The organism is Pseudoselenomonas ruminantium, from assembly GCF_900113715.1.
Classification (GTDB): domain Bacteria; phylum Bacillota; class Negativicutes; order Selenomonadales; family Selenomonadaceae; genus Selenomonas_A; species Selenomonas_A caprae.
Genome location: NZ_FOQK01000015.1, coordinates 1 through 57,671, shown reverse-complemented (window position 1 = coordinate 57,671; position 57,671 = coordinate 1). Strand labels below are relative to the sequence as shown.

53 protein-coding genes (1 of these 53 running past the window's edge) are annotated in these 57,671 nt (G+C 55.0%); 49 read left to right on the top strand and 4 right to left on the bottom strand.

All coding sequences use genetic code 11. The features are described from left to right. Both BM181_RS09165 and BM181_RS09160 read left to right on the top strand, forming a co-directional pair. Nucleotides 1-234: the final stretch of a virulence RhuM family protein gene (locus tag BM181_RS09165; protein WP_075444191.1), read on the top strand. Its footprint begins 771 nt before the window's first position; only the last 234 of its 1,005 coding nucleotides appear in the window; the start codon falls outside the window, past its left edge; it ends in the stop codon at nucleotides 232-234. Nucleotides 235-290: 56 nt separating this feature from the next. After that, complete coding sequence (locus BM181_RS09160) at nucleotides 291-3,341, top strand: type I restriction endonuclease subunit R (RefSeq protein WP_256211336.1); 3,051 nt, start codon at nucleotides 291-293, stop codon at nucleotides 3,339-3,341. Nucleotides 3,342-3,349: 8 nt separating this feature from the next. On the opposite strand, the gene BM181_RS09155 is transcribed toward BM181_RS09160, so the two are convergent. Next, nucleotides 3,350-3,952, bottom strand: coding sequence for a hypothetical protein (locus tag BM181_RS09155; RefSeq protein ID WP_075444189.1), 603 nt, complete (start codon nucleotides 3,950-3,952; stop codon nucleotides 3,350-3,352). Nucleotides 3,953-4,155: 203 nt separating this feature from the next. Between BM181_RS09155 and BM181_RS09150 the strand changes: the two genes are divergently transcribed. The 16 genes from BM181_RS09150 (at nucleotide 4,156) to BM181_RS09075 (ending at nucleotide 22,573) form a co-directional block, all read left to right on the top strand. Beyond that, nucleotides 4,156-5,505 carry an MATE family efflux transporter gene (locus BM181_RS09150; RefSeq protein WP_075444186.1) on the top strand — a complete coding sequence of 450 codons (1,350 nt, stop codon included), beginning with the start codon at nucleotides 4,156-4,158 and terminating at the stop codon, nucleotides 5,503-5,505. Nucleotides 5,506-5,592: 87 nt separating this feature from the next. Continuing rightward, complete coding sequence (locus BM181_RS09145; RefSeq protein ID WP_075444183.1) at nucleotides 5,593-6,639, top strand: Gfo/Idh/MocA family oxidoreductase; 1,047 nt, start codon at nucleotides 5,593-5,595, stop codon at nucleotides 6,637-6,639. An 18-nt stretch (nucleotides 6,640-6,657) separates the two neighbouring features. Further along, a complete protein-coding gene (locus BM181_RS09140) occupies nucleotides 6,658-7,653 on the top strand; it encodes a Gfo/Idh/MocA family protein (RefSeq protein WP_075444180.1) in 996 nt (331 codons plus the stop codon). Nucleotides 7,654-7,766: 113 nt separating this feature from the next. Continuing rightward, a complete protein-coding gene (locus tag BM181_RS09135; RefSeq protein ID WP_075444177.1) occupies nucleotides 7,767-9,779 on the top strand; it encodes a BglG family transcription antiterminator in 2,013 nt (670 codons plus the stop codon). Nucleotides 9,780-9,915: 136 nt separating this feature from the next. Further along, nucleotides 9,916-10,365 carry a PTS sugar transporter subunit IIA gene (locus tag BM181_RS09130; protein ID WP_075444174.1) on the top strand — a complete coding sequence of 150 codons (450 nt, stop codon included), beginning with the start codon at nucleotides 9,916-9,918 and terminating at the stop codon, nucleotides 10,363-10,365. Continuing rightward, nucleotides 10,362-10,643, top strand: coding sequence for a PTS sugar transporter subunit IIB (locus BM181_RS09125; RefSeq protein WP_075430070.1), 282 nt, complete (start codon nucleotides 10,362-10,364; stop codon nucleotides 10,641-10,643). Before BM181_RS09130 ends, BM181_RS09125 begins: the two co-directional genes overlap by 4 nt. A 37-nt stretch (nucleotides 10,644-10,680) precedes the next feature. Beyond that, nucleotides 10,681-11,955: a PTS ascorbate transporter subunit IIC gene (locus BM181_RS09120; RefSeq protein WP_075444171.1), complete on the top strand. Its 1,275-nt coding sequence runs from the start codon at nucleotides 10,681-10,683 to the stop codon at nucleotides 11,953-11,955. A gap of 17 nt (nucleotides 11,956-11,972) precedes the next feature. Beyond that, entirely contained in the window at nucleotides 11,973-12,815 is an 843-nt protein-coding gene (locus BM181_RS09115; protein WP_218150110.1) for a transketolase, read from the top strand. A gap of 3 nt (nucleotides 12,816-12,818) precedes the next feature. Beyond that, complete coding sequence (locus tag BM181_RS09110; protein WP_075444165.1) at nucleotides 12,819-13,766, top strand: transketolase family protein; 948 nt, start codon at nucleotides 12,819-12,821, stop codon at nucleotides 13,764-13,766. Nucleotides 13,767-13,928: 162 nt separating this feature from the next. After that, entirely contained in the window at nucleotides 13,929-14,888 is a 960-nt protein-coding gene (locus BM181_RS09105) for an L-lactate dehydrogenase (RefSeq protein ID WP_075444162.1), read from the top strand. Between the two features lie 38 nt (nucleotides 14,889-14,926). Further along, nucleotides 14,927-15,805 (top strand): aldose 1-epimerase family protein, encoded by an 879-nt coding sequence (locus BM181_RS09100; RefSeq protein ID WP_075444159.1) that lies wholly within the window; start codon nucleotides 14,927-14,929, stop codon nucleotides 15,803-15,805. 319 nt (nucleotides 15,806-16,124) lie between these two features. Next, nucleotides 16,125-17,249 carry an ABC transporter ATP-binding protein gene (locus BM181_RS09095; protein ID WP_075444156.1) on the top strand — a complete coding sequence of 375 codons (1,125 nt, stop codon included), beginning with the start codon at nucleotides 16,125-16,127 and terminating at the stop codon, nucleotides 17,247-17,249. Continuing rightward, nucleotides 17,242-18,891 (top strand): ABC transporter permease, encoded by a 1,650-nt coding sequence (locus BM181_RS09090; RefSeq protein WP_075444153.1) that lies wholly within the window; start codon nucleotides 17,242-17,244, stop codon nucleotides 18,889-18,891. The genes BM181_RS09095 and BM181_RS09090 overlap by 8 nt, the downstream gene beginning before the upstream one ends. A gap of 32 nt (nucleotides 18,892-18,923) precedes the next feature. Further along, nucleotides 18,924-19,973 (top strand): ABC transporter substrate-binding protein, encoded by a 1,050-nt coding sequence (locus BM181_RS09085; RefSeq protein WP_075444150.1) that lies wholly within the window; start codon nucleotides 18,924-18,926, stop codon nucleotides 19,971-19,973. A gap of 114 nt (nucleotides 19,974-20,087) precedes the next feature. Next, entirely contained in the window at nucleotides 20,088-21,803 is a 1,716-nt protein-coding gene (locus tag BM181_RS09080) for a histidine kinase (RefSeq protein WP_075444147.1), read from the top strand. Next, a complete protein-coding gene (locus BM181_RS09075; protein WP_075444144.1) occupies nucleotides 21,797-22,573 on the top strand; it encodes a response regulator transcription factor in 777 nt (258 codons plus the stop codon). The genes BM181_RS09080 and BM181_RS09075 overlap by 7 nt, the downstream gene beginning before the upstream one ends. A gap of 51 nt (nucleotides 22,574-22,624) precedes the next feature. Here BM181_RS09075 and BM181_RS09070 read toward each other — a convergent pair whose 3' ends face one another. Then, nucleotides 22,625-23,968, bottom strand: coding sequence for an MFS transporter (locus BM181_RS09070; protein ID WP_075444141.1), 1,344 nt, complete (start codon nucleotides 23,966-23,968; stop codon nucleotides 22,625-22,627). A gap of 244 nt (nucleotides 23,969-24,212) precedes the next feature. On the opposite strand from BM181_RS09070, the gene BM181_RS09065 reads away from it, so the two are divergent. The 3 genes from BM181_RS09065 to BM181_RS09055 all read left to right on the top strand — a co-directional run bounded on the left by BM181_RS09065 (nucleotide 24,213) and on the right by BM181_RS09055 (nucleotide 28,316). Beyond that, entirely contained in the window at nucleotides 24,213-25,607 is a 1,395-nt protein-coding gene (locus BM181_RS09065) for an SGNH/GDSL hydrolase family protein (RefSeq protein WP_082336249.1), read from the top strand. 84 nt (nucleotides 25,608-25,691) lie between these two features. Continuing rightward, a complete protein-coding gene (locus BM181_RS09060) occupies nucleotides 25,692-26,363 on the top strand; it encodes a hypothetical protein (protein ID WP_075444138.1) in 672 nt (223 codons plus the stop codon). Between the two features lie 177 nt (nucleotides 26,364-26,540). Further along, the gene (locus BM181_RS09055) at nucleotides 26,541-28,316 is read left to right on the top strand and encodes a methyl-accepting chemotaxis protein (protein ID WP_075444135.1); all 1,776 of its coding nucleotides are present in this window, start codon (nucleotides 26,541-26,543) and stop codon (nucleotides 28,314-28,316) included. Nucleotides 28,317-28,367: 51 nt separating this feature from the next. Here BM181_RS09055 and BM181_RS09050 read toward each other — a convergent pair whose 3' ends face one another. Continuing rightward, the gene (locus tag BM181_RS09050) at nucleotides 28,368-28,718 is read right to left on the bottom strand and encodes a heat-shock protein Hsp90 (RefSeq protein ID WP_075444132.1); all 351 of its coding nucleotides are present in this window, start codon (nucleotides 28,716-28,718) and stop codon (nucleotides 28,368-28,370) included. Between the two features lie 209 nt (nucleotides 28,719-28,927). On the opposite strand from BM181_RS09050, the gene BM181_RS09045 reads away from it, so the two are divergent. The 22 genes from BM181_RS09045 (at nucleotide 28,928) to BM181_RS08940 (ending at nucleotide 48,169) form a co-directional block, all read left to right on the top strand. Next, a complete protein-coding gene (locus tag BM181_RS09045; protein WP_075444129.1) occupies nucleotides 28,928-29,275 on the top strand; it encodes a YezD family protein in 348 nt (115 codons plus the stop codon). A 246-nt stretch (nucleotides 29,276-29,521) separates the two neighbouring features. Then, on the top strand, nucleotides 29,522-30,553 hold the full coding sequence (locus BM181_RS09040) for a sulfate ABC transporter substrate-binding protein (RefSeq protein ID WP_075444126.1): 1,032 nt from the start codon (nucleotides 29,522-29,524) through the stop codon (nucleotides 30,551-30,553). A 21-nt stretch (nucleotides 30,554-30,574) separates the two neighbouring features. Beyond that, nucleotides 30,575-31,405, top strand: a complete 831-nt coding sequence (cysT, locus tag BM181_RS09035) for a sulfate ABC transporter permease subunit CysT (RefSeq protein ID WP_075444123.1) — start codon at nucleotides 30,575-30,577, stop codon at nucleotides 31,403-31,405. Nucleotides 31,406-31,414: 9 nt separating this feature from the next. Further along, a complete protein-coding gene (gene cysW / locus BM181_RS09030; protein ID WP_082336250.1) occupies nucleotides 31,415-32,236 on the top strand; it encodes a sulfate ABC transporter permease subunit CysW in 822 nt (273 codons plus the stop codon). Next, complete coding sequence (locus BM181_RS09025; protein WP_197018703.1) at nucleotides 32,226-33,290, top strand: sulfate/molybdate ABC transporter ATP-binding protein; 1,065 nt, start codon at nucleotides 32,226-32,228, stop codon at nucleotides 33,288-33,290. The genes cysW and BM181_RS09025 overlap by 11 nt, the downstream gene beginning before the upstream one ends. A gap of 19 nt (nucleotides 33,291-33,309) precedes the next feature. Further along, on the top strand, nucleotides 33,310-34,998 hold the full coding sequence (locus BM181_RS09020; protein ID WP_075444117.1) for an adenylyl-sulfate reductase subunit alpha: 1,689 nt from the start codon (nucleotides 33,310-33,312) through the stop codon (nucleotides 34,996-34,998). Beyond that, nucleotides 34,982-35,293 (top strand): indolepyruvate ferredoxin oxidoreductase subunit alpha, encoded by a 312-nt coding sequence (locus BM181_RS09015; protein WP_033170729.1) that lies wholly within the window; start codon nucleotides 34,982-34,984, stop codon nucleotides 35,291-35,293. Before BM181_RS09020 ends, BM181_RS09015 begins: the two co-directional genes overlap by 17 nt. Before the next feature lie 18 nt (nucleotides 35,294-35,311). Next, complete coding sequence (cysD, locus tag BM181_RS09010; RefSeq protein ID WP_231473887.1) at nucleotides 35,312-36,118, top strand: sulfate adenylyltransferase subunit CysD; 807 nt, start codon at nucleotides 35,312-35,314, stop codon at nucleotides 36,116-36,118. Next, nucleotides 36,118-37,845, top strand: a complete 1,728-nt coding sequence (locus BM181_RS09005; RefSeq protein ID WP_075444114.1) for a sulfate adenylyltransferase subunit 1 — start codon at nucleotides 36,118-36,120, stop codon at nucleotides 37,843-37,845. Before cysD ends, BM181_RS09005 begins: the two co-directional genes overlap by 1 nt. Before the next feature lie 235 nt (nucleotides 37,846-38,080). After that, nucleotides 38,081-38,275, top strand: coding sequence for a sulfur carrier protein ThiS (gene thiS, locus BM181_RS09000; RefSeq protein ID WP_033170731.1), 195 nt, complete (start codon nucleotides 38,081-38,083; stop codon nucleotides 38,273-38,275). Between the two features lie 43 nt (nucleotides 38,276-38,318). Continuing rightward, a complete protein-coding gene (locus tag BM181_RS08995) occupies nucleotides 38,319-39,095 on the top strand; it encodes a thiazole synthase (RefSeq protein ID WP_075444111.1) in 777 nt (258 codons plus the stop codon). 11 nt (nucleotides 39,096-39,106) lie between these two features. Continuing rightward, nucleotides 39,107-40,357: a 2-iminoacetate synthase ThiH gene (gene thiH / locus BM181_RS08990; RefSeq protein ID WP_033170733.1), complete on the top strand. Its 1,251-nt coding sequence runs from the start codon at nucleotides 39,107-39,109 to the stop codon at nucleotides 40,355-40,357. Continuing rightward, complete coding sequence (locus BM181_RS08985) at nucleotides 40,350-40,994, top strand: thiamine phosphate synthase (RefSeq protein ID WP_082336248.1); 645 nt, start codon at nucleotides 40,350-40,352, stop codon at nucleotides 40,992-40,994. The genes thiH and BM181_RS08985 overlap by 8 nt, the downstream gene beginning before the upstream one ends. Before the next feature lie 226 nt (nucleotides 40,995-41,220). Beyond that, on the top strand, nucleotides 41,221-41,430 hold the full coding sequence (gene thiS, locus BM181_RS08980; RefSeq protein ID WP_033170735.1) for a sulfur carrier protein ThiS: 210 nt from the start codon (nucleotides 41,221-41,223) through the stop codon (nucleotides 41,428-41,430). After that, complete coding sequence (locus tag BM181_RS08975) at nucleotides 41,427-42,248, top strand: HesA/MoeB/ThiF family protein (RefSeq protein WP_075444105.1); 822 nt, start codon at nucleotides 41,427-41,429, stop codon at nucleotides 42,246-42,248. Before thiS (BM181_RS08980) ends, BM181_RS08975 begins: the two co-directional genes overlap by 4 nt. Before the next feature lie 12 nt (nucleotides 42,249-42,260). Further along, nucleotides 42,261-42,674: a M67 family metallopeptidase gene (locus BM181_RS08970; protein WP_082336247.1), complete on the top strand. Its 414-nt coding sequence runs from the start codon at nucleotides 42,261-42,263 to the stop codon at nucleotides 42,672-42,674. Between the two features lie 30 nt (nucleotides 42,675-42,704). After that, the gene (locus BM181_RS08965; protein WP_075444102.1) at nucleotides 42,705-43,565 is read left to right on the top strand and encodes a 4Fe-4S binding protein; all 861 of its coding nucleotides are present in this window, start codon (nucleotides 42,705-42,707) and stop codon (nucleotides 43,563-43,565) included. Next, entirely contained in the window at nucleotides 43,562-43,816 is a 255-nt protein-coding gene (locus tag BM181_RS08960; protein WP_033170738.1) for a sulfurtransferase TusA family protein, read from the top strand. The genes BM181_RS08965 and BM181_RS08960 overlap by 4 nt, the downstream gene beginning before the upstream one ends. Further along, nucleotides 43,813-45,042 carry an O-acetylhomoserine aminocarboxypropyltransferase/cysteine synthase family protein gene (locus BM181_RS08955; protein ID WP_075444099.1) on the top strand — a complete coding sequence of 410 codons (1,230 nt, stop codon included), beginning with the start codon at nucleotides 43,813-43,815 and terminating at the stop codon, nucleotides 45,040-45,042. Before BM181_RS08960 ends, BM181_RS08955 begins: the two co-directional genes overlap by 4 nt. Nucleotides 45,043-45,202: 160 nt before the next feature. Then, nucleotides 45,203-46,159 (top strand): serine O-acetyltransferase, encoded by a 957-nt coding sequence (locus BM181_RS08950; protein ID WP_075444097.1) that lies wholly within the window; start codon nucleotides 45,203-45,205, stop codon nucleotides 46,157-46,159. A 317-nt stretch (nucleotides 46,160-46,476) separates the two neighbouring features. Continuing rightward, entirely contained in the window at nucleotides 46,477-47,961 is a 1,485-nt protein-coding gene (locus BM181_RS08945) for a putative sulfate exporter family transporter (RefSeq protein ID WP_075444094.1), read from the top strand. 19 nt (nucleotides 47,962-47,980) lie between these two features. Then, nucleotides 47,981-48,169: a hypothetical protein gene (locus BM181_RS08940; protein ID WP_075444091.1), complete on the top strand. Its 189-nt coding sequence runs from the start codon at nucleotides 47,981-47,983 to the stop codon at nucleotides 48,167-48,169. Nucleotides 48,170-48,240: 71 nt separating this feature from the next. Here BM181_RS08940 and BM181_RS08935 read toward each other — a convergent pair whose 3' ends face one another. Then, on the bottom strand, nucleotides 48,241-50,211 hold the full coding sequence (locus tag BM181_RS08935; protein WP_075444088.1) for a methyl-accepting chemotaxis protein: 1,971 nt from the start codon (nucleotides 50,209-50,211) through the stop codon (nucleotides 48,241-48,243). 207 nt (nucleotides 50,212-50,418) lie between these two features. Here BM181_RS08935 and BM181_RS08930 point away from each other — a divergent pair, with 207 nt between their 5' ends. From BM181_RS08930 to BM181_RS08910, 6 genes are all read left to right on the top strand, one after another. Next, entirely contained in the window at nucleotides 50,419-51,066 is a 648-nt protein-coding gene (locus BM181_RS08930) for a trimeric intracellular cation channel family protein (RefSeq protein ID WP_255449185.1), read from the top strand. Between the two features lie 204 nt (nucleotides 51,067-51,270). Then, the gene (locus BM181_RS15770; RefSeq protein WP_371263026.1) at nucleotides 51,271-51,480 is read left to right on the top strand and encodes a CAT RNA binding domain-containing protein; all 210 of its coding nucleotides are present in this window, start codon (nucleotides 51,271-51,273) and stop codon (nucleotides 51,478-51,480) included. Further along, entirely contained in the window at nucleotides 51,393-51,914 is a 522-nt protein-coding gene (locus BM181_RS08925; protein ID WP_371263027.1) for a BglG family transcription antiterminator, read from the top strand. The genes BM181_RS15770 and BM181_RS08925 overlap by 88 nt, the downstream gene beginning before the upstream one ends. Nucleotides 51,915-52,108: 194 nt before the next feature. Next, entirely contained in the window at nucleotides 52,109-53,524 is a 1,416-nt protein-coding gene (locus BM181_RS08920) for a TonB-dependent receptor (RefSeq protein WP_075444085.1), read from the top strand. Between the two features lie 21 nt (nucleotides 53,525-53,545). Beyond that, a complete protein-coding gene (locus BM181_RS08915) occupies nucleotides 53,546-55,939 on the top strand; it encodes a glycoside hydrolase family 3 protein (RefSeq protein ID WP_075444082.1) in 2,394 nt (797 codons plus the stop codon). A gap of 28 nt (nucleotides 55,940-55,967) precedes the next feature. Continuing rightward, nucleotides 55,968-57,329 (top strand): prolyl oligopeptidase family serine peptidase, encoded by a 1,362-nt coding sequence (locus BM181_RS08910; RefSeq protein WP_075444079.1) that lies wholly within the window; start codon nucleotides 55,968-55,970, stop codon nucleotides 57,327-57,329. The last annotated feature ends 342 nt before the right edge of the window (nucleotides 57,330-57,671 follow it).

Here is a 57,671-nt window from a genome sequence, read left to right as displayed (position 1 = left end):
GACTACGCCACTCGTCAGGCCCGCCGCCATATCCCCATGACCATGGCTGACTGGGCCAGCAAATTGGATGCTTTTCTGCAATTCAATGATGCAGAAATCCTCCATGACAAGGGAAAGGTGTCAGCAGCCATTGCCAAAGCTTTTGCCGAAAGCGAATTTGAGCAATATCGTGTCTTGCAGGATAAGCACTATGTCAGCGACTTTGACAGGCTGATGCAGGAAGCGGACAATTAAAACAGCGATAATGTCTTTGTGAAAAGGACAATATGAAAAAACAGGTTAAGTAGGTGATGTCATTGGCAGAAAATGAAAAACAGTTTGAAGCAAACATCGAAAAGTTCCTGATATCGCCAGAAGGCGGCTATGAGCCAGCAGATGATTCTGGCTATCGGAATTCTATCGATATGGCATTGGACATTGCGATGCTGGTGAAATTTGTCAAAAAAACGCAGCCGATTATGTGGCAGCGTTTCGAACGTCAGTGTAATTCTGATCCGTTACGCAAGTTCTACAAATGCTTTGAGGATGCAGTTTTGGCGGATGGACTCATTTCTGTTCTTCGTCATGGCTTTCGGCATCGTGGCATGGATTTTAAAGTATGCTATTTCAAGCCGGAATCCACCCTCAATGAGCAGGCAGTCAAGCATTATCAGCAGAACATTTGCCAATGTATCCGTCAATGGCATTATACGGATAAGAACAAGAATAGCGTGGATATGATGCTGGCAGTCAATGGTATCCCCGTGATTGCCATTGAGCTGAAAAATCAGCTGACGGGACAGAGCATCGACAATGGCATGGCGCAATGGATGTATGACCGTGACTTTCGGGAACCGGCTTTCCGCTTGAATCACCGTATCCTGGCTTTCTTTGCGGTAGACCTTTACGAAGCCGCGATGACTACGACCTTGAATGGCGATAAGACGTTTTTCCTGCCATTCAACCAGGGCAGCAACGGCCCCGGCGCTGATGGTGGCAAAGGAAATCCCCAGACTGCGGATAATGATTATGTTACCAGCTATCTTTGGAAAACTGTCCTGCAAAAAGACAGTATGCTCGATATCCTGCAGAAATTCATAAGCTATCAGGTTACGCAGGAGAAAATCAAACAAAATGGAAAGCTGGTCAATGTTACCAAGAAGAAACTCATTTTTCCACGTTTCCATCAGCTGGATGTTGTCCGCAAGTTGATTTTCGATGTCCGCGAATATGGTTCGGGTCGTAATTATTTGGTTCAGCATTCGGCAGGCTCGGGAAAATCGAATTCCATCGCATGGACAGCCTATCGTCTGGCATCGCTCCATAATGCAGACAATGAACCAATCTTTACCTCCGTTGTCATCGTAACGGATCGCCGCAACCTTGACGCCCAACTGCAGGATACCGTCACAGGCTTTGACCACACCCTTGGCAGCGTCGAAACCATCGGTGAGAAAAAGACTTCCCAGGATTTAAAACGGGCAATCAATGCCGGCAAGCGTATCATCGTCACGACACTTCAAAAATTCCCAGTTATCTATGAAGAAGTAAGCGACACCGCCGGCAAGCGTTTTGCCATCATCGTCGATGAAGCACATTCTTCGCAGACTGGCAGCTCAGCGATGAAGATGAAGGTAGCTTTGGCGGATACTTCGGACGCATTGAAAGAATATGCGGAAATCGAGGGGAAGGCAGAGGATGAACTTCTGGATTCTGAGGACCGCATGGTTCGTGAGATGATTGCCCATGGACGTCATCAAAACCTTTCCTTCTTTGCCTTTACCGCTACGCCGAAGCAGAAAACCTTGGAGATGTTCGGCACCGAATATACTGATGGTTCCTTCCATCCTTTCCATATATATTCCATGCGACAGGCTATCGAGGAGGGCTTTATCCTCGATGTCCTGCAGAACTATACGACCTACAAGACCTGCTATCAGTTAGCTAAAAACGTAGACGACAATCCCGATGTACCTCAATCCAAAGCCTTGAAGATGATAAAAAGGTTCAGTGAGTTGCATCCGTATAATATCCAGCAGAAGTCCGCCATCATCGTAGAAACCTTCCGTGATATTACGAAAAAGAAACTCAAGGGGAAGGGCAAGATGATGGTCGTTACCGCTTCGCGTTTGGCAGCTGTCCGCTACTTCCATGAAATCAAGCGGTATCTTGCTGCGAATCATTATGATGATGTAGAAATCCTCATTGCCTTTTCCGGCAGTATCAAAGACCCGGATGATGCCAGTGACAGGGAATATACGGAAAGCAATATGAACGTGGATGCCGAAGGCAACACCGTATCCGAAGCACAGACTAAGCAGGTATTCCATGACGAAGGCAATATCCTCATCGTGGCGGAGAAATACCAGACCGGTTTTGATGAACCTCTGCTGCATACGATGATTGTCGATAAGAAGCTGCGTGGCGTAAAAGCGGTTCAGACCTTATCCCGCTTGAATCGCTGTCATCCGGATAAGGAAGATACCTTTATTTTGGATTTCGTCAACACGAAGGATGAAATATTGGAAGCATTCCAGCCATTCTATCAGGAGACTTACTTGGAGCAGGAAATCAATACGGATACCATCTACAAGGTGCAGAAGATGCTCCATGAATATAAGATTTATGACGAAAATGACATCGAAAATGTCAATCAAATCTATTTCGATGAGAATGCCCGCAAGAACAACCGGACACAGGCTGCCATAACCAATACGCTGTTGCCAGTACAGCACAAGTACAATGACCTGAATCAGGAGCAACGCTATCAATTCCGCAAGCTTTGCCGTACCTTCGTGAAATGGTACGCCTACATCACGCAGATTACGCGGATGTTCGATAAGCCTCTGCATCAGGAGTATATCTTCTGTTCCTATCTGGCAAAGGTTCTGCCCAGTGACCCGGCAACGCCGTTTGATTTGAACAACCGCGTGCGCCTGGAATTCTATAATCTGCAAAAAACTTTTGCGGGTTCTATTGAATTGGTAAAGGAAGAAAAAGGTGAGTTTGGACCTGCAAGGCCGAAAAAACCAGTCAAACAGGAAGAAACCCTAAGTCCGCTCGAAGAGGTTATCGCCAAAATCAACGAACAGTTCGCCGGGCAATTCGAGGAAGGTGACCGCGTAGTAGCTACCGTCCTCTATGAAAAGCTAAAGAATAACAAGAAACTGAAAAAAGCTGCCCAAAACAATGGGCAGCAGATGTTCATGAAAAACGTCTTTCCGGGAATTTTTGATGAGACGGCACAAAATGCCTACATCGAAAGCACGGAAACATTCACGAGAATGTTTCAGGAATCGGAACGCTACCATGCTATCATGAATGCGTTGGCGTCCGTTATGTTTCATGAGTTTCAGAAATAATGTTATTGTCAGGCAGTCTGTGCGGCTGCTTCGTTGTTTTGGGTGTATTCTGCCTGGAGCTTGTCGAGGCCAGTCATGATGGCGTCGTAGGTAGACAGGCAGATTTGGGGCAGGTCCTTTTCTTTGGTGGCTGCTTGGTAATCTCGGCGGAAGATAGCTACGGCTTTTTCGATTTCCTGACGGATTTCTGCAATCTTTTCGGGATTTCCCTGTGCGACCTGAGCGGCCATGCTGAGGATACAGTTGCTGACTGCCTCGACAGAATACGGCCCGCCGGGGCCTATGGCACGGACAGATTCCTCATAGCTTGGCAGCACATGCGGCATGGTGAAGCGTTCGCCGAGCTTGAAATGACCGCCCAAGGTGTAATATGCCTGCCAGCTTAGATTGTGCTGGGTTTGTGCTTTGATACTATCCACAGTATCCTGGCTGGCCGCAGGTTGAACGAGGGCTAAATCGGCAAGCGGGGCCGTTGACGGCGGCGAGGGGGCCTGCTCTGCCGCGGTAAATTCGCCCATAATGTCCCGAAATGATTCATGGGGCTCAGCAGCCGGCTGGCTGGCCGGGGCTGAAACAGCAGATTCAGACAGATTGCGGATTTGAATATCCATGGTACTACCTCCACTTCTAAAAAATCATATCCATAGATACTATCGGCAGAATGTCAAAACCTGATAAGTATTTTTTGACTTGTCAATTGCTGCTTGACCGCGGGCTTAACGATAAACGGTTGACAGAAGGCGGGCGGTTGGGTATATAATGTCAGATACGATGGAAGAATTTGGGATTCTATAACTAAGAAGGTATCTGCAAAATGAAAGTGAATCATACGATTGATATGCTGCATGGGCCGATTGCGGGGCCGATGTTCTTGTTTGCCCTGCCCTTGGCCTTGACGGGCATCCTGCAGCAGTTGTTCAATACGGCGGATGTGCTGGTGCTAGGGCAGTATGTCGGTACGAATGCGCTGGCTGCTGTCGGCAATAATTCCCCGATTATCGGCTTGCTCGTCAATCTGTTCATGGGCGTGTCGCTGGGAGCAAATGTCGTGATTGCGCGGTTTATCGGCGCGCATAATCTAAAGGAGACGACGCGCGCTGTGCATACGTCGTTTTTGCTGGCATTGATTTTAGGTTTTGCTGTAGCTGTGGCAGGGGAGCTTATGGCTGAGCCGATGCTGCGGGCGCTATCCGTGCCTGAGGAGGTCATGGAGCCGGCGGCTTTGTATCTGCGTATCTATCTTTTGGGCATGCCGGCTATCGGTCTTTATAATTTCGAATCAGCTATTTACCGCAGCCGCGGGGATACGCAGACGCCACTTAAGGCATTGGCCGTGGCGAGTTTGCTCAACATAGCGGGCAATCTCGCCGCGGTATTGCTGCTGGATTGGGGCATTGCCGGTGTGGCAGCGGCTACGTCATTGGCGAATTATGTGAGTGCTTGGATGCTTTATCATAATCTTTGTCATGAGCATGGCATCATCCGCATTGAGCCAGGAGCAATCCGCATGATTGGGCCATATGCGCGGGAAATCCTGCGCATTGGCTTGCCGGCAGGCATCCAGGGCATGGTGTTCTCGCTGTCGAACCTTGTGATCCAGGCAGCCATCAACAGCCTGGGTGCCGAGGTCATGGCGGCTTCTGCGGCAGCATTCATCATCGAAATCAATATCTATGTATTCCTGATTGCGTTCGGCCAGTCCATCACGACCTTCGTGAGCCAGAACTATGGTGCCGGCAATCTGCCGCGCTGCCGTCAGGTCACGCGTGTCGGCATGCAGGTCGGCATGGTAGTAATTGTGCTGCTGTCGGGATCGGCTTGCCTGCTGGCAGACCATCTGCTGGCGTTCTTCAACGATGTGGCGTCCATCATCGAGATCGGCCGCATCCGCGTATTCTATATTGTCGGGTTCTATGCAGTCTGCGTGTTCATCGAAGGCTTTTCAGGCGCCATGCGTGGCTATGGCTACTCTTTGCCGCCAGCTCTCTTGATGCTCGCGACGGTCTGCGGTGTCCGTATCGTTTGGATCTATACGGTCTTTGCCGCCGAGCCGACATTCCGCAACATCATGGTCTGTTATCCCATCAGCTGGACGATTACCGCTGTGCTATTGGCTGGCATTTATGGATTCTATCGCAAAAATATCAAGGTCATCCGTGTGTGATGGCCTTTTTTATATATCTTGTCATGCAGGGTATGATATAATACGAGCGTGAAACCGTTTATTTGCATGTGATTCGGAGGGATTCGTATGGAAAAACAGCTTGTGATTGGATTCATTGGCAATGGCAAGAGCACGAACCGCTATCATCTGCCGTTTGTGCTGAACCGGCCGGAGAAAATCCGGGTCAAGACCATCTATCAGCGCCGCGTGCGCCATGACATATGGCCGGCTATTGATGGTGTTCATTATACAGAAGATATCGATGCGCTGCTGCAGGATCCCGAGATCCAGGCTGTCGTCCTCAGCACGCCGGCTGGCAGTCATGTGGAGTTGGCGCGTCAGGTACTTGAGGCCGGCAAGCATTGTGTGGTCGAGAAACCCTTTGCCGTAAGCACGGCAGAGGCTGAGGAAATCTTTGCCCTGGCCCGTGCGAAGGGGCTTATGGTGCAGTGTTATCAGAACCGCCGCTTTGACAGTGATTTCCTTACGGTGCAGCAGGTCATTGCTTCGGGCAAGCTCGGCGAGCTGTATGAGGTCAATATGCATTACGACTATTACCGTCCGGAGGTACCAGAGCGTGCGGAAAGCTTTAGCCGGGAAGAGGCTTTTCTTTATACCCATGCCTGCCATACGGTCGATCAGGTGCTCTCGTTCTTCGGCGAGCCCGATGCGGTTCATAGCGATGTGCGGCAGCTCTTGGGCGCGGGGCGCATGAATGATTATTTCGATTTGGATTTTGACTATGGGGCGCGCAATCTCAAGGTTTCGGTCAAGTCAAGTTATTTCCGCGCCAAGCCGCGGCCAAGCTTTGCGGTCTACGGCCGTCGCGGCGTGTTCATCAAGCAGACGGAGGACCGGCAGGAGGCAGATCTCAAGAAGTTCTATCTGCCCAAGGGGCATGACGATTTTGGCATCGATTTGCCGGAACATTACGGTACGTTGACGTATTATGACGAGCAGGGCGGCTACCATGAAGAAAAGGTACCGTCGGTGCGCGGCGATTATGCGCGCTACTATGATGCACTTTATGAGACTATCGTGCATGGTGCTCCGCCCCTCGTGACGGAGGAACAGACAATGGCGCAGATGCGTATTCTTGAGCAGGCGGGCAAATCCTTGCTGACGGCTATGTGATAGGGGAGGTGCGAGAAGATGAAACTGGCAATCCTCGGGACGGGCAAAATCGTACAGGAAGGGGCATTGCCGGCCCTGCAGCAGGCCGGCGGAATCGATACTGTGGCTATCTTTGCCCGGCCCAAGAGCCAAGGCAAGGCGGAGCAGCTGGCAGCTCGCTATGGCATACCGCAGGTCTATACAGATTATGAAGCGTTGCTGGCTAATCCCGGCATCGAGTTTGTCTATGTCGGCCTTATCAATAGCGTGCACTATGAATACACGAAGAAAGCGTTGCTGGCTGGCAAGAATGTCATCGTTGAAAAGCCATTTGCCTCGACGGCAGCTGAGGTCCAGGAGCTTTGCGCATTGGCACGCGAGAAGCATCGCTATGTGTTTGAGGCCGTGAGCCTGCTTCATATGCCAAACTTTACGGCTATCCGTAAGGCTTTGCCAGATCTCGGGGCTATCCGCGCCGTTACGGCGAACTACTCGCAGTATTCGAGCCGTTACGATAAATACTTGCAGGGGGAAGTGCTGCCAGCTTTCAATCCGCAGCTTTCGGGCGGCGCGCTCTACGATATCAATATCTACAACTTGAATTTTATTATCGGCCTGTTTGGCAGGCCGAAGCAGGTGACCTATATGCCGAATATTGGCTTCAATGGTATCGATACTTCGGGCGTGGTGCTGATGCGGTATCCGGGCTTTTTCGCTACGGCATTGGGAGCCAAGGATACCGAAAGTCCCTGCTTTGTGACCATTCAGGGGGAGAAGGGCTGGCTGCGCGTTCTGGGAGCACCCAATGAACTCAAGGAGTTTGAGGTGCATCTGCATGGCTCCGGCCAGACGACGCGCTATGCGCTCAATCGCTACGGACATCGCATGGTGCATGAATTCCAGGAATTTGCCCGCATCTATGCGGCGGGTGACGAAGAAGCTATGCTTTCGGGCTTGGCTATTTCGGCCGCGGTGATGGCAACAGCTGAGGAGGCCCGCAAGCAGGCGGGCATCGTCTTTGGCTGTGATGGCTGATCGGGATATTGTCGGAATATTGCACAGACTGTCTGCAAAGAATTGTACTTGTCTTCTTTTGGCGCCCACTTTATACTTTAGATATTATGGATAAAGTGTGAGGGGGCGATGAAGTGGAGGCGAATGAACGCAGACGGAGGCTGGAAAAAGCGCTGGCGGGGACTTCACAGGACTTGCCGATTACGATAGATCAGCTGGCTAAGCTGCTGCAGGTCTCGGTGCGTACGGTGCACTATGATCTCAAGGAAATCGAGGACGAGCTTTCGGAGCAGGGGCTGACGCTTTGCCGTAAGCCGCGGTATGGCATGTGGCTGGAACGTGCCGATGAAGCAGGTACTCTTCATGCGGAGCAGCATGTATGGGGACGCAAGGAGCGGCAGGACCGCATCATCCTGGCGCTGCTTGGCGAGCAGAAATGCTCCATTGACGGGCTCGCGGAGATGCTCGCCATCAGCCGCACGACATTGCTGGCGGATCTCAAAGATGTGCAGGAAACCTTGGAAAAGCGCAATCTCGTCTACGACTCGAAGCGCGGGCTGGGGATTTGGGCGCATGGCGATGAACAGGCGTGCCGTGATATGCTCATCCATATTTTCAACCGGGCAAGCTATGATTTCCGCGGTCATTTTGATATGGCAGCGCCTTGTCCGGCCGGGCAGGAATTGTTCCGCGATTATGTGCAGGATCTGCCTGTCGAGCAGATTGCCCATTTCTTTTTGGAGCTGATGGAACAGCGTGGGATACTCGAAAATGATTCCTCGGCCAACCGCATGATTTGCGCCTTGCTCGTGCAGTTCAAGCGGCTGCAGCAGGGGCATGATATGAGCTATCAGGCACCGCTGGGGTTCTTGTCCGATGAGGGCGAGCAGCTCAAACGGCTGGCCGGGGAGATCGCGCAGTCGCTGGACGAGCTGCAGCGTGGCTTTCGCCAGCCCGGTGAGGTGCAGTATCTCGTCCGGGAACTGCTGCACAGCCGCATATTCTTCCTGCCAGGAGGGGACCAGCAGCGTCAGCCCAAGGATGTCAATGTTGAGGCCGTGGATTTGGCACGGCGGTTCATCGAGTATGCGCAGGTTTGGCTCGGAGACTTCTATCTTGACGACGATGAGCTTCTCTATAATCTGGCGCTGCATTTGCAGCCAGCTATCGAGCGGGCGCATTTTGGCATTATGCTGACGAATCCTTTGCTCGGCAGCATCAAGGAGCAGTATACGTCGCTTTATGATATTGCCAACCGTGCGGCGGCGAAAATCACGGAGCATATGGGCATAGCTTTTTCCGAGGATGAAATCGGCTACCTGACTATCCATCTGGGGGCGGCGGTCGAGCGGCGCAACTTGCAGCGCAAGAAGCAGCTGTCTGTGCTGCTCGTCTGTGGCAATGGCATCGGTACAGCCAATCTGCTGGCTATGACGCTGCGCAATAATCTGCCGTATATCCAGATCGTCAAGACCGTATCGTTATATCGCCTGAGTGCTGCGGATATGGAGCATGTCGATATCATCATAAGCACTGTCGACATACAGAAAGTACCGCCGGGGATGGCGGTATTGCGCGTGTCGCCGATCCTTACCGATGCAGGCATTCAGGTCATCGAGGGACAAATCCGTTATTTCTATCATAAAAAGTATATGTCAGAGCCATTGCCAGGACAGACGGCAGCGAAAGAAAGCGGTCTCGTGGAGCTGCTGCAGGAGCCGTGCATCCGGCTCGATGGCGAGGCCGGTGATTGGGAGACCGCCGTTACGCAGGCGGGGAATCTGCTGCTGGCCGAGGGCGCGGTGACGGAGCATTATGTCCGGCAGATGGTCCGTGTCGTGCGCAATATTGGCCCGTATATTGTCGTCTGTGATGGCGTAGCCATGCCGCATGCGCATATCGAGGATGGTGCGCGCAAGGTAGCAGTAAGCTTCCTGCGGCTCAAGCAGCCTGTATTCTTCAGTGATGACAAACGGCCGGTCGATATGCTGTTTGCGTTCTCGACCACAAGCGAGAAGGCACATCTGCCGCTATTATCGGATCTTTGGCGTGTGTTCAACAGTGAGCATATGTTGCAGGCGCTGCGTACCTGTCCGGATGCCGTGACGATGCGGCAGCAGCTGCAGCAGTTTCTGACAAAAGCATAAGAAATGCAAAAGCTTGCACAAGTATTGTGCAAGCTTTTGTTCTTGTTGCGGCCGGTTTTCATTCGTATAATGAAGGCGTGGATGAAACACGGGCTGCAGGGAGGCAGCCACAGGGTATAGAAAGGAGAGTGATGGCATGCTGGAGGATTTCGTTGGAGAAGATGACATTCTGCTCGGAGAATCCTGCAAGGATTGGGAGGAGGCCGTTATGCGCGGCGCACAGCCGCTCTTGCAGCGGGGCATCATCGAACCTGCGTATGTGGAGGCCATCAAGGCGAACCATCGGGCAATGCCATATATGGTCATTGCACCGGGTATCATGCTGGCCCATGCGCGTCCCGAGTGCGGGGCACATGGTGTGGGGCTTACGCTTATGACGCTGCGTGAACCGGTTGAGTTCGGCAGTGCGCATAATGATCCTGTGCGGCTGGTCATTACGCTGGCAACGCCAGATGAGACGAAACATCTCAAAATGTTAGAAGCACTTACGGATTTCCTTATGGTACCGGAGTGTTTGGATAATTTCCTGGCCGCTCGATCGGTCGGGGAGGCTATGGCAATCTTGAAAGGAGACGAAGGAAAATGAAGATTCTCGTATGTTGTGGCAGCGGTCTTGGCAGTTCATTCATGATTGAGATGAACATCAAGAATGTACTCAAGGAGCTTGGTGTTGAGGCGGAGGTTACGCATTGCGATCTTTCGTCGGCTGCCGGCAATAAGTCTGATATCTATGTCGGTACGCGTGATATTGCTACGCAGCTTGTCGGCTTGGGCGGTGAGGTCGTTTCGCTCAATAACATGATTGACAAGCAGGAGCTCAAGGAAAAAATCACAGCAGCTGTTGAAAAGGTGTCACAGGGATGACAAAGCTATCCTAACTGAATAAAAAGGGGGATTTACGGTGTTAAAATTTATTCTTGATATTTTAAGTGTACCGGCAATACTCATCGGTTTGGTTTCCTTTATCGGTCTTGTGGTACAGAAGAAGGGGATTTCGGATGTACTCAAGGGATCGATCAAGACGGTTATGGGCGTTTTGATCCTCGGCGGTGGCGCTGGCCTTGCCGTTACGGCCTTGGGCCATTTTGGCACGATGTTCCAGTATGGTTTTGGCATTACGGGTGTCGTTCCGCACAATGAAGCCATTGTCGGTATGGCGCTGGAGACTTATGGCACACAGACAGCACTCATCATGGCTTTTGGTATGGTGGCCAATGTTCTCATCGCGCGCTTCACACCGCTCAAGTTCATTTTCCTGACTGGTCATCATACGCTTTACATGGCTTGCATGATTGGCATTATCCTGACGGTCGGCGGCTTTGAGGGCGCAACGCTAGTCGCTGTCGGCGCAGTCATCCTCGGTCTTGTCATGGCGGTATTCCCGGCTATTGCCCATCCGGTCATGAAAAAGATTTCGGGCAGCGATGATGTAGCGTTTGGTCATTTCGGTACGGTGGGCTATGTATTTGCTGCCTATGTCGGCAAATTGCTGGGCAACAAAGAGCAGAGCACGGAAGATATCAATTTCCCGCAGGGCCTTGCGTTCCTGCGTGACTCGTCGCTGGCTATTTCGCTTGTCATGCTCGTGCTGTTTTTGATTGTCGCTCTTGCTTGCGGCCCAGAATATGTGGAAAAAGAGCTCAGCGGCGGCCAGAACTTCCTCGTATTCTCCATCCTGCAGGCAATCACGTTCGCTGGCGGTGTTTATGTCATCCTCGCCGGTGTCCGCCTGATCCTGGCAGAAATCGTGCCGGCTTTCACGGGTATTGCTACGACGCTGGTTCCGAATGCTAAACCGGCAATCGACTGCCCGGTTGTATTCCCGTTCGCTCCGAATGCCGTACTTATTGGCTTCCTGTCGAGCTTTGTCGGTGGCGTTATCGGCATGGGCATCCTGCTTATGATGGGCACGTCGATGCCGTGGCTGCCAATCATCCTGCCGAGTGTTGTCCCGCATTTCTTCTGCGGCGCTACGGCTGGTGTATTCGGTAACGCAACGGGCGGCCTGCGCGGCTGCATCTTTGGTGCTATGGCACATGGCTTGCTGATTACGTTCCTGCCGATTCTGTTGATGCCGGTACTTGGCAACCTCGGTTTTGCCAATACGACGTTCAGCGATGCGGATTTCTGCGTCGTCGGCACAATCCTTGGCAATGTTATCAATCTGATTAAATAATGGAGCGGTGAATTATGATGGAAGTACAGAATCTGCCGGAGCTGGCGGTTACGGTACGCGAGGATATCCTGCGCATGACCCATGCAGCTGGCAATGGCCATCCAGGTGGCAGCCTTTCGGCCACTGAGTATCTGGTCTGGCTCTATAATCGGGAAATGAACGTCCGTCCGGACGAACCCTGTTGGGAAGACCGCGATCGTTTCGTATTGTCGAAGGGGCATGTCGTGCCCGCACTCTATGCGGTGCTGGCACATAAGGGCTATTTTCCGGTGGAAGATCTTCTGACCTTGCGCAAGCCGACATCGCATCTGCAGGGCCATCCCAATATGAACGATACGCCGGGTATCGATATGTCTTCAGGATCGCTGGGGCAGGGCATCGGTGCAGCTGTCGGCATGGCCAAGGGGGCAAAAGTGCTCGGTAAGCCGCTCAGCGTCCATGTGCTTTTGGGAGATGGCGAATGTGCAGAAGGCGAGGTCTGGGAGGCAGCGCTCTACGCAGCTCACTATAAGCTCGATAATCTTTGCGTGGCCGTTGATGTCAACGGTTTGCAGATTGACGGCACGACGGCTGAAGTCATGAACACTGCGCCGCTTGATGCGAAATTTGCGGCGTTCGGCTTCGATGCTATCACGGTCGATGGACATGACTTTGCAGAAATCGCCAAGGGCTTTGCCCGTTTCCACGAAAATCAGGGCAGCGGCCGGCCAACGGTTATCCTGATGAAGACGGTCAAGGGCAAAGGTGTAAGCTTTATGGAAAACAATCCGGGCTGGCATGGCAAAGCACCGAATGATGAAGAATTGGCGCAGGGGCTGCGTGATCTGGCGGCCATCCGTCAGCAGTTGAAGGAGGGATGAGGCATGGCAGAACAGAAGAAGATTGCAACGCGTGACAGTTTTGGCCGTGCCCTGGTGGAACTTGGCAGACAGCATAAGGAGATCGTGGTCATGGATGCCGATTTGGCAGGGGCGACGCGCTCGGGCATGTTCAAGAAAGAGTTCCCGGATCGCTTTTTCGACTGCGGCATAGCTGAGGGCAATATGATGAGTGCCGCTGCTGGTCTATCATCGATGGGTCTTGTTCCCTTTGTGTCCACGTTTGCCATGTTTGCCGCTGGCCGTGCTTTTGAGCAGGTGCGCAACGGCATCGGGTATCCGCACCTCAATGTCAAGATTTGCGCGACCCATGCAGGTATTTCTGTAGGTGCTGATGGGGCGACTCATCAGTGCTGCGAGGATTTTGCGCTGATGCGCAGTATCCCGGGCATGACAGTGCTTTGTCCGTCCGATGATGTTGAGGCGCGCAAGCTGCTGGCGGCGGCTTATGAGCTTGAGGGGCCGGTATATTTGCGGTTTGGCCGTCTCGGTGTGCCCGTATTCCATGACGAGAATGCAGAGATTACCATCGGCAAGGGCGAAATCCTGCGCGAGGGCCGTGATGTGGCCTTGATTGCTACGGGCATACTGGTGCCAGAGGCGGTAAAGGCTGCAGAAAAACTGGCGGCAGCAGGTATCGAGGCCCGCGTCATCAATATGGCGACTATCAAGCCGCTGGACGAAGAATGCGTCCGGCAGGCAGCTAAGGATTGCGGTGCAATCCTTACCGTTGAGGAACATAACATCATCGGCGGTCTTGGCGAAGCTGTCTGTGCAGCTGTGGCAGAAACGTGTCCTGTGCCGGTATGCCGCATCGGTGTCCGGGATTGCTTCGGACATTCAGCCGCAGCGGAAGAATTACTCGCTGAGCATGGACTGACAGCAGAAAGCATTGCAGCCAAAGCACAACAGTTTGTTGCTCGTAAGGGCTGATTTGAATTACAAACAAGAAAATAATCCCTATCGCATAATACAGCGATGGGGATTATTTTTGCTTTTGCAAGCAATATTTGAAAAGGTTTGATTTTTTAAGGTAGACATGTTTCCATATAGTGTAAATTGTGCTAAAATGAGTGACAAAGGAGATGTGTAATTATGTTAAAACCACACAAATTAGCAATCATTGGACTTGGACATGTTGGCTCGGCGGTGCTCGCACGGGCGATTGCCTGCCAGCTGGCAGCGGAGATTGTCTGCATTGATATCAAACCGGAGGTGGCGCACGGCGAGGCTGTCGATGCGACGCATTCGATTGCCTGCGCTTTGACGCCGAATGTCCATGTATATTCGGGCGGTTTTGAGGAATGCCGCGATGCCGATGTCATCATTTGCGCGGCAGGCCCGAGCATCCTGCCGGGCGGTGTCATGGATCGCTTGACGCTGGCCAAGGAGAATATAGCCGTTATCCGTGATGTCATGGGCGAGGTAACGAAGTATACGCGCGATGCGGTTTTCATCATGATTACGAATCCGCTCGATGTCACGACGCATGTGGCGGCAACGGAGTTTGGCTATCCGGCAGGCAAGGTATTCGGCACGGGTACGACGCTGGAGACCATGCGTTTCAAGAGCATCCTTGGCGCGCATTACCATGTCGATCCGACGGATGTCCAGGGGTATATGCTCGGCGAGCATGGCAACTCTGCCTTCCCGGCTTGGAGCACGGTCAGCATTGGCGGTGTGCCGCTGGAAAAACTCGATATGTTCTACGATCATGAGACGGACTTTGATCGTGAGGTTGTGGCAGGCGAAGTTGTCAATACGGCTTATGATGTGCTAAAATCGAAGGGTTGGACGAATACAGGTATTGCGATGGGCGCCTGCCGTCTGGCCAAGGCTGTGCTCTACGATGAACATGCGGTACTGACTGTTTCGACGCCGCTTGGCGGCGAGTATGGCATCGAGGATGTGTCGCTGTCCCTGCCGAGTGTGATTGGCAAGGATGGTGTACTCAAACGCATCCCGCTGCCGCTGCCGGCTGAGGAAGAGGAGTTGCTGCATAAGAGTGCGGACAGTGTCAAAGCTGTCCTGCGGGCCAATGGTGTAATCAGCTGACGCAGGCGCAATTTTTCATAGCGAGGGGAGTTTGACAGATGCTCTATACACTGGAAAATGAAACACTTTGCGTATTGGTACGCAGCCATGGCGCAGAACTGCGCTCTATCAAGGAGCGGGCAGACGAGACCGAATATCTTTGGGATGGCAATCCGGAATGGTGGAAGTACAGCTCGCCAGTGCTGTTCCCGATTGTCGGCAAGCTGCGTGATGGCAAATATCGTGTGAGCGGTGCCGAATACGAACTGCCGGGGCACGGTTTTGGCCGCATCTCCGACTTTGAGCTCGTGGCACGCCAGCAGGATAGCATCGAGTTTGTGCTGGAATGGTCAGAGGATACCCTCAAGGTTTATCCGTGGAAGTTTGCGCTTTATGTAAGCTATGAGCTGGAGGAAAACAAGATCAAGGTAATCTGGCGCGTCAGGAACCTTGACGAGAAGCATATGGTATTCTCGATTGGTGCGCATGGCGCTTTCCGCTGCCCCATCGTGCCGGGGGAGAAATTCGAGGACTATTACCTTGCGTTCAATGAGGCCGAGGATATGCGGAACCTGCCGCTTGACAGCAAGGGACAGTTCCAGCGTGAATACGGCAACATGGCCGTCAAGGGCACGAAACTGCCGTTGAACTATGAAATGTTCCGCAACGATGCCCTGGCCTATGCCGGGCAGAAATCCACGCAAGTCAGCCTGCGCTCGACGAAGAGTGCGAAGAGCCTGACGGTCGAAGCCAAGGGCTTCCCCTACTGGGGCTACTGGACGCCGGACAAAGGCGGCGCACCGTTCCTCTGCATCGAGCCATGGCATGGCCATGCTGATTACGTGGACTTTGATAGTGACTTCAAAGACCGCGAAGGCAGTGAAGAGCTCGCACCAGGTGAGGAAAAGAAATTCAGTTATACGATCGCGATCGGCTGAATCGATACATAGACACAGATACGGAACGTGCAGACATTGTCTGCACGTTCCTTGTTTCAAAAAGCAGGTATGTATTGTCGATATTGCCAACGCGGGGGCTGACAAGTCAATTTTTGACAAGTCAGCCCCCGCGTTGGCTTTTTCCATACTGGCTGGTTTATCCTCGTAGTACTCCCCGAATGTGAAGGACAACCTCGCAGAGGTTAGTTCATTTTTGACGACAAATATCCATTATTTTGGATTGTTCTGATTTTATTGTTTCGATAAAATAGAGATACAGTAGAAAACAAGATAAAACAATGGAATGGAGGAGTTCCACATGAGTGTTGCCATATCCGTGGATAATGTCGTCAAGAAGTATGGGGATATTACCATCATCCCCGGTCTTACCGAGCATATCCATAATGGAGAGTTCTTCACCCTGCTGGGGCCGTCGGGCTGTGGCAAGACGACGCTCCTGCGCATGATTGCCGGCTTCAATAGCATCGAGGGCGGTGCCATCAAGTTCAATGAGCAGGTCATCAACGATATCCCTGCGCATAAGCGCAACATCGGCATGGTCTTCCAGAGCTATGCGATCTTCCCGCATCTTACCGTGCGTGAGAATGTCGAGTATGGACTGAAGCTCCGCAAGATGCCGAAGGATGAGATGAAGGCGAAGGTCGATAAGATCCTCGATGTCGTGCAGATCACCGAGTATCAGGATCGCCTGCCCGAGCGGCTGTCGGGCGGCCAGCAGCAGCGTGTGGCGCTGGCGCGGGCCATCGTCATCCATCCGAGCGTGCTGCTGATGGATGAGCCGCTGTCGAACCTCGATGCGAAGCTGCGTGTGGAAATGCGCTCCGCCATCCGTGAGGTCCAGAAGCAGGTCGGCATCACGACGGTATATGTCACCCATGACCAGGAAGAGGCCCTGTCGATCTCTGACCGCATCGCCGTCATGAAGAAGGGCGTCATCCAGCAGACGGCATCGCCGCATACGATCTACACGCGTCCCTACAACATCTTTGTCTCGACGTTCATCGGCCACTCGAATCTGTTCAAGGGCAATATCGAAGCGGATGGGGCAGGCAAGACTGTGGTGTTTGCCGACGGCTTCCGCCTGCCGATGACGACCCTCAGCGAAGAGGCTGCGGACGGGCAGGAGGTTGTCATCTCGGTGCGTCCCGAGGAGTTTGCAATCTGCAGCGAGGGCGAAGGCGTCCGCTGCCAGGTGGCGACGAAGGTTTTCCTCGGCAAGTATGTGAATTACAGTCTGAGCTTCCCTGAGGAGATGATCCTGCCGAATCAGCCTTCGATTGAGTTCAGCCAGGATCTCGGCCATGCGGAGAAGATCCTTGAGGTGGGCGATACGGTCTATCTGAAACCGAATGCCATGAAGGTCAATGTGTTCATTGCCGATGGCAGCCGCAGTCTGATGGAAGGTGTGGTGGAAAATGAATAGACGTTTCCGGTGGGATTTCTGGGCCTGGGTTACGCTGCTGTCCATCATAATCTTTGGCCTGTTCCTGATCTATCCGTTGTTTGCCCTCTTTGTCAGTGCCTTCCAGGATGCTGCGACCGGTGCTTGGTCGATGGCGAACTTTGCACACTTCTTTGAACGCAAATACTACTACCAGTCGATGATCAACAGCTTCTCGGTCACGACGAGCGTGACGATCCTAGCGGTCATCATCGGTACGGCGCTGGCCTATTTCATGACGCTTTACCGCGTCAAGGGGCGGAGCATTGTCGAGATCTGCATCATCATCTCGCTCTTATCGCCGCCGTTCATCGGCGCCTATTCGTGGATCTTGATCGGTGGCCGCAGCGGCATACTGACCAAGTGGCTGGCCGAATACGGCATTGATTTCCCGTCTATCTATGGCTTTGCCGGCATCCTGCTGGTATTGACGCTCAAGCTCTATCCATTCATCTACCTTTATGTGGCCGGCGCGATGAAGAATATCGACTCGGCGCTCATCGAGGCGGCAGAAAGCCTGGGCTGCAGCGGCATCCGCAAGGTCGTGACGATCATCTTGCCGCTCATCACGCCGACAATCCTGGCTGGTGCGCTGATGGTCTTTATGAATGCCATGGCTGATTTCGGTACGCCGATGCTGATCGGTGAGGGTTTCAACGTTATGCCGGTCATGATTTATTCGGAATTCATCAATGAGGTCGGCGATCAGGCGAACTTTGCGGCTGCAATGGCAGCCATCATGGTGCTGATAACGTCGACGATTTTCATGCTGCAAAAGTACGTGGTCAACCGCAAGTCCTTCACGATGAGCTCGCTGCGTCCGATGCAGATGGGCGCTTTGCATGGCGTCAAGAACGTCATCATGCATGTCTGCATCTACACGCTGGTAGGCTTGTCGATGATTCCGCAGCTCGTCGTCATTTACACATCGTTTTTGAAGACGAACGGTTCGATCTTCATCGAGGGCTATTCCTTTGACAGCTATATCCGCATCTTCAGCGAATTGGGGACGGCCGTATCGAATACCTACCTATTCAGTACGGCGGCCATGCTGGCCATCGTGTTCCTCGGCATGACGGTTGCCTATCTGACTACGCGGCGCAAGAGCTGGCTGACCGATATCATCGATACCTTGACGATGTTCCCGTATATCATTCCAGGGTCTGTCCTTGGTATCACGCTGCTGCTGGCCTTCAACGAAGAGCCGATGCTGCTTTCCGGCACAGCTCTCATCATAATCATCTCCCTTGTGATCCGGCGTCTCCCGTACACCCTGCGCTCGAGTTCCGCTATCCTTTACCAGCTGAGCCCGAGCCTTGAGGAGGCGTCCATCAGCCTCGGCGCATCGCCGGTCAAGACCTTCTTCAAGGTCACGGCTGTCATGATGCTGCCCGGTGTCATGAGCGGTGCCATCATCTCGTGGATCACGGCCATCAATGAGCTGAGTTCCTCGGTCATCCTGTTCACAGGGGCGACCAAGACGATGTCGGTCGCCATCTACACCGAGGTCATCCGTGCCAGCTACGGTACGGCCGCGGCTTTGTCCACCATCCTCACGTTGACGACAATCACGGCAATGGTCATCTTCTTCAAGGTGTCCGGCCGCCGCGATGTGACGTTATAAATGACATGTCATAGCAAAAGGAGGAATTTCTCATGAAACTCAAGAAGATTATTGCCACGCTCTTAGGCGCGGCAATGCTGACCACGTGCTTCGCCGGCTGCGGCGGTGGTGACAAGCAGGCGGCAAAAGGCTCTGCTGGCAGCGGCAGCGATGAAAACAAGATTGTCATCTACTGCCCGCATCCGTTGTCCTTCATCAATCCGCTCGTGGAGGAGTTTGAGAAGGAAAGCGGTGTCAAGGTGGAAGTCGTTGCGGCTGGTACCGGCGAGCTCTTGAAACGCGTGGAGTCGGAGAAGGCCAATCCGCTGGCCGATATCTTCTGGGGCGGTTCGCTGTCGACAATGAAACCGAAAGCCGACCTCTTCGAACCGTATAAATCCGCCAACGAGGATCATATCCAGCCGGCTTTCAAGAATGAGGAAGGTTCCATCACGCGCTTCACGGATATCCCGAGCGTCATCATGGTCAACACCGACCTCATCGGCGATGTCAAGGTGGAAGGCTATGAGGATCTCTTGAATCCGGCCCTCAAGGGCAAGATCGCCATGGCTGACCCGTCAAAATCCTCGTCTTCGTATGAGCATCTCATCAACATGCTCTATGCGATGGGCAAGGGCAATCCCGATGATGGCTGGGACTATATCAAGAAATTCTGCGCGAACCTTGATGGCAAGCTGCTGTCTGGTTCCTCGGCCGTCTACAAAGGCGTAGCTGATGGTGAGTATGCCGTAGGCTGCACGTTTGAGGAAGGCGGCGCGAAATACGTTGCCGATGGTGCTCATGTCAAGCTCGTCTATATGAAAGAAGGCGTCATTTCCAAGCCGGATGGCATCTACATCATCAAGAACGCGAAACATATGGAAAATGCCAAGAAGTTCATCGACTTCATCACGAGCAAGAATGCCCAGACGCTGATTACGCAGAAACTGCATCGTCGCAGTGTCCGTGACGATGTACCGGCACCAGTCGGCCTGCTTGAGAAAGCACAGATCAACACGATCACCGACAACGAGGAAGTCGTCAACAAGAACAAGAAAGCATGGCTCGACAAATTCAAGGATATCTTCACGAGCGTGCAGTGATAGGAATATTATCGATAGGCAAGGGGTGCTGTCCATGGGGCAGCACTCTTTCGTTTGGACAGCAGGTCCGCTATAATGATATACTATAAGAAGAAATAAGACGGAGGCGACGGGATGCAGCATACCTTTCAGGAGGAAGTCCGGCGCGCGCTGACCAAATATGCGCTGATGCCGGTGCTCATACTGGCAGTGCTCGGATCGCTTTTGATGCTGTTCAGCTGGAAGCATTATGTGACCGGGACGAACCACGAACAGCGGGCCGTGGTGGCTGAAGTCATGCAGGGGATTTTTGCCGACTACTGGCAGCGGACGGAACGCGCCGTGGCGACGCTGGAGACATCGGCAGATCTGACGCAGTGGCAGACGGATCCGCAGAAGCGGGCGGAAATCTACAGCTATCTATATCATGAAGTGAATATCACCCACGATGGCACCCAGTTTTATCTGCTTGACCGTGAGGGGCACGTATTGCTGGGCAGTTCGGAGCTGTTGCCGGATGTCTTGCAGCCCTTCTATCCAGCGGGCGGCATCCTGCAGCGCATGGAAAAGCAGGCAGAGGCTCCGGTGATCGAGTTCGTGACGCGAGGCGACACCGGGGGGCACGATCTGCTGGTGGGCCAGGCCGTCAAGCAGGGTGGGCAGATCGCGGGCTGGTTTTTCTTCCGGATACCCGGCGAATACCTGCAACGCAACATCACGTCGGACCGGTTGGACTTCGTGGTGGCGGACCCCTTTGACAATGCGCAGATCACAGCGGGGGCATCTTATGCGGTGCAGATGAACAAGGTCGCTGAGCCCTTCCGCTCGTCGAGCGATGGCCTTGTGCAGGTCAAGGGTCGTGAATACTATGTGACGAGCCAGCAGGTCATCAGCCACGGCGATGGCCGCCGGTATACGGTCTATGCCGTATCGCCGGTCACAGATCTCTTGCTGCGGTATCTGCTCGGGGCGGGGATACTGCTCGGCGTGGTGCTTATCATGATTCCCATCATCCTTGTGAGTGTCGGACGGGAAAGCCGCGCGCGCTCCAAGGCGGTGGATGATCTCGTGGCTGCGTTTGCCCGCGTCAAGGCGGGGCATCTCGGGCAGCAGCTGGAGGTGCATGCAGGCAGTGAGCTGGCCATCATCGAGGAAGAGTACAACCGCATGACGGAGAGCCTGCAGGAGCTCATGCGGCAGAAGGAGGCCGAGACACGGGCCTCGGTCATCTCGGAGGTGCGGCAGCTGGAGTCGCAGTTTAATCCCCATTTCCTGTTCAATACGCTGGAGAACATCAAGTTCATGGTCAAGCTCGATGCTGAGGCGGCCATGAAGATGATACAGGCGCTGTCGGCCCTGCTGCGTTACAGCATCAATGGCGAGGTGCGGCGTGTCCAGCTGGAGAAGGATCTGGAGTATCTGCACAGCTATATGAAGATCCAGCAGTACCGGTTTGGCGGGCGGCTGCATTATACGGAATACATCGACGAACGCGCCCATGGCTGCCATATCCCGAAGCTGCTATTCCAGCCGGTGCTGGAGAATGCGATAAAGTATGGCGAGGCTGCCGATGGCACGATCGATGTGCGGCTCAGTGTCAACGCAATCGGCGATGATCTCATGGTCATCATCGAGGACAAGGGGCAGGGCATGACAGCGGAGGTGTTCGCGCATCTGCAGCGCTTGCTGCGGGAGGGCGAGAACAATTCGATACACAAGGGCATCTACAATGTCCACCGCCGCATCCAGCTGATGTTCGGCATGGCCTATGGGCTCAAGCTCTTGCAGCCGGCCAGCGGCGGGACGCGCGTGGAGATGCGCCTGCCAAGACAGGAGGAAGAAGTATGCTGAAGCTCTTCATCGTCGAAGATGAGGAAATCATCCGGCGCGGGCTGGTCTGCACCATCGACTGGCTGCGGCTGGGGGCCAAGGTCGTCGGCGAGGCTGCCGATGGGATGGCGGCGCTGGCGGCCATCCAGGAAACCGAGCCCGATGTGGTGCTGACCGATATCCGCATGCCGCGCATGGACGGTCTGGAACTGGCGCGGCAGCTCCATCGCGGGCACAGTGCGGCAAGGATCGTGTTCCTCACGAGCTATGCCGATTTCGAGTATGCCCAGGAGGCTGTGCGCCTGCAAGCCGCCGACTATCTGCTGAAGCCGGTGGACGAGGAGGAACTGGCCGCTGTGCTGCGGCGCATTGCCGGCGAGGCGGCAGCAGTGCCAGCGGCACCTGCTGTGCCGGAGCTTTTCCACGAGTATCATGCGGGCAATCCCTATGTGCACCATGTCTTGACGGCCATCAAGAACGGCTACCAGGGAAGGCTGAGCATCGAGACGCTGGCCGCGGAGCAGGGCGTATCGATGAGCTACCTGTCGCGCAAGATCAAGGAGGAGACCGGGCAGACCTTCGGGACACTGCTCGCACAGTACCGGCTGCAGCAGAGCATCGAGCTGCTGGCGGCTGGCACCTGGCGTGTCTACGAGGTGGCCGAGCAGACCGGTTTTGGCGATTACAAGAATTACTGTGCGGTGTTCAAGAAATATCTCCATACGACGCCCAAGGCCTTCATGCAGCAGGTGACGGGGGGCCTGCGGCTCGAAAGCGAGACGGAGAACTGAAGGGACGACAAAGGACCGGCTGTAGCAGCCGGTCCTTTGCTATGGATATGCTTAGGAATCGAGAGCGGTCTCGAGCTCTTCGAGTGTTTTCTGTTTGCTTTCCTTGCCAAGGCCGATGACGATGGCCGAGACGATGATGAGCACCGAGGCAAACATCATGAAGATGTAGCTCATGCCCATGGCATTGGCGAGCATGACGCCGACGAGCATCGGTGCGAGCATGCCGCCGATGCGGCCGAAACCTGCGGCCCAGCCGCTGCCGAGGGCGCGGATGGCGGTCGGGTACTGCTCGGGGGTGTAGGTATAGATGACGCCCCAGGCACCGAGATTGAAGAAGCTCATGGCGGCACCCCACATCAGGAGGGACGAAGCGTCAGCGGCATTGCCGAAGAAGAAGCTGCAGATGCCCGAGAGCAGCAGGAACAGCGACAGCGTGTATTTGCGGCCAATGACATCGACGAGCCAGGCGGCGGCATAGTAGCCAGGCAGCTGGGCAAGGGTCATGATGAGCACGTACTCGAAGGTCTTGACGACGGCAAAGCCCTGGGCGTAGACGATGGACGGCAGCCACATGAAGATGCCGTAGTAGCTGTAGACGATGCCGAACCAGGCGAGCCAGAGCATGGCCGTGCGCGTGCGGAAGGGTTTCGTCCAAAGTGTCGTGAATTTCGGGGCTGCTTTTTGTTCGCTGCCGCGTTCGGCAGCACTGAGTGCAGCAGCAAAGGGCTGGCTCGTGACGCCGAGCTTCTGCTCGAGGCTGAGGATGATTTCCTTGGCATCGTCGATGCGGTTCTTCGACAGCAGGTAGCGGATCGACTCAGGCATGTGCAGGCGGATCAGGAACACGTAGAGCGCCGGCAGCGTGCCGATGACGAAAGCAATCTGCCAGCCGAAGGCCGGGATCAGGAGATAGGCGATGCAGGCTGCGACGAGCCAGCCGACGCCCCAGAAACTTTCGAGCAGCACGATGAAGCGGCCGCGCAGGTGGGTAGGTGCGTATTCGCTCATGAGCGTCGCCGCTACGGGCAGCTCGCCGCCGAGGCCGAAGCCGACGAGGAAGCGGAAGAACAGCAGGGATTCATAGCTCCAGGCCAGTGCGCACATGCCAGTCGACAGGCTGTAGAGCAGCACCGTGATGGTGAAGACCTTCTTGCGGCCGATATGGTCGGCGAGAGTGCCGGCGAGCACGGCACCAAGTGCCATGCCGATGAGGCCGATTGAGCCAATCCAGCCGACCTGCGCCGGCGTCAGGCTCCATTCCTTGGCGAGGACAGGCAGGACGAAAGCGATGAGCCCTGTGTCCATCGAGTCAAACAGCCAGCCGAGGCCCGTGACGAGCAGCAGCTTGTAGTGGAAAGAGCCGACGGGCAGCTGTTCCAGGCGTTCAAGTATCATGTGTAAAACCTCTTTTCAGATACAGTTGATTTTGCGGCTGTCATTGACAAGACAGCTGAACATGCTTGTATTATAAACTGTCATGTCAACTGTCGCAAGACTTTCTGTTGATGATTGTTTTTTCTAAAAACTCCAAGGATTGGGAAGACAGAAGATTTGCTTTTGATAATCGGGGGGCTTGGTGCTATAATGAGGAAAGTCGCCGCGGAAGGCGGCAGCATATGAATGGAGTTTGATAGAAGATATGAAGCTGACGATAAAGAAAAAGTGGCTGCTGGCAGGCTCGCTTTGCCTGGTTGCCGGATTATTGGCCGGGACGGAGATGGCGGCAGCAGCAACCTCATCTACGCTGCGCACGGTGTGCACGGCACAGAATACCTCGCGGGTCATCGCGCTGCCTGGCGATGCCAAGGCGGGCAAGGCAGTGCGTGCAGCCGCCAGCCAGCCGGCTGCTGCTAGTATCCAGCATGTGCGGCTTACCTGGAAGGAACAGCCGAGCGCTGTGCAGTATCAGGTCGTTATCCTGCGGTCGGAGCAGGATGATCCGTCCAACATTGCCGTGACGAAAGAACAGATTTTCACGAATGGCGTGGATATCGACCTGAGCCGTTTCGGCAGCGAGGCAGGGAAGTTCTATTGGAAGGTTTGCGCGCTGGACTACAATGGCAAGGCCATCGGGCACTTTTCGAAGCCGCGTCCCATAATCGAGGGCAGCGAGATCAATCCGAAGGCTCCCAAGCCGACGACGCAGTTTGACGGCATGGATTATGCGCCGGTCTATCCGGTATACTCGTGGGTGCCGCTGGCTGGGGCCAAGCAGCATGAGGTCAGCGTATACCGCGTGGCCAGCTGGGGCAATTCGCTGGTGCATACGCTGAGCGCTGGCGAGTATGATGTCTATGAGGAGGGCGGCTTCACGACGCCAGGCCGTTACTTCTGGCAGGTGCGCAGTGTCGATGGGGCCGGGAATCCGACCAGCGAGTGGTCGGAGAAGGTATTCTTCGAGGTGAAGGGGCCGACGCCGATCGCGGCTCTCGGCGACAGCATCACCCATGGTGGCGGCGCCATGTCGGTGCCGCCGGGGTATCTGCTCTATGACTGGGAATCCTATGCGAGTGTTCCTGTCAAGAATATCGGTTATAGCGGCAATACGACGGCTGATATGATCGAGCGCTTTGAGCGCGATATCCTGCCGTTCTCGCCCCGCGTGCTGATCATCATGGGCGGCGTCAACGATTTCCGCGGCACGGTCAACGGCTGGACGACGGTGCAGAACCTGCAGCTCATGCGCGACAAATGCGATGCGTATGGCATCATCCCCGTGTTCCTGACCGCGACGCCGATCAATCCGGCGCTGATGGTGAAGCGCGCGCATATCGAAGCACCGCCGGGAGACTGGCAGGTGCATATGCAGTATATCAACGATTGGGTCATGCAGCAGCGCTATTGCATCGATGTATCGACGATGCTGGCTGACAGCAATGGCTGGCTGCGTGCCAACTACACGACCGATGGCCTGCATCCAGACTACTATGGCAAGAAATACATCGGCGAGCGTGTCGGGGAGTACCTTAATGCGCACTTTGCCTGGATCACCAAGAAGCTCACGAAGAAGCCCATCCCGCAGTATGGCCAGTGAGGCGGACTCCTTCAGTTTATCTACAGAGAAGGACGCTAGAATAAGCTATATGGCAATAAGATCCAGGTCTGGGAGGAATGACCCATGAAGATGAAACATATATTGCTGGCTATGCTGGCAGTGCTCATAGCTGCCGGTGGCAGCATCGGCTATTCGTATCAGGCTGAGCGGACGCCGGAGTATGCGCTGGCGCAGATCATGGACGGCGTGAAGGCTCATGACTATGACACGGTGAAGCGCTATGCAGATGTGGATGGCCTCATTGCGACGACGTATGATGAGAGCACCAAGCTGCTGGCCGATGATATCGAGAACCTGCACAAGACGTATCCGCAGGATTGGTTTTTCTGTCATGACACGGCCTTCATGCAGCAGTACATCGCTGAGCGGCGCAGTGACGATATCGTATTCATCCAGCGGACGCTGGAGCTCTATATGGATCCGGCGATCACGCCGATCAGCCGCATGGATGGACAGGCAAAGTGGATCGCTGACGAGATGACGAAGTTTGCGGACAGCTACGATGTCCGCGTGGAATCTGTCCAGACCAACGGCACCCAGGCTGTGGCCGTTGTCGGCATCACGGGCAGAGATACAGCCTATGGCCGGCTCGTACCGCAGCTTACGCTCAAGGTCGACCTGCAGCAGCAGGAGGACGGCCATTGGCAGGCGGTCCATATCGCCAATATAACGGAAGCCTTCTATCCGGTGGTCAAGGGAATCGAAGACTACTGGACGATGCAGGGCTGGCAATAAACGAATAAGGAAAGAAGAGGCTTATCGCGGAAAACGTTTTGCGATAAGCCTCTTTTGGTGTGGCAATCAAGGAGGATTTACTGCTTTCTTGTCGAAATATCTAGGACGAGAGAAAAGAAAGAGTAAAGGTAAGGAGATTTTCCATAATCATTGGGATGAATCATAGGAGGGGTTGCCATGTCTTTGAAAGGACGTTTTGTTATCATGGTCGTCGGTACGGCGGTGCTGACAACATTGCTGGTCAGTGCACTGTTTATCACGAATCTGATCAGTGAGACGGATCGGCAGGTAGAGACGTACCGTCGGACGCTGACCCAGGATGTGGAGCGTGAGCTCAAGATCGAGACGGAGTCAGCCATCACGATCATCAAGCAGATCTACGACCGCCAGCAGAAGGGCGAGCTGACGGAGGAGCAGGCGAAGAAGCAGGCGGCAGATCTTGTCCGCGACATGCGCTACGATGATGGTGCGGGATATTTCTGGATCGACACTTATGAGGGTGTCAACGTCGTTCTGCTCGGCCGCGATACCGAGGGCAAGTCGCGCATCAATCTGACTGACCCGGAAGGGCGTCATTTCATCAAGGAAATGATCGAGAATGGCCGCAAAGATGGTGGCGGCTATACGGATCTGATGTTTGCAAAACCGAATGAGACGACGCCGCTGCCGAAGCGCAACTACACGGCGACGTTCGCACCATATCAGTGGGTTGTCGGTACGGGTGTCTGGATCGACTACATTGATGCGAAGGTAGCTGATGCACGGGCCGAAGCTGATGCGACGTTCTGGTCGAGCATCATGAAGCTGGGCGGCATCATTGTCATCCTGCTGGCCGCTTTTGTGGGCCTGGGCCTTTATGCTGCCGGGACCGTGGTCGGCCCGATCCATCTGGTCACGAGCCGGCTGGGCGTGCTGGCGACTGGTGATTTCCGCAAGGATGAATCCCTCACGGAAGTCATGCATCGCAGCGATGAGATTGGCGAGATGAGCCAGGCGCTGCAGAAACTCCAGCAGCAGGTCCATGACATGATGCGTCAGGTGGCAGAATCCAGCAAGCAGGTAGCTTCTTCGTCGCAGCAGCTGACGAATAGCTCCGAGCAGTCGGCTGAGGTCAGCGGGCAGGTGGCAGATTCGATCGTCAATGTGGCTGGTTCGTGTAGTGAGCAGTTCACAGAGGTCGAGAATGCCAGTGAGCATATCAACCATCTGTCGATGAATATGGAGAAATTCGAGAAGGCTCTCGATCATGCCGGTACCGTTGTCGGTTCGGCGAAATCACAGGCCGATGCTGGTGAGCAGAAAGTCGCCAGCGCCGTGCAGCAGATGGAGCTCATCGAGCAGTCCGTCAGCGAGTCGGCCAAGGTCATCGAGGAGCTCGGCCATGAGTCTGACAAGATCGGTACGATCGTCGATGCGATTTCGGAGATCGCTGAGCAGACGAACCTGCTGGCCCTCAATGCCGCTATCGAGGCGGCGCGTGCTGGTGAGCATGGCCGCGGCTTTGCCGTCGTTGCGGATGAGGTACGCAAGCTCGCTGAGCAGTCGAGTGAGTCAGCTCGTGAGATTGCTGGCATCATCGGTTCCATCCAGTCGAAGTCGCGCAGTGCCGTATCAGTCATGCAGGATGGTGTCAGCCAGGTACAGAATGGCGTTGGCGCTGTCAACGGCGCGGGAACCACTTTCAAGGAAATCGCTGAAATGGTCGAGAAAGTTGTCGGCGAGACCAAGGAGATGGAGCGCATTGTCGTGACGCTTTCAGAGAGCACCAATACGATTTCCGGTGCAATCAGCAAGATCAGTGAGATGAGCCGCAGTGTTGCTAGCGAGGCCGAGACAGTATCGGCAGCAACGGAGGAGCAGACGGCGACGATGAATGAGATCGCCAGCTCGAGCCGCCAGCTTACTGAGATGGCACAATCTATGGAGGCAGCGGTCGAGAAATTCAAGATTTGAGGCAATAAAAAACTCTGTTTGCGGAGATTCGTCGCAAACAGAGTTTTTTTGTCAGCCCAACAGGACGTCGCGATTGTCGAGGATGGCCTTGCCAGCGGTGCAGGCCGGGCAGAAGCAGGTGTCGCCGCCTTGGGCCTTGACCTCATGTGCCTGTGCCAGCATGGCTGTGGCCTGCTCTTCACCGAAAAGCTTCTTGGCTTCATTGGAAGCGAAGAACGGGATGACATCATCGATGCTGCAAACGTCGGCCTCAAGCTCAGCAAGCAGTTTCCGGGCGGCGTCTTTTTCACCTGCCTGATCGACAGCGGCAAGGTAGGCTTCAGCAGCTTCCTTGAGTCCGCTGTAGCAGCTCGGGGCCGCGATGACAGCGCGCACCTCCTGGAGGAGTTCTTCTTTTGTCATAGCATAAACCATCCTTTCTGTCTGTGTTCAGATACTATGTCTATCAGGTCCAACATATCATTTCCCCGTTGAATTGTCAAATACTGTAAGTATGCTTGTTTACACTATTGCATTATTTTTCCTGAAATGGGTTGACGAATGCAAAGAAAAGGTATATTATACAATATAAATTAAACATATCTGATAAGTATATTTTAGGGGGCGGATGGATGGCCGGGAGAAAATTGTGTGTGGGAGAAGTTCCTGCTGGCGTCATGGCTGAGATCTTCAAAATCTTGCAGCGCATCAGCTACGGTGAAGTGGTTTTGGTCGCGCAGGATGGAATTTTGGTCCAGGTGGAGTGGAAGGAAAAACTGCGGATCGAAAGTTTTGGCTGCCAGCGGGACGAGAAGGTATGGAGTGAAAAACAATGCCAGCATGTTGCCGAGCATATCCGGCAGGAATTCTGCCGTCTGCAGTATGGGCGGCTGGTCATCGTGGTGAAGCGTGGAAGCGTCGTGCAGATGGAGCGGACGGAGAAACAGCGCTTTACCGGATTGGATGGTGAGGGCATCTGAATGTTCTGCCAGGCAGCATGACAGATTTGACAAATGGCTTGAGCCGATATAGACTATTAACAATCGAAAGAAAGCATATATGATAAATATGATTAAACGGATAACCGCAGGTCATTCGAAAAACGAAAGCCTATGGAGCCGTACAGGAACCGCGAGGATAAGTCTGAGAGTTCTGTGCGTCCATAGGCTTTTTTCGTATATGTTTCTGATATAGGTCATTAGTATGAAGGATGAGGAGTGTTTGAAATGAAGGCGAAAAAATGGTTTGGACTTGCGGCAGGTTTGGTATTGGCCATGGGGGCGCTGACGGGGTGCGGCGGCAATGCAACGGCAGACAGCGGCAGCGCTGGCAAGGAGTTCCTCAATGTCTCCTATGACCCGACCCGTGAGCTCTTCGCGGAGTTCAATGCGAAGTTCAAGGAGGAATGGAAAAAAGAATCCGGCGAAGACGTGACCTTCTCCCAGTCTCATGGCGGTTCGGGCAAGCAGGCCCGGTCGGTGCGCGATGGGCTCGAGGCAGATGTGGTCACGCTGGCCTTGGCCTATGACGTGGATGAGATTGCCCAGGCAGGTCTCATCGACAAGGACTGGATCAAGAAATTCCCCGATAACTCGGCACCTTATACCTCGACGATCGTCTTCCTGGTGCGCAAGGGCAACCCGAAGAACATCCACGACTGGAACGACCTGGTGCGGGACGATGTGCAGATCGTGACGCCGAATCCGAAGACGTCAGGCGGTGCCCGCTGGAACTATCTGGCAGCTTGGGAATATGCCAAGGAGCATAACAATGGCGATGAGGCCAAGATAAAGGATTTCCTCAAGGTACTGTTCAGCCATGTGGTGGCACTGGATTCCGGTGCCCGTGGTGCAACGACTTCCTTCGTCCAGCGCGGGCAGGGGGATGTCTTGATTGCCTGGGAGAATGAAGCCCTGCTGTCGGCGAAGGATGCACCGGACGATTATGAGATCGTAGTGCCGTCCATCAGCATCCTGGCGGAGCCGTCGGTGGCGGTAGTCGATGAAGTGGTGGAGCGCAAGGGCACGCGTAAGCTGGCCGAGGCCTACATCAACTTCCTCTACAGCAAAGAGGGCCAGGAAATCGCCGCTAAGAATTTCTACCGTCCCCGTGACAAAGAGGTGGCCGCTAAGTATGCTAAGGTATTCCTGCCCCTCAAGCTCGTGACGATCGATGAGGCTTTTGGCGGCTGGACAAAGGCCCAGAAGGAGCATTTCGCCGATGGCGGTACCTTTGACCAGATCTATGAGAAGAAATGACACGGTGAAGGAGGCAGGAAAGTGAGCAGTTTCAGCAATAAGAAAGTCATTCCGGGATATCGCTTTACCTGCGGCATCACATTCTTTTATCTCTCGCTTATCTTATTGATTCCGCTGGCCGCTTTTGTCCTGTATACCGCAGGCATGGGCTGGGAGAAATTTTTTGCAGTGGTGCTGGATTACCGCGTCTTCCATGCGTATTATATCAGCCTGCTGACGGCACTGGCGGCAGCGGTGATGAATGGTGTCTTCGGGTTGCTGCTGGCCTGGGTGCTCGTCCGCTATGAGTTCTTCGGCAAGGGGGTTCTCGATGGCCTTATCGATCTGCCCTTTGCCCTGCCCACGGCGGTGGCGGGCATTGCGCTTACGACGCTCTATGCGGAAAACGGCTGGCTGGGCCAGTACCTGTATGCATTTGGGATTCCCTCGGCCTTTTCGCCGCTGGGCATTACGTTAGCGATGGTCTTTGTGGGCCTGCCCTTTGTGGCCCGCAGTGTCCAGCCGGTGCTGCGGGACCTCGACCCGCAGGTGGAGGAGGCGGCATCTTTGCTGGGGGCAGGCGATTGGCTGACCTTTCGCCGTGTAATTTTTCCTGAGCTGGTATCGCCGCTGCTCACGGGTTTTTCTTTGGCCTTTGCCCGGGGGGTCGGCGAGTACGGCAGCGTGGTTTTCATTGCGGGCAATCTTCCCTATGAGACGGAAATCGCACCGCTCTTGATCATGGCTAAGCTGGAGCAGTTCGACTATCAGGCAGCGGCGGCCATTGCGCTGGTGCTGCTGCTCTTGTCCTTTGCCATCTTATTGCTCATCAATGGGTATCAGCGCTATCGCGTGCAGAAACAGGGGGTGTGAAAGTTGGCAGTGAAACCGCATAAATTCAGTCAATGGGGGCTTATCGGACTGGCTGCTGCCTTCCTGCTGGTCATGCTGGTGCTGACGCTGGTCCTGGTGGCCAGCGAGGCGTTGGCCAAGGGCTGGCAGGCTTATCTGGCCGCTCTCGACGAGCCCTTTGCGCGCAAGGCGCTGTATCTGACCTTAGAGGCAACGGTGGCGGCGGTGCTTGGCAATACGGTATTTGGCCTGGCTTCGGCCTGGCTGCTCACGAAATACGATTTCCGCGGCAAGGCTTTTTGGAGTTCGCTGCTGGATCTGCCTTTTGCCATTTCTCCGGTGGTGGCCGGTTTGCTGTTTGTCATCCTGTTTGGCCGCATGAGTCCCCTCTATCCCTTCCTGCGGGCTGAGCACATCGCGATCATCTTCGCGGTGCCGGGCATCATCCTCGCCACGGTGTTCGTGACCTTTCCGTTCATCACCCGGGAGCTGGTGCCGGTCATGGAGGCCCAGGGGCGCAGCGAGGAGGAGGCTGCGGCGACGATGGGGGCCAGCGGCTGGACGATTTTCCGGCGGGTGACCCTGCCGAATATCAAGTGGGCGTTGCTCTATGGCGTGATACTCTGTACCGCCAGGGCCCTGGGGGAATTCGGTGCGGTGTCGGTAGTTTCGGGACATATCCGGGGCAAGACGAATACCCTGCCGCTGCATATCGAAATCCTCTATAACGAATACAATTTCACGGCGGCCTTTGCCGTGGCATCGATTCTGGTGATTCTGGCCGTCATCATCCTGATCCTGCGGAATCTGGTGGAATGGCGGGCGAAACGGGGGCTAAGAAATGGCAATTGAAGTAGAACTTAAACATATCCATAAGAATTTTGGCACGTTCAAGGCCTCAGATGACGTGAATCTGACGGTGGAAAAGGGAAAACTTATCGGCCTCTTGGGACCGTCGGGCAGTGGCAAGACCACCATCCTGCGCATGATTGCAGGCCTCGAGCATCCCGACAGCGGGGATATCTTCATTGCGGGCAAGCGGGTCAACGACCTGCCGGCGGGGAAGCGCGGCATTGGTTTTGTGTTCCAGAACTACGCATTGTTCCGCCATATGACGGTATGGGAAAATATCGCCTTTGGGCTCAAGGTACAGAAGGTGCCGCCAAAGGAAATTGCCGCGCGGGTGGATAAGCTTGTGGAGCTTATTGGGCTTAAAGAATTTGCCACCCGTTATCCGCAGCAGCTTTCAGGGGGCCAGCGGCAGCGGGTAGCCTTTGCACGGGCCTTGGCCCCAGAGCCGGAGCTTCTGTTATTGGATGAACCTTTTGCGGCTATCGATGCGAAGGTGCGCAAGGAACTGAGACAATGGCTGCGGGCCACCATCCATCAGCTGGGCATCACCAGTATCTTTGTCACCCATGACCAGGATGAGGCGGTGGAGGTGGCCGATGACATCATCATCACGAATCACGGCCATGTGGAGCAGGCTGGTTCGCCAGCTGCCATCTATCAGCATCCCGAGACGCCCTTTGTGGCGGATTTCATCGGTGAGTCGGTGCATGTTCCCGACTATACGGTGTTCAAGGGATTTACGAATGGCGCAGGCAGCCATGAGGGCATCCTGCGGCCGGAATTCCTGGAGATTGCTGCCGAGGAGGAGGAAATCCTGATGCCCCTGGCGGCGGAACAGGGCACGGTCAGGGCCACCTATTTCCGGGGCAGCAGCCTGCAAGTGGTGGTGGAGGTCAAAGGCCAGCTCTTATATGGCTGGCGCAGCCTCGAAAAGAAACCCTTGCAGGAGGGGGACCGGGCGCTGGTTTTGATTCACCGCGTCTACAGTTTCGCCGGCGGGAAGACCCAGATCATTGAAAACCGGGCGAAACAGGAAGAGTCGGTGGTTATTTGATACAGGATGTGAAAGACGAATGGAAGTTTTGGATAAGACAGCCGATGTGCTGATTGTGGGCGGCGGTGCCGCTGGCTGCTATGCGGCCATTACCTTGGCCACAGACCATCCGGAGCTCAGGGTGCTGTTGGTGGATAAGGCCGGCATCAAGCGCAGCGGCTGTCTGGCTGCCGGGGTCAATGCCCTGAATGCCTATATCACGCCGGGGCACAGTCCCGAGGATTATGCCGATTACGCGGCGAAAGACGCGGCGGGCATTGTGCGCGATGACCTGCTGCTGACGATGTCCCAGGGGCTCAACGAAGTGACCCGTCATATGGAAGAGCTGGGACTTGTCATCCTGAAGGATGAGCGGGGCCAGTATGTCTCCCGTGGGTGGCGCAATCTCAAGATAAATGGTGAAAATATCAAGCCGCTGCTGGCGATGGCGGTGCGCAAGAGTAAAAATGTAGAAGTGCTGGAACATGTAAGTGTCGTCGACTATTTGCAGGCTGATGATGGCTCGGTGACTGGCGCCTGGGGCGTCGGTGTGCGGCAGGAGAAGTTGTATTTCCTGCGGGCCAAGGCCGTCATCTGTGCCACGGGCGGTGCGGCCGGGCTCTACCGGCCCAATCATCCGGGCCGTTCCCGCCACAAGATGTGGTACAGTCCCTTCAATACCGGGGCTGGCTATGCCATGGGCCTGCGGGCTGGCGCGGAGATGACGACCTTTGAGATGCGGTTCATCGCCCTGCGCTGCAAGGGTACCATTGCGCCGACGGGAACATTGGCCCAGGGCGTCGGCGCGGCTCAGGTCAACGCAGCGGGGGAGCGCTATCAGCATAGATACGGCAATACGACGTCAGAACGCCTGTATGCCGTGGTCAGCGAGAATCTGGCCGGGCGGGGCCCCTGCTATCTGGAAACCGAGGGCATCACCAAGGTGCAGCAGGCTTCGCTGGAGCGGGCCTATCTCAACATGGCACCGGCCCAGACCATGAAGTGGCGCGAGACGGGGCTAGGCCCTGCCAGCGCCAATGTGGAGGTGGAGGGCTCCGAGCCCTATGTGGTGGGCGGCCATACGGCCAGCGGCTATTGGATCGATGCGGTGCGGGCGACGACGCTGCCGGGGCTGTTCGCAGCTGGCGACGTGGCTGGCGGCTGCCCGCAGAAATATGTGACCGGTGCTTTTGTGGAGGGAAAGATTGCTGCGGAAAGTGCCGCCGCCTATGCGGAAGGGCAGGGGCAGCCAGACCTTCCCCCAGTGGTCCGCCAGAGGATTTTGGACCGGGTCACGGCACTGCTGAAGCCACCAGCAGCTAGTCCGCTGTTTACGGCGGCGGGGCTTGAGGAGGCCATGCAGCAGGTCATGGATGAGTATGCAGGGGGGATTACCACTGGCTATCGCTATACGGAAAGGCAGCTGGACCTGGCGGCCAAACACATCGGGCGGCTGACAAGGCTCAGTGAGGACTTGCGGGCGGCGGATGGCTATGAGCTGGTGCAGCTCTTTGAACTGCAGGAGCGGCTGCTCATCTGCCGCGTGCTCATCGAGCATCTGAAGGCCCGCCGGGAGACGCGTTGGCACTCCTTTGCCGAGAATCTTGACTATCCGGGCAAAGATCCGGCGCTGGAAAAATATGTCAATTCGCGGCTGGAGGAGGGAAAGGTGAAAATCATCTATCGGGATCTGGTCAAGCGGGGGGAACGGTATGAGCATCAGTATTGAACCGGAAAAGTGCGTGGGCTGCGGCCGCTGCACGGAGGTCTGTCCGGGAAATCTATTGGAAGTGACGGCGGGGAAAGCCGCCATCCGCGAGGTGCGGGACTGCTGGGGCTGCACGGCCTGCGTCAAGGAGTGCCCGCGGGATGCGATTTTCTACTATCTGAGCGCTGATCTTGGCGGTGCTGGCGGCCGGCTTTATGCCCATGATTCGGCGGCGTCGCTTACCTGGCAGCTAAGACTTCCCGATGGCAGTGAGCAGGAAATCATCGTAGCAAAAAATAAAGCAAATGCGTATTGAGGTTAGGAGACGATAACAATGGCAATGGATCATTTGGATCAACTGGAGGCGGAGAGTATCTACATCCTCCGGGAGGCGTATAAGAAATTGGGCAAGCTGGGCATGCTCTGGTCAATCGGCAAGGATTCGACGGTGCTGCTGTGGCTGGCCAAGAAAGCCTTTTACGGCCATGTACCCTTTCCCTTCATCCATGTGGATACGAAACACAAGATTCCCGAGATGATTGCCTACCGCGACCGGGTAGCCAAGGAATTGGGCCTGGACCTCATCGTCCATACGAACTGGGAGGCCATACATGCGGGCATCGGCCCCGACAAGGGGCGTCTGGCCTGCTGCAAGGCCCTCAAGACCGAAGGCCTCCGTCAGGTGGTGAAGCAGCACGGCTTTGACGGTCTTATCGTCGGGGTGCGCCGCGACGAGGAGGGCTCCCGCTCCAAGGAGCGGGTTTTCTCCGAGCGTACCCAGGATGATGGCTGGGACTACACCAACCAGCCGCCGGAGCTCTGGAATCAGTTCAAGACGGATTTCCCCAAGGGCAACCACATCCGCGTGCATCCGATTCTTGCTTGGAGTGAGCTGGATATCTGGGAATACATCCGCCGGGAGAATATTCCCATCATCGACCTGTATTTTGCCAAGAACGGCAAGCGTTACCGCAGCCTGGGCTGTGCCTGCTGCACGGGACAGATTGAGTCGGAGGCTGATACCCTTGACAAGATCATTGAAGAATTGAAACATACGAAGACTGGCGAGCGTGCCGGGCGTAAGCAGGACCAGGAAGATGCTTATGCGATGCAGAAACTGCGTAAAGAGGGGTATATGTAATGGATGAGAAATTGAAACAAGAAGGTCTGCATATCGTGGTGGTCGGTCATGTGGATCATGGCAAATCGACGGTCATCGGCCGTCTGCTCTACGATACGGATTCCCTGCCCCAGGGCGCAGTGGACAAGGTCAAGCGCATCGCCAGGGAAACGGGCAAGCCCTTTGAGTATGCCTATCTCCTCGATGCCTTTGAGGAAGAGCAGAAACAGGGCATCACGATTGATACGACCCAGATTCAGTTTGCGACGAAAAAGCGCGAGTACGTCATCATCGACGCACCGGGTCATAAGGAGTTCCTCAAGAATATGATTTCGGGGGCAGCCAATGCCAATGCGGCTCTCTTGATTGTTGATGCCAAACAGGGGGTGCAGGAGCAGTCCAAGCGCCATGGCTATATGCTGTCCCTGCTGGGCATCGAGAAGGTCTATGTGGTTGTCAACAAGATGGATTTGGTGGACTACTCCGAGGAAGTATTCCACAAGGTTGCTGACGATATGAAGGAGTTCCTGGAACCGCTGGGGGTAAAGCCCCTGCGCTATTTGCCGGTATCGGGGTATCAGGGCGACAATATCGCCGCCGAGTCGGCCAATATGCCTTGGTATGATGGCCCGGTGCTGCTGGATTCTCTCGATTTGCTCGAGGCCAGCAAAGAAATTATCGACAAGGATCTGCGCCTGCCCATACAGGATGTGTTCAAATTCGACGACCGCCGCATCATTGCCGGACGCATCGAGGCCGGCAAGCTCGCCGTGGGCGATGAGATCGCCATCTACCCATCGGGGCGCCGCACGGTCATCCAGTCCATTGCCTACTGGCAGGAGCGGGACAAGAAGGAGCGCGCCTTGGCCGGGGAATCCACGGGCATCATCGTCCGGGATGAGTTCTTCAACCAGCGCGGTGAGATCATCACGACGCCTGGGGCCAAGGCCCCCCACGTGTCCAACCGCCTGCGGGCCTCGATATTCTGGATGGGGCGCAATCCTCTGCGCAAGGGCAGTACCTACAAATTAAAGCTTGCCACCCAGGAGGTGGAGGCCGAGGTGGCTGACATCGTCAAGACCATCGATGCGGCCAATCTCGACAGCCGCGAGGGAGCCAAGGAACTGCGGCTGAACGATGTGGCAGAAGTCATCCTGAGCCTCAAGGAGGCCATTGCCTTTGATGTGTTCCAGGAGCATCAGGCAACGGGCCGGTTCGTGCTGGTGGATGGCTATGATGTGGCCGGCGGCGGTATCGTCGTCGCCGCCGAAAAGGCCGACGAGGGGGCAGGCTTCGCCTTTGTGAACGGCGGCATCCGCGCCCGGGGCGATGTCTTCGATGAATTCTACTACGATATCGAAAGCTACAACGTCACGAAGGTAGCCGCAGCCGTCAAGAAACCCTATCAGGTGGGGGATGAGATTCCCCGCCGGGGCATCAGCTACGAGTATCCGGCCGATTTTGACATCCTTATCCTGCGCGACCAGGTAGCGGTTTCGGTGCGGCAGGGCAGGATCGAATCTATCCTGCCGCTGGCGGACTATGAGTATTCGGGGCGGCCACTGATCAATGGCCGCGGCTTTGGCATCAAGGTCTATAAGGCCAAGGAGCTGAAGGAAATGCTGTCGGTCTATCGGGAACTGGCCTCGAGCCACGTGGAACCTCGCGTAAAAGCTGCGTTTGCTAACCGTTATTTCTTCCTGAACCAATACCGCCGCTTGCAGTTCTACTTTGACTATGTTATCTGAGTAATTTGCAATTTTGCGTAAGCTGACGTATAATAGTCAAAGACAATTGCACAGCAAGGGGAGCTTGCCGATGGGGACATCACAGCAGGCTGAGAGGGAGGTTACGACTCCGACCCATAACCTGATTTGGATAATGCCAACGTAGGGATGAGCGGTGAATGATACGTGTAAACCGAAGGGAACTTGCCAATCAGGCAGGTTCCCTTTTTCGTGCAGGTTTTACAGGAGGATGCAGATGGTCAGGATAAATGGTGAGGACAAAGCGGCAGCAGGCAAAAGCCTCTGTGATTACCTCCAGGAGGCGGGCTATGACAGCCGGGCGATTGCCGTGGAATACAATGAAGTCATCCTGCCGAAGGCGGACTATGAAACGACGGTGCTGCAAGACGGCGATGTGGTGGAGATTGTCTGCTTCATGGGCGGTGGCTGAGTGGTCAATGGGCCGGAAACAGCGTGGAGAGGAGTAATGACAGATGGAAAAACAGGAAGATTGTTTGGTGATTGGCGGGCATAGGTTCCACTCCCGCTTCATCCTTGGCTCGGGCAAATACTCGCTGCAGCTCATTGAGGCTGCCGTGCGGGATGCCGGGGCGGAAATCGTGACACTGGCCGTGCGCCGGGCCAATACGAAGGAGCAGGAAAATATCCTTGACTATATACCCGAAGGCGTGACCCTTTTGCCCAATACCTCGGGGGCGCGCAACGCCGATGAGGCCGTGCGCATCGCGCATTTGGCCCGGGAGCTTGGCTGCGGGGACTTCGTCAAGATCGAGATCATGCGGGATTCGAAGTACCTGCTGCCTGACAATGCCGAGACTATAAAGGCGACGGAACGGCTGGCCAACGAAGGCTTTGTGGTCATGCCCTATATGTATCCGGATCTAAATGTCGCCCGGGACCTGGTGGAGGCCGGGGCGGCGGCCGTCATGCCGCTGGCGGCGCCAATCGGTTCCAATAAGGGGTTGGCCACGAAAGAGTTCATCCAGATCCTCATCGATGAGATCGACTTGCCGATCATCGTCGATGCCGGCATCGGCAAGCCCTCCGAGGCCTGTGCGGCCATGGAGATGGGGGCGGCCGCTATCATGGCCAATACGGCGCTGGCCACGGCAGGCAATCTGCCGCTGATGGCTGCGGCCTTCAAGGACGCCATCGCCGCTGGCCGCAAGGCCTATCTGGCGGGACTGGGCCGCGTGCTGACCCGCGGGGCTGCTGCCTCGGACCCCCTTACTGGCTTTTTGCACGACTGAGGAGGCGCGTCATGGAAAATCAGTTTTTTGTCGACTCGGAAAAACTAAGCGAAGGGGCACTGGCCAAGAAGCATCAGCTGGAACAAGATCCAGCCAGCCGTAAGGACCCGCTGGAATACTTCCCCGACATGGAGCAGATCGATTCGCCAGTAAGGGCGCGGGTCATCGCGGCGATGGAGGCCTACGATTACGCTTCCTATACGGCCGCTGATGTGCGGCGGGCGCTCAATCATGACAGCTGCACGGTGGAGGATTTCAAGGCCTTGCTGTCGCCAGCGGCGCAGCCCTTCCTCGAGGAGATGGCCGCGCGGGCACGGCTGGAAACAAGCCGTCATTTCGGCAACACGGTCTATCTGTTCACGCCGCTCTACATCGCCAACTACTGTGAGAATTACTGCGTCTACTGCGGCTTCAACTGCTACAATGACATCAAGCGCTTGCAGCTCGATGCAGGGCAGATCGAGCATGAGATGCAGGTCATCGCTTCATCGGGTATGGAGGAAATCCTGCTGCTCACTGGGGAGAGCAAGACCAAATCCAATGTTTCCTATATTGGTGAGGCCTGCAAGCTGGCGCGCAAGTATTTCAAGAACGTGGGCCTGGAAATCTATCCCGTCAACACCGAGGATTACAGATACCTCCACGAATGCGGGGCCGATTATGTCACGGTGTTTCAGGAGACCTATGACCTCAAGAAATATGAGACGCTGCATCTTCTGGGCCATAAGCGCGTCTGGCCTTACCGCTTTGAGGCCCAGGAACGCGCCTTGCGCGGCGGGATGCGCGGCGTCGGCTTTTCGGCCCTCTTGGGCCTGTCGGATTTCCGCAAGGATGCACTGGCTACGGCACTGCATGTCTATTATCTGCAGCGCAAGTATCCCCAGGCGGAGTTTTCCCTTTCCTGTCCGCGCCTGAGGCCCATCATCAACAACGACAAGATCAATCCGCTGGACGTCGGCGAGCGGCAGCTCTGCCAGATCCTCTGCGCCTATCGCATCTTCCTGCCCTTTGCCGGCATAACGGTCTCCTCCCGGGAGAGTGCCGCCTTCCGCAACGGCATTGCCAAGATCTGCGCGACGAAGATTTCCGCGGGGGTGTCCACGGGCATTGGGGACCATGAGGAAAAATATACGGGCAAGGATGAAGCGCGCACCGGCGATGAGCAGTTTGAAATCTGCGATACCCGCAGTCTGGCGGCCATGTATGCGGATATGGCCGCCGAGGGCTTGCAGCCGGTGCTCAATGACTATCTCTATGTGTAGGGAAAAAAATGACAAGTCAATCTTTGACAAGTCAGGATTTGACCGGTCAACCATTGACTTGTCAAAAGTCATCGCCATTACGGACCGCAAACAATGTACCGGGGATTTTGACAGGCGGCTGGCTCGGATTGCCGCTCAGGGCCCCCGGGCCATCGTGCTGCGGGAAAAGGATCTGGCGGCAGAAGAGTATGCAAAACTCGCCCGGAAAGTCATGGGAATCGGCAGGCAGTACGGTGTGCCGGTCATCCTGCATGGACAGGCTGCTGTTGCCCAGGGGTTGAAGGCGGATGGCCTGCAGCTGCCGCTGCCTCAGCTGCGGCAGCTTTCGCCAGCGGAGCGGTCAGCATGGCAAGTCCTTGGCACCTCCTGCCATTCCCTGGATGAGGTGGAGGAGGCCCAGCGCCTTGGCTGCTCCTATCTGGTGGCGGGGCATATCTATGAAACAGACTGCAAGCAGGGCCTTCCGGGACGGGGCTTGGATTTCTTGCAGGCGGCCTGCCAGGCGTCAGCACTCCCTGTCTATGCCATCGGCGGCATCACGCCGGCAAGATTGGCGGCGGTGCTGGCTGCCGGGGCAGCTGGTGCTTGTGTGATGAGCGGATTGATGCAGGGCGAGACCTGGCTTTACAAAAAATAAAAAATAGTTGACATTTCGTAGGCGTTGTTGTAAGATATCACTATCGATTTGTAAAACATATCGGTTTAATATGATTGAACGGTATCACCGTAGGTCATTCGATAAACGGAAGCCTATGGGAAACGCTCAGGGCATGGAACACCACTGTGGAATCTTTTCACGAGGTGTATTTATGGATAACTTGGCGTTTCTCATAGGCTTTTTCTAGTACGTGGAGGTAGAGAAAATGAAACTGACGGTCAATGGCGAAGCTCTGGAAATCGAGAAATCCATCAATGTAAGAGAACTGCTGGTGGTGGCAAAGGCCGACCAGCCGGAATATGTAACGGTGCAGCTGAATGGGGAATTCGTGGATCATTCGGGTTTTGACAATACCTTTGTGGGAGATGGCGATACGGTGGAATTCCTGTACTTCATGGGAGGCGGTGCAAGATGAGTGTCAGCTTGACGAATGAACAGATTGAGCGCTATTCCCGCCATATCATCCTGCAGCAGGTGGGCGGCAAGGGCCAGGAAAAACTGCTGGGAGGCAAGGTGCTGGTCATCGGCACTGGCGGCCTTGGTGCCCCGGCGGCCATGTATCTGGCTGCCGCCGGCGTTGGCCAGATTGGCCTGGTGGATTTCGATGTGGTTGACCTTTCCAATCTGCAGCGCCAGATCATCCATCAGACGAAGGATGTGGGCAAGCCCAAAATCCAGTCGGGCAAGGAGACCATTGCCGCGATGAATCCCGATGTAACGGTACATACTTACAATGAGCTGGTGACTTCGGCCAACATCCGCGACATCATCCGGGACCAGGATTACGATTTCATCATCGATGGCACGGATAATTTCCCGGCGAAGTTCCTGATCAACGATGCCTGTGTCATGGAACAGAAGGCTTACTCCCATGCGGGAATCATTCGGTTCCAGGGACAGCTCATGACCTATGTGCCGGGACAGGGGCCCTGCTACCGCTGCGTATTCCCGGCAATGCCGCCGAAGGACGCGGTACCCACCTGCCGCCAGGCAGGCGTGCTCGGTGTCATGGGCGGTATCATTGGCACCCTGCAGGCAACGGAGGCCCTCAAGTATATCCTCGGTGTCGGCGATTTGCTCAATGGTTATCTGCTGACTTATGATGCGCTGACCATGACCTTCCGCAAGGTCAAGATTCCGCACAATCACGATTGCGCGGTCTGCGGCGATCATCCGACCATCACGGAGCTCGTCGACTATGAGCAGCCGGCCTGCGACCTGCGCAATCATTAAGGAGGGAGTGCGATGGTGATTGACCTGAGATTAACAGATTATCTGGAAATGGTGCGTCATGCCCGCGCCACAGCCCCCATTGAGGATTGCGGGCTGCTGGGCGGCCGGATTGAAGGCGATGTCAAGAAAGTGGAGAAGGTCTTTTATCTGACGAATACCGACCAAAGCGCAGAGCATTTTTCCTTGGACCCCAAGGAGCAGTTTGCGGCGGTCAAGGAACTGCGCGAGCAGGGCCTCGTGCTCCTGGGCAATTGGCACAGCCATCCAGCCAGTCCCTCCCGCCCTAGTGAGGAGGACAAGCGGCTGGCCTTCGATACCCAGGCAAGCTATTTTATTTTATCCCTAAATGGCGGTGAGCCGGTGCTCAACAGTTTCCAGGTCAGCCGCGATAAAGTGGTGACGAAGGAAGATTTGCGGATTCGCTGATGATATGTGTGATATTTAGGAGGAATTACGATGGCAGTTGATTATAAAGAGCTCAAAAAGGGCGGCTTCATGCGGCAGAGACAGAAGGATCGTTTTTCCATGCGCCTCAAGTCCGTGGGCGGTCACTTTACGGCGGCCCAGCTGGCCACCGTGCAGCAGGTGGCGGAGAAGTTCGGTCAGGGCTATGTGCATCTGACGAGCCGGCAGGGCATCGAAATCCCTTTCATCAACGTGCAGGATATTGATGACGTCAAGAAAGCCCTGAAAGCAGGCGGCGTGGAGGTAGGCGTCTGCGGCCCGCGCGTGCGCACGATTACGGCCTGCCAGGGAGCGGCTGTCTGCCCCTCCGGTCTCATCGATACGGTCAAGCTGGCCAATGAATTTGATAAGCGCTATGGCGGCCGCGAGCTGCCCCATAAATTTAAGTTCGGTTTCACGGGTTGCCACAACAACTGCTTGAAAGCCGAGGAAAACGATATGGGCATCAAGGGCGGCGTGCGTCCTGAGTGGAAATCGGATGCTTGTATCTACTGTGGTGTTTGTGGGGCTGTGTGTCCCGAGAAAGCCATCGAAGTGGATAAGGGGGGCAAGAAATTGACGCTGGCTTTAGAGAAATGCGTTTACTGCGGCAAGTGCATCAAGAGCTGCCCCACCGATGCTTGGACGGGCGAGAATGGCTTTGTCGTTTCGTTTGGCGGGCTCTATGGCAACCGCATTGCCGTCGGCCGTCATTTCCTGCCGATTATTTTTGATGAAGAGAAACTCTACGAGATTGTCGATGTCGCCTTGAAATTCTTTGAGGACAACGCGAAGCCCAGCGAGCGGTTTGCCAATTGCCTGGACCGCGTGGGTTGGGAGAAGTTTGAGCAGGCAGTGGAGGAAGTATTATGAGTGAAGCATGGAAGATTGATGATACGATTGACATCACCGATGTCGTTTGTCCGATTACGTTCGTGAAGGTCAAGATGGCCCTCGAAGATTTGGACGATGGGCAGATCCTGGGCGTTCATCTCAATGAAGGCGAGCCCATCCAGAACGTGCCGCGCAGCCTGAAAGATGAAGGGCATAAGGTCCTGTCGGTCAGCCAGGCCGCCGATGGCACCTATGACCTCGTCGTGCAAAAAGGTGGGCGGGAGTTATGAGATTCACGACCCGGCTGCTACACGATTCCTTTGGCCCCGATAAAGCTACGGGCGCTGTGACGCAGCCCCTTTACCAGAGTACGGCCTTTTATCAGGAAACGGCCGAAGATATGGAAAAGATCTTTGCCGGGCGTAAGCCCGGTTTTGTCTACACCCGGGTGGGCAATCCGACCATTGCCAGCTTTGAGATGCGCATCCGCTCCCTGGAGGGCGGTGTCGGCGCTGTGGCCTGTGCTTCGGGTATGGCGGCGGTTTCCCAGGCAGTACTCAATGTCGTTTCTCAAGGGGATGAGATTGTGGCCTCGGGGGGCCTTTATGGCGGCACCAGTTCGATTTTCCGGGATCTTTCCGAATTTGGCATTCGGGTGCACTATGCCAAGGGGGATGCGCCGGCTGATTTTGCGGAGCTTATCACGGAGCGTACGCGGCTCATCTACGCGGAGACCATCGGCAATCCAAAACTCAATGTGGTGGATATTGAGGCACTGGCAAAGCTGGCGCACAGCTATGATATTCCGCTGTTTGTGGACAACACCGTCACGACACCCTATCTTTGCCGGCCGCTCGCGTTAGGCGCCGATGTCGTAATCCATTCGACATCGAAAGCGCTGAATGGCAATGGCAATTCCGTGGGGGGCATCGTCATCAGCGGCGGCCGTTTCAAGTGGGACCCGGCGCGGTTTCCGAAGTTCCGCCAGTTCCAGTTCGGCCCCATGAGTTTTAGCGTGCGGCTGCGCATGCGCATGGTCACCGACTATGGTGGCTGTATGGCGCCGTTTAATGCCTATCTGACGGGCATCGGGCTTGATACGTTGGCCTTGCGCCTGGATCGGGCCTGTACGAATGCGCGGGAACTGGCCAGGTTTTTGCAGGCCCAGGGACTGGCGGTCAATTATCCGGGCCTCGCTGACAGTCCCTGGCATGAGACGGCGGCCAAGCAGTTTGGCAAACATTTCGGCACGCTTTTGACCGTGCGGCTCGGCACCAAGGAAAAAGCGTACCGGTTCATCAACGCGCTGAACTATGCGCTCAATGTCTCAAATATCGGCGATGCCCGCACGCTGGTCGTCCATCCGGCTTCGACGATTTTTGCCCATGCCAGTGAGGCGGAAAAGGACTATGCCGGTGTCACCAGCGACCTGGTACGCATAAGCGTTGGTCTGGAGGATGCGGAGGATCTGCTGGCGGATTTTGGGCAGGCGCTGGCGAAGCTGGCTGAGTCATGAGGGGGCTATGAAACGGTTTTGATTGACAGATATACGTCTGTATGCTACCATGAAACAAGAATCCAATGCATGGACAAATCAAAGGGTTCCGAATCCTGTTTTGGTCAGGTTTTGGAACCTTTTTTGTATAGAAAACGATATTACCAGAAGAGGTACTGATATGAAGGAACTTATTTCAACGGAGATACATGACATTACCCGGGAAATCATTGCCGACTATGATAAGAAGCGGCATATTGACAAGCTGGACGTGTTCAACCAGCCCGATACCAAGGTTATCTATGAACTGATCCAGGAACTCGTAAGGGTGGCCTATCCCGGATTTACGAAGGATAAGAGCTACCGCATTTACGACATCCGCAACAACCTTTCGATGGTCATCGAGGATATTGCTTTCCGCCTCAACAAGCAGATTGCCATTGCCCTGCGCTATGGGGAACATCCCGATGAGGAAAAACTGGAGGCGACGCGGCTGGAGGCCCAGAAAATCACGCTGGCATTCCTGCGCCGCATCCCGGAAATCCGCGAATATCTGGCCACTGATGTGGAGGCGGTCTTCGATGGCGATCCTGCGGCCGAAAGTGCCGATGAAATTATCTTTGCCTATCCGGGGCTCTATGCCATCACGATTTTCCGTTTTGCCCATGTGCTTTATGAGCTCGGTGTGCCGGTGATACCGCGCATCATGACGGAGCTGGCCCACAGCAAGACAGGCATCGATATCAACCCAGGGGCAAAGATTGGCAAATACTTCATGATCGACCATGGCACGGGCATCGTCATCGGCGAGACCACGGAAATCGGCGAACACGTCAAGGTTTACCAGGGGGTGACGCTGGGGGCGCTGTCGACTTCGGGGGGACGCAAGCTGTTCAACAAGAAGCGTCATCCGACCATCGAGGACCATGTGACGATCTACTCGGGAGCATCGATCCTCGGCGGCGATACAGTCATTGGCTGCGGTTCGGTTATCGGCGGCAATGTATTTTTGACGAAGTCCATTGCACCGGATACGAAGGTCAGTGTCAAGAATCAGGAGCTTCGCTACAATCAGGGGCGCCGGGAGATACAGGAAGTAGAAGCAGACCCCGATGCGGCTTGGTTCTATGTAATTTAAGAGGAAAAGCAACTCCGCTGGCTCGGTATGGGGCCAGCGGAGTTTATAGTTTTGAGGAGTGGGGGCGAGGCGTTGCCGCGAATTTGAATCCGCAAACTTCGCGCATAAAGGAGAACAAAATATTCATATTATACATATTGACTATGTATGTATAATATGATATAGTATCAACAACGATAGGAACTGACCAAAAAATTGGAGGTTCCAAGGACATACAGCTTTGGGCTGGCTATGTCCTTGGAACCTCTTTTTTGTTTCTATTCGCACTTATCGTTATTATTTGTCAGGGTTAATTGGTAAGAAAGGAGCTGATTGGTATGACGGCAGAACCACATGAACTGCTCGTACAGAAGCCGGGCTTTTTCCAGAGTGAAGATTGGTGGGCCGTATGGCTGGGGCTTTTGATCGTTGCCTTGGGGGCAGGACAGGCAGCAGGTGTTGACCTTTTGGGATGGGTCGCCAAGTACAATGTCTGGTCGGATATCGGCAAGGCCGTGGCCCCGAATTCCAAGGAATTTGCTTTCCTCGGGGGCTTTGGCTCGATGCTGGCGACATATTTGTTCCTGCTCATCCTCACGACGGCGGGAGCGTACTTCATGGGAAGTTCGGTCAAGCGCTTTGTGGCCGGTTTTACGATTCTCTACTGGGTAACAGTGGCTGCTAATACTGCGGGAAACTTTGCCTATTTGGCAGCTACGCCGAACAATCTGGAGAAGTTTGGCATCGGCTGGTCATTGGGGCTCGGTGAACTAGGCTTTGTCATTGCCTTGGTGCTTGGCCTTATCATCGGGAATTTCTTTCCGAAGGCCGCGGCCTTCCTGTCCACAGCTGCCAAGCCGGAGTGGTATATCAAAACAGGTATCGTTATCTTAGGCATGACAATTGCCATAAAGACAGTCGGTGCGATGGGGCTGGCGAGTACCGTTATTTTCCGCGGTATCTGCGCGGTAGTTGAAGCGTATCTGATTTACTGGCCAGTCGTTTATATCATTGCTCGCAAGTTCTTCAAGTTTACGCCGGAATGGGCGGCACCGATGGCTTCGGGGATTTCCATCTGCGGTGTGGCCGCTGCGATTGCCACGGGCAGTGCCATTCGGGCCAGAGCAATCGTGCCGACGGTGCTTTCTTCGGTCATTATCGTATTCGTAGCGGTGGAGCTATTGATCCTGCCGTGGATTGCCACCACGTTTTTTGCGGATGATCCGCTGGTGGCTGGCGCCTGGATGGGCCTGGCCGTCAAGAGTGATGGCGGTGCCATTGCCTCTGGGGCCATCACCGATTCGCTGATCCGCGCTAAAGCCTTGGCTGAGTATGGCGTGAATTATCAGGAGGGCTGGACGCTGATGGCGGCCACTACGGCGAAGGTGTTCATCGATGTGTTTATCGGTATTTGGGCCTTCGTGCTGGCTGTTGTCTGGTCTGTCTATCAGATCGGCACCAAACGCAGCGAAGGTAAATCCTACAAGGTTTCCTTCCGCGAGATTGGCGATCGTTTCCCGAAATTCCTGATTGGTTTTCTCGTGGTATTTGGTGGTGTGTTCCTCTGGGGTATCACGAATCCCGATATCGTAAAAGCCGCTGGGGCTGGTGCCGGACAGGCCAACTTGTTGCGCAGTATCTTCTTTGGTCTTTGCTTCTTCTCCATCGGCCTCATTACCAATGTGCGCAAGCTTTGGGCCGAAGGACTTGGCCGCATCGTCGGCGTCTATGCCCTTGCGCTATTCGGCTTTATCCTCTGGGTAGGCCTTGGCATTTCGTATCTGTTCTACCATGGCATCCTGCCGCCGGTGGTTGCTTCGTAAATAGAAAGGATGAAATATCATGAGTGATCTTGCCATCAAGAATAGAACTGCAGCGATAGAAGCCAGCAGTTATGAAGAACATCCGGAACTTGTCCAGCAGAACGAAGAATGGACGGATCTTTCTTCCGTTGAGGTGAAACTCTGCGGGATATCGCTGGGACTGGGGCTGGTGCTACTGGCTGTGTTCCTGTATGCTTTCCGCAGCTGAGCGGATTGTGGGTACAAAAAACGGGCAATCCCTAGGGGATTGCCCGTTTCTGTCATTGATGGAAGGCCATATCAGATCTTGAATCTGCCGATGGCTGTCTGCATGTCAGTAGCCATATGAGCCAGGGCCTGGGAGGCAGCGGCAATCTCTTCGTTCGAGGCGGATTGCTCTTCGGTGGCTGCCGATATGGTCTGGGTATTCTCCGAGGTCTTGCGGCTGATGGTGTCGATGGAGTCGACAGCGTTGACGATGTTGCCGGTGCCCTGGGCAACGGTTTCTACCGAGCGGTTGATCTCATCCATCTGGGTCTTGATGCCGTTGACCATCGTGAGGATACCCTCGAATTGCTCGCCGACTTCGCGGATGGCCATCGTGCCGGACTGGACTTCGTCCTTGCCGTTCTGCATGGCTTTGACAGCTTCGTAGGTATCATTCTGGATGGAGGCGATGCGTGCCTTGATCTGCTCTGCTGATTCCTGCGACTCGGAGGCCAGCTTGCGTACCTCTTCTGCGACGACGGCAAAGCCGCGGCCATGCTCGCCTGCGCGTGCAGCCTCGATGGCGGCGTTGAGCGACAGCAGGTTGGTCTGCTCGGCAATCGAGGAGATGGCCTCGACAATCTGGCCAATCTGGTTGCTGTTCTCGCCGAGTTTCTGGACGACTTCTGCCGAGGCCATGACGCTCTGCTCGATGTTGCCCATGCGTTTCACGGCGTTTTCCATGAGCTGTGATCCCTTCTGGGCAGCTTCAGCTGTCTGGTTGGAGGTTTCAGTGACGGTGCGGGCCTTATCCGCCATAGCAGAGACATCGGCGTAGACTTCGTCGACGTTCTTCTTGGCACCGTCGATATCGCTAAGCTGCTTTTCCATACTGATGGAAACTTCGCCGACGGTTTCCGCTACATGCACGGAGGCGTCAGCCGATTGCTGCGCGTTGGCTGTGAGCTCCTCCGACGAAGCTGCGACCTGCTCGCTTGTTGTTGCCATCTGAGCGATGAGTTTGCGCAGATTGCTGCTCATAGTGTTGAAGGCTTTTGTCAGCGAGCCGATTTCATCAGCAGACTCTATCGGCAGGGCATCGATGGCTAGATTGCCTTCGGCCATCTGCGAGGCATGGGCTTCAAGCTTTCCGACAGGATCGACGATGCGAAGGGCGAAGCTGCGGCAGATCAGAGAGACCAGCAGCAAACCGATGATGGTAAGGATGCCAAATACCAGCCGCAGGTGGCTAAGCGAGGCAAAGACGAAGGAAGTCGGCACCGAAATGCCCATGATCCAACCGGTGGAGGGCACGGTCTGGTAGGCAAAGACTTTTGACTCGCCATTAATCGTCGCTTCGAAATACCCCTCGCCGTTCTTGACCATTTCGTCGAAATGGCTGCCAAGACCGTCGATATCTTTGAAGCTCTTCATTTGCTCGCCAGCACCGGAGGTGGCGAGGATGTTGCCGCTTTTTTCCATGATGATACCTGCGCCTTCGCCGTGGTATTTCATCTTGTTGGCTTGCTCTGCCAGGGCATCCAGTGCGATATCGACGCAGGTAGCGCCGATGAATTTGCCATCAGCCTTGACAGGGGCGGCTACGGATACGACCAGCTTGCCGGTGCTGGCCGCGATATAGGCATCCGTGAACAACACTTTGTCCTGCGCTTTTGCTTCTTTATACCAGGGACGCTCGCGCGGATCGCGCTTGCCTGTCTTGTCGCCCGTGTAGAAGCCCATCCACCAGCCATCTTCGGTACCACCGGTCATTTCGAGGATTTCCTTATCGGAAATCGTCGTACCCAGCGTTTCCTTGTTGTGCATGACCGCATAATTGCCGTTGAGGCTGGTCATGTAGTTCGTGGTGGCTTCGCCGAAGGCACGTTTCTCGCGCAGCCAGCCGTCAAGTGTCATGGCTTCACGCGAAACGGTGGCCCGCAGCTCACTGTCGACGCTTTTTTGCAGATCGCTGCTGGCCATGAAGTAACCGATGATTGAGACGGCTGCCATCAGCAGGCCCATGATACCGGATAGTATCATGAATTTTTGTTTTAATCCCATACGTATCCCTCTTTCAATTTGTCTAGTGATCGTTTCCTAACAAGCATATTTACGTATTCGTTAAAAAGGGATGAAATCCTGCTGCGAAAGCAGCAGAGCGCAAGGAATATTTCGGTTTTTTACCAGCAGAGTTGCCGGCTGTATTGACGGCGGCGGAGCCGCTGCGGTACGATAGTGGGGAGATAAAAGCGAGAGGATGGCAGGATTTTGGAGAGTTTGACTTGGGAGATTTTTGATATCATGGGCACTATTGCGTTTGCTGTATCGGGAGCAATGGTGGCTATCGAGAAGCGCATGGATGTGTTCGGCGTGATCGTGCTGGCCCTGCTGACCGCTGTGGGCGGCGGCATGGTGCGCGATGTGCTGGCGGGCATCACGCCGCCGGTGACGCTTTGTAATATCACGGATTTTGTCCTCGCGATGTTGACTGCGGCGCTTGTCAGCTGGCTGTATTCAGCCGGCTGGGTTTCGCATCGCGGCAAGCGCCATATCATATGGCTATATAATATCTGCGATACGATCGGGCTGGCGTCCTTCACGATCACGGGCATGCTCACGGGGCTGTCCCACGAAAATGGCAATCCGTATCTGCTGCCGGTGCTGCTCGGCGTCATCACGGCCGTGGGCGGCGGCATCCTGCGCGACATCATGGCCCAGCGTATGCCGGTGGTGCTCTATAAGGACATCTATGCGACGGCCTCACTGGTGGGCGCGCTGATCTCATGCCTGCTCTATCCGTATATCGGCCTGCCAGGCATGGCCTGGCTCTGTTTTGTGATTGTGGTCGGCCTGCGGTTCAGTGCCCTGTATTACGGCTGGCATCTGTTCCATCCGCGGCCCAACCGGTTCCGTTGAGCAGAAGGCTTGAGAATCATTATAGAATAAATTTTGACAAGGCTGGTGGACTGTGATATACTTGGTTCTAGTTTGAAATTACTTTGTATTTTTTGACCGTGGTATGGATGGTGACATTAAGTTGGCCAAACCTTCGAAAATACGTGTGCTATTTTTGGAGGGATTCAGTATGATAGGTATGGATAAGGCAAGACAGATCTAGCAATGGGGATTGCTATACTGTTTTGCCTTTTTGTTTTGTCTGGCGCAGGAATCTTGGGGGAATTTGACGTGCTGATAAAAAAGATATTGAACAATAATGTAATCGTGACCAGCGACGAGGATGGCTGCGAGGTCGTGGCTATGGGGCGTGGTATATTTGGGAGACGCGGCGTTTTTATCCGCAGGAGTTTGCGCTGGCCGAAAAGGCCGTGATGATGCTCGATGCGCAGTTCGATGTCGATATGCCCGAGGATGAAGCGGGTTTCATCGCGATGCATCTCATCGATGCGCAGCTGGATCTCAAGCAGCCAATGGCTGATAAAATCTTGCATCTTATCGAAGAGATTTCCAACATCGTGCGGCGGACCTGCGGCATCGAGTTCGACAAGGATTCCCTGCCCTATTACCGCTTTGTCACACATCTGAAATTCTTTGCGCAGCGGATGTTCAGTGGAGTGAATCCGCCGCAGGACGACGTGGACGAAGAGATGGAAGCGATGGTACAGAAGAAATACCAGCGCGCCCATGAATGTGTCGAGAAGATTGCAGCCTTCCTGGCGCGCAAGTACCGCTATGCGGTAAGCGGCGATGAGCAGTTCTATCTGATGATCCATATCGCCAAGATCATCCGCAAGAGTCAGGAGTGATCCTGTCCCATATAAGAAATACAGGCTGAAGCTGAGCCGATGCTTTTAGGGGAGAGCGCAGGCAAGGCTCCGGCGCAAAGTGAGGTGACATGTCAGCAGGAGGCATTCCCCGCTGGATGGTGACATTAAGTTGGCCAAACCTTCAAGATTTAATGTAGTGAGTATCATGAAATTCAAATTTTGGAGGAAGACAAATGAAAGATTGGACGAAGAGAAGCAAGAGAACGTTAGGAGCCGCAGTAGTCTCGGCAGCGCTGGCACTGGGCAGCAGTGTGACTGGCGAGGCCGCCGCCAATGGCTTCCTGTCAGAGGTGCCGGTAAACGACTGGTCCTATGGCGCGGTCAATGACCTGATTTCTGCTGGTGTCGTACCAGACTATACGCTGGCGATTCCCGAGGGACGCATCATGAGCCGTATGGAGATGGCCATGATCGTCGATGCCGCCATGCAGAATCAGGCGGCGATGACCGAGGCCCAGCAGGCCGAGCTCAAGAAGCTCAATGAGGCGTATTACTATGACATCAAGAAGGCCCGTATGCTGGCCAAGCTCGATGCCATGGACATGAGCGAAACGAGCGGAAAGGGTGAAGCGTCGTTCACGCCGGAGGAGAGGGAAGGACTCAAGAAAGCGGCAGCACTGGCAGACAAGCTTTCCATCAGCGGCTATGCGCGCCTGCGCAATGACCATTACCTGAAGGACAATGGAGCGGGCGGTACGGCACGCTCGACGCGGGCCAATATGGTCCATATTGCGGTCAACTCGACCTATAAGATCAATGAGGATTGGCAGGCGCATGCGGATGTGGGCTATCGTGGCACCTTCAGCGCGCTGAACAAGGACAGCAAGAGCATATCGCCCGATGAGGACCATGCAGGCGTCACGATCGATCCGTATGTCACGGGCCGCTTCCCGAAGCTGGGCCTTGACGTCAAGGTCGGCAAATGGAACGAGTGGAATATCTATGGCTGGGGCATGGACATCGACTGCGACTTCGCCGGCATCCAGCTCGTCCAGGGCAAGAAGAAATTCAAGACCTTCTTCACGACGGGCAAGATGGATCTTTGGGATTATGCAATGGGCGGCAAACGTGAGGATGAACAGGTCACGAGCCTGCGGTTCTTCTATCCGTTCGATGACAAGAACGACATCAATTTCGGCCTTTCGTCCAGTTCGGCTATGGCCAGCCGTTATCAAGATCCGGATCAAGGCCGTGTCCTTTACTACTTTGTTCATGGGCATCATGTCTTTGATAAGAATTGGCAGGTGCGTGCCGGCCTTATCAACAGCAATGCCAAGCGCGACAGCAGCAATCCGGATGCGGGTACCAAAACAAAACAGCCGGGCCGCTGGCTGCAGGTCCAGTACAAGGGTGCAGATCTTAGTAAGCCGGGCTCCTATGGCATCACGGCAACCTATCGCTATGAGCCAGCGCTTTCCTGGCCGACGGTCACGGATTGGTGCGGGCTCAACGAGAAATTCATCCGCCTCGGTGTGAATTACGTGCCGGCCAAGAACATCATGCTCGACACATTCTACACCTGGGGCCGTGAAATCGATACGGATAAACGCTCGGATCTCTATCGTTTCCAGGCGCAGCTGTTCTTCTAAGGGGATAGGGGGAATCCAATCATGAATAAGAAACGCAATGCAGCTTTGGCCGTGGCCCTGATGCTGGCGATGGCTGGTACACAGGTGCAGGCAGCTTCGGCAGTGGAGTATACAGAGACCAAGACGGCCGATGGCTATGCGCTGATCCAGAACAAGGATGGTGCTGAGCTGGGCTTTATGCCGGATTCTGGCGTAAAGATACTGACTGTCGATGGCAAGGCTTTCAAGGACATGAACCGCAATGGCAAGCTGGACCGCTATGAGGACTGGCGGCTGACGCCCCAGGAGCGGGCGGAGGATTTGGCGCGCCAGCTCAGCACGGAGGATATTGCCGGCCTGATGCTTTACAGCATGCATCAGCGCAATCTCAAACCAGAGCTCAACGACGAACAGCGGAAGATGCTGCGGGACGACCATGTGCGTACGGTGCTCAATGCTGACAGCACGGCCAGCAATGAGGTTACGGCCAAGTGGAATAACGCCATGCAGGCCTATGCGGAAAGCTTGCCCTTTGCCATCCCCGCCAACACGAGCTCAGATCCGCGCAGCGATGCCCGCGGCAACGGTGTGTATCTCAAGGATGTGACGGGGGGCGTATCGCGCTGGCCCAGCAATCTTGGCATCGCGGCGACCTTTGACCCGTCGATTGCCAAGGAGTTTGGCGAGATTTCCTCGAAGGAATACCGCCTGCTCGGCATCGGCACGGGGCTTTCGCCGCAAATCGATTTGGCGACCGACCCGCGCTGGACGCGTTACTATGGCACCTTCGGCGAAGATCCGGCACTGTCCCGTGACATGGCCCGTGCTACGATGGATGGCGTCCAGTCGACCATCGTGAATAGCAAGGACATGGGCTGGGGCAAGTACAGCGTCAATGCGATGATGAAGCATTGGCCAGGTGACGGTGTTGGCGAAGGAGGCCGTGAGGCGCATTCGAAGTACGGCAAGTACGCGGTCTATCCAGGCGGGCAGTTCAACACGCAGCTGATTCCCTTCGTGGAAGGCGGCCTCAGACTCGCGGGCAAGACGAAGATGCCGAGTGCGGTCATGAGCTCGTATTCGATCGCCTGGAGCGATGATGGCTCACTGGGCGAGAAAGTCGGCAGTGCCTTCAGCAAGTTCAAGATCGGCCTGCTGCGCGATAAGTACCATTACGATGGCGTCATCTGCACGGACTGGTGTGTCACGCATGATATCCCGAAGAAAGTGGGCAAGGGCATTTCGACGGCCTGGGGTGTTGAGCACGATAATGAGGTCGTGCGTCACTATAAGGCTTTGATGGCTGGTGTCGACCAGTTCGGCGGCAACAATGACAAGCAGCCGGTGCTCGACGCCTATGCGATGGGCGTCAAGGAACATGGCAAGGCATTCATGGATGCTCGGTTCCAGCAATCGGCTGTGCGCCTGCTGCGCAATATCTTCCAGATCGGCCTGTTCGAGAATCCGTATCTTGATGTGGCCAAGACCGTCCGTGAGGTCGGCAATCCGCAGGACAAGGCAAAAGGCTATGCGGCGCAGCTCAAGTCCATCGTCATGCTCAAGAACAAGGGCGGTGTGATCCATAAGGCTGAGGCAGGGGCTGCCAAGCCGACGGTCTATATCCCGATGATCTATCGCCCGGCCATGGAGAACAAGACGTTCCATACCTATGCGCCGGCGAACTGGAGCCTGCTCGTAGACCTCAAGACGGCAGCGGAGTATTTCCATGTCGTCACCGATACCGTGGGTGAGCTCACAGCCGTTGACCGCGATGGCAAGCCGATGGCAGCCGTCACGGATATCAAGCGGCTGGCACCAGCAGAAGTAGCCAAGGCCGATATGGTGCTGGCAGTCATCGACAATCCGACGAACGTAGGCAACCAGTTTGACGGTCTTGGCTGCGATGAGAAGGGGAATTTCATTCCGCTGTCGCTGCAGTACAGCACCTATACAGCTGATTCGTCCGCCGTCCGCCGGCAGTCCATCGCCCATGATGAAGGCGAGAACCGCAGCTACTTCGGCAAGACGGCCCGCATCACGAATGCGACGGATATCGACAGTGTCAGATACGGCCGCGAATGTGCGGAAAAATCTGGCAAGCCGATGTCGGTCATCACGATGGTCCATGCGTTGAAGCCCATGATTTTCAGCGAGGTTGAGCCGCTCTCTGATGCTATCGTCGTCGGCTATGGCGTCAGCGATGCTGCTTATTTCGATATCCTGACGGGCAAGGCTGAGCCGCAGGGCCTGTTGCCGATGCAGCAGCCGAAGGATATGGTGACGGTCGAGGGGCAGTGCGAGGATGTCCCGCGCGATATGGAGTGCTATAAGGACAGCGAGGGCCACAGCTATGACTTCGCCTATGGCCTCAACTGGAAGGGCGTCATCAAGGATGGCCGCACGGCTAAATACGATGTGCCGGTTTTGAAACGTTGAGCAATGGTTTTATGAGGGGGAGAAAGATATGACTAGGAAACAGCTTCAGCAGATGATACGTTTGAGTCTTTGCGGTGTCATGGCCGCCGGTGTATTCGCGTTGGGGACGCCTGCTTCATTGGCGGCCGTGCCGGCGCAGCAGCCGTCCTATAAGACCGTGACGGAAACCTTTGACTGGGGACCGTCCGTGTCCAAGGTCATCGTGGATCTGGGCCGCACGGTCAAGGCTAGCGAAGTGAATACGGGAACCTTCAAGGTACATGTGCGCCGGGAATTGGCCGAAGGGGCCATCACTCCTGCCGAAGCCATGCGGGAAAAGCAGGGGGCGACGATTTCTTTAGGGGCGGAATCGACTTCGGACAAAGATCTGGAGGGTGACCGTCAGGTAACGAAGGCCTATGTATCGGATGCTAAGGGCAATCCCGTGGAAAGTGGCGGATATGTGACGTTGGAAATGGCCGTAGGCCCTACGGATACGCTGGGGGCTGCGCTGAATTTCGACCTGCATACCATGCTGAACAATTGGGTAAAACCTCATTATACCATCACCGATGGCAGCAAGCTGGTGGTGGACAACAATCAGGGGGATATCCGTCCGCAGGCCGATAAATTCCACTACAACCATGAGCTGGTGGTGCGCAACTCCTTCCCCTATGCCAGCTATGAACCGGAATTGAAGAACAAGGATGAGAAAAAGCCCTTGATTATCTGGCTACATGGCATGGGGGAGGGGGGCAATTCCCCGTCTCTGCCCATCATGGGCAACAAGGCCACCCAGTTTGCCGATGCGTCCATCCAGAAATACTTTGGCGGGGCCTATGTGCTGGCTCCTCAGGCCAGAACCTATTGGATGCACGGCTATAAAGGCTTTGCCGATGGCACATCCATCTATTCCGAGCCGCTGATGGAATGCATCAAGGCCTATGTGGCCAAGCATCCCCATGTGGACGAGAACCGCATTTACGTCGGCGGGGATTCCAACGGCGGTTATATGACCATGCTGCTCGTGCGCGACAATCCAGGGTTCTTTGCTGCGGCCTTCCCGACCTGCGAAGGGCTCAAGGACAGCCTGATTTCCGATAAGGATCTCAAGAATATCGCCAAGACGCCGATATGGTTCACGGCGGCCAAGACCGATACGGTGCTGCCGCCCAAGGACTATGCAGTACCGACGGTAGCACGGCTCAAAAAGGCTGGTGCCGATGTGCATTTCAGCTTCTTTGACAAGGTGGTGGACACCAGCGGCAAGTATAAGAAAGCCGATGGCACTCCGTATGAGTACATGGGCCACTGGTCCTGGATCTACGTCTATAACGATGAATGCGAGGATACCATTGGAGGCAAGACTGTAAAACTCTTCCAGTGGATGGCCGCGCAGAAGCGGAAATAACGGCAGGAAAAAGAAGGGGCTGTGAAATAACACATCCCTAGTAACAAAGGCGGTCCGCTGACTCAAAAGAGTCGGCGGACCGCCTTTTATGGTAAAATTTACATACCACATGAAAATTTCAACCACCAACTATTCTAAATCAAAACAGGCAATTTTGCCACTATATATTTCAGATTATCTGGATATTTGCGACCCAGTGTTGGTTTTCGACAGATTCATGGAGGGAATCGACTTGGAGAAGTATCTGAAAAATGTTCCGAAACATATCACTGGACGCATCAGATACAACCCGGCCAACATGCTGAAAGCAATCTTATTCGGATTCATGTCTAATGGATATAT

What these genes read in the sequence shown, in the direction of transcription:
- BM181_RS09160 (WP_256211336.1), top strand. Translation starts at nt 291, where the DNA reads ATGTCATTGGCAGAAAATGAAAAACAGTTTGAAGCAAACATCGAAAAG.
- BM181_RS09155 (WP_075444189.1), bottom strand. Translation starts at nt 3,952, where the DNA reads ATGGATATTCAAATCCGCAATCTGTCTGAATCTGCTGTTTCAGCCCCG.
- BM181_RS09150 (WP_075444186.1), top strand. Translation starts at nt 4,156, where the DNA reads ATGAAAGTGAATCATACGATTGATATGCTGCATGGGCCGATTGCGGGG.
- BM181_RS09145 (WP_075444183.1), top strand. Translation starts at nt 5,593, where the DNA reads ATGGAAAAACAGCTTGTGATTGGATTCATTGGCAATGGCAAGAGCACG.
- BM181_RS09140 (WP_075444180.1), top strand. Translation starts at nt 6,658, where the DNA reads ATGAAACTGGCAATCCTCGGGACGGGCAAAATCGTACAGGAAGGGGCA.
- BM181_RS09130 (WP_075444174.1), top strand. Translation starts at nt 9,916, where the DNA reads ATGCTGGAGGATTTCGTTGGAGAAGATGACATTCTGCTCGGAGAATCC.
- BM181_RS09125 (WP_075430070.1), top strand. Translation starts at nt 10,362, where the DNA reads ATGAAGATTCTCGTATGTTGTGGCAGCGGTCTTGGCAGTTCATTCATG.
- BM181_RS09115 (WP_218150110.1), top strand. Translation starts at nt 11,973, where the DNA reads ATGGAAGTACAGAATCTGCCGGAGCTGGCGGTTACGGTACGCGAGGAT.
- BM181_RS09110 (WP_075444165.1), top strand. Translation starts at nt 12,819, where the DNA reads ATGGCAGAACAGAAGAAGATTGCAACGCGTGACAGTTTTGGCCGTGCC.
- BM181_RS09105 (WP_075444162.1), top strand. Translation starts at nt 13,929, where the DNA reads ATGTTAAAACCACACAAATTAGCAATCATTGGACTTGGACATGTTGGC.
- BM181_RS09100 (WP_075444159.1), top strand. Translation starts at nt 14,927, where the DNA reads ATGCTCTATACACTGGAAAATGAAACACTTTGCGTATTGGTACGCAGC.
- BM181_RS09095 (WP_075444156.1), top strand. Translation starts at nt 16,125, where the DNA reads ATGAGTGTTGCCATATCCGTGGATAATGTCGTCAAGAAGTATGGGGAT.
- BM181_RS09090 (WP_075444153.1), top strand. Translation starts at nt 17,242, where the DNA reads ATGAATAGACGTTTCCGGTGGGATTTCTGGGCCTGGGTTACGCTGCTG.
- BM181_RS09085 (WP_075444150.1), top strand. Translation starts at nt 18,924, where the DNA reads ATGAAACTCAAGAAGATTATTGCCACGCTCTTAGGCGCGGCAATGCTG.
- BM181_RS09080 (WP_075444147.1), top strand. Translation starts at nt 20,088, where the DNA reads ATGCAGCATACCTTTCAGGAGGAAGTCCGGCGCGCGCTGACCAAATAT.
- BM181_RS09075 (WP_075444144.1), top strand. Translation starts at nt 21,797, where the DNA reads ATGCTGAAGCTCTTCATCGTCGAAGATGAGGAAATCATCCGGCGCGGG.
- BM181_RS09070 (WP_075444141.1), bottom strand. Translation starts at nt 23,968, where the DNA reads ATGATACTTGAACGCCTGGAACAGCTGCCCGTCGGCTCTTTCCACTAC.
- BM181_RS09065 (WP_082336249.1), top strand. Translation starts at nt 24,213, where the DNA reads ATGAAGCTGACGATAAAGAAAAAGTGGCTGCTGGCAGGCTCGCTTTGC.
- BM181_RS09060 (WP_075444138.1), top strand. Translation starts at nt 25,692, where the DNA reads ATGAAGATGAAACATATATTGCTGGCTATGCTGGCAGTGCTCATAGCT.
- BM181_RS09055 (WP_075444135.1), top strand. Translation starts at nt 26,541, where the DNA reads ATGTCTTTGAAAGGACGTTTTGTTATCATGGTCGTCGGTACGGCGGTG.
- BM181_RS09050 (WP_075444132.1), bottom strand. Translation starts at nt 28,718, where the DNA reads ATGACAAAAGAAGAACTCCTCCAGGAGGTGCGCGCTGTCATCGCGGCC.
- BM181_RS09045 (WP_075444129.1), top strand. Translation starts at nt 28,928, where the DNA reads ATGGCCGGGAGAAAATTGTGTGTGGGAGAAGTTCCTGCTGGCGTCATG.
- BM181_RS09040 (WP_075444126.1), top strand. Translation starts at nt 29,522, where the DNA reads ATGAAGGCGAAAAAATGGTTTGGACTTGCGGCAGGTTTGGTATTGGCC.
- BM181_RS09025 (WP_197018703.1), top strand. Translation starts at nt 32,226, where the DNA reads ATGGCAATTGAAGTAGAACTTAAACATATCCATAAGAATTTTGGCACG.
- BM181_RS09020 (WP_075444117.1), top strand. Translation starts at nt 33,310, where the DNA reads ATGGAAGTTTTGGATAAGACAGCCGATGTGCTGATTGTGGGCGGCGGT.
- BM181_RS09015 (WP_033170729.1), top strand. Translation starts at nt 34,982, where the DNA reads ATGAGCATCAGTATTGAACCGGAAAAGTGCGTGGGCTGCGGCCGCTGC.
- cysD (WP_231473887.1), top strand. Translation starts at nt 35,312, where the DNA reads ATGGCAATGGATCATTTGGATCAACTGGAGGCGGAGAGTATCTACATC.
- BM181_RS09005 (WP_075444114.1), top strand. Translation starts at nt 36,118, where the DNA reads ATGGATGAGAAATTGAAACAAGAAGGTCTGCATATCGTGGTGGTCGGT.
- thiS (WP_033170731.1), top strand. Translation starts at nt 38,081, where the DNA reads ATGGTCAGGATAAATGGTGAGGACAAAGCGGCAGCAGGCAAAAGCCTC.
- BM181_RS08995 (WP_075444111.1), top strand. Translation starts at nt 38,319, where the DNA reads ATGGAAAAACAGGAAGATTGTTTGGTGATTGGCGGGCATAGGTTCCAC.
- thiH (WP_033170733.1), top strand. Translation starts at nt 39,107, where the DNA reads ATGGAAAATCAGTTTTTTGTCGACTCGGAAAAACTAAGCGAAGGGGCA.
- BM181_RS08985 (WP_082336248.1), top strand. Translation starts at nt 40,350, where the DNA reads ATGTGTAGGGAAAAAAATGACAAGTCAATCTTTGACAAGTCAGGATTT.
- thiS (WP_033170735.1), top strand. Translation starts at nt 41,221, where the DNA reads ATGAAACTGACGGTCAATGGCGAAGCTCTGGAAATCGAGAAATCCATC.
- BM181_RS08975 (WP_075444105.1), top strand. Translation starts at nt 41,427, where the DNA reads ATGAGTGTCAGCTTGACGAATGAACAGATTGAGCGCTATTCCCGCCAT.
- BM181_RS08970 (WP_082336247.1), top strand. Translation starts at nt 42,261, where the DNA reads ATGGTGATTGACCTGAGATTAACAGATTATCTGGAAATGGTGCGTCAT.
- BM181_RS08965 (WP_075444102.1), top strand. Translation starts at nt 42,705, where the DNA reads ATGGCAGTTGATTATAAAGAGCTCAAAAAGGGCGGCTTCATGCGGCAG.
- BM181_RS08960 (WP_033170738.1), top strand. Translation starts at nt 43,562, where the DNA reads ATGAGTGAAGCATGGAAGATTGATGATACGATTGACATCACCGATGTC.
- BM181_RS08955 (WP_075444099.1), top strand. Translation starts at nt 43,813, where the DNA reads ATGAGATTCACGACCCGGCTGCTACACGATTCCTTTGGCCCCGATAAA.
- BM181_RS08950 (WP_075444097.1), top strand. Translation starts at nt 45,203, where the DNA reads ATGAAGGAACTTATTTCAACGGAGATACATGACATTACCCGGGAAATC.
- BM181_RS08945 (WP_075444094.1), top strand. Translation starts at nt 46,477, where the DNA reads ATGACGGCAGAACCACATGAACTGCTCGTACAGAAGCCGGGCTTTTTC.
- BM181_RS08940 (WP_075444091.1), top strand. Translation starts at nt 47,981, where the DNA reads ATGAGTGATCTTGCCATCAAGAATAGAACTGCAGCGATAGAAGCCAGC.
- BM181_RS08935 (WP_075444088.1), bottom strand. Translation starts at nt 50,211, where the DNA reads ATGGGATTAAAACAAAAATTCATGATACTATCCGGTATCATGGGCCTG.
- BM181_RS15770 (WP_371263026.1), top strand. Translation starts at nt 51,271, where the DNA reads ATGGGGATTGCTATACTGTTTTGCCTTTTTGTTTTGTCTGGCGCAGGA.
- BM181_RS08920 (WP_075444085.1), top strand. Translation starts at nt 52,109, where the DNA reads ATGAAAGATTGGACGAAGAGAAGCAAGAGAACGTTAGGAGCCGCAGTA.
- BM181_RS08915 (WP_075444082.1), top strand. Translation starts at nt 53,546, where the DNA reads ATGAATAAGAAACGCAATGCAGCTTTGGCCGTGGCCCTGATGCTGGCG.
- BM181_RS08910 (WP_075444079.1), top strand. Translation starts at nt 55,968, where the DNA reads ATGACTAGGAAACAGCTTCAGCAGATGATACGTTTGAGTCTTTGCGGT.